The following is a 57,671-nucleotide window of genomic DNA, read 5'->3' as shown; positions in this document are numbered from 1 at the left end:
TGATATTATGTTTTTTCATTAGAATAAGGTCCTTGATCATATGCTGGACCGGAATCGTCTGCCCGAGCTCCGGATGGGAGTCATGCCGGTTGACGCCTTTGAGCTTGACAGCCTGTCCATTGATCAGAAATACGCCATCCACAATCGCAACTTGCTTGAAGCCCACCGGGAACTGGAGCGTTTCTCCGCCGCCATAAACATAAAGGCGGTATAGATAAGGCTTCTCGGCATTCCATAGGACGGGATCTATCAGCTCGAACCGGAGCGCGCCTTTGCCATCCACGAGCTCTTGTGCCGAAGCGACGACGCGCCCCTTGGCATCCTTCAATTCGGCACGAACCTCCAGAGGTCCTGTCGTATCAATCTCCGATACCAGTGCCGCCTTGCTGAACCCGTCCTCGAAAGTTTGTTTATTAAATACATCCCGGATATGGACAGCATCACGGGCAAGCAAATATACATCCCGGAATATACCCGTATACCGCCAAAGATCCTGATCTTCCAGGTAGGAGCCGTCGCACCATTTCAGCACCATGACAGCGATACGATTCTTCCCCTCCCGAAGGAACGGGGATATATTGAATTCCGCCGGCATGCGGCTGCCTTGACTGTAACCGGCAAACTGTCCGTTAACCCATAAGTAAAAACAGGCGTTAACCCCTTCAAAGACAATAAATCGTTCTTTATTTAATCCAACTGGCGCCGCATTGAACTCCCTCACATAAAGTCCGGCCGGATTATTTTCCGGAACATAGGGAGGATCGCATGGAAAGGGATAATTGAAATTTGTATATTGAGGCTGATCATAGCCCTTTACCTGCCAGCAGGACGGAACCGTTAAATCGTCCCATCCGCTAACATCGGCAGTCTCCTCATAAAAAGCTTCTTTCACATCATGAACCGTTCCGTGATATTGGAATTTCCAGTTTCCGTTTAAGGTTTGATAATAAGGGGACTGTCCCCGCTTGCCTGATTTCGCCGCCCGTTCATCCGCATAGGGGATATAATAGGCCCTGGGAGGCTGTCTGTTCACCTGAAGAACGTTCAGATCTTCCCAATATCTCTTGATTTGAATCATGTATCCCATTCCTTTCTGTTAAAGGAAAAACATCAATCGAAGTATCCGTCTCTCATCAGGCCGTGGATCATTTCACTGAACAGACTGTTGGCCCAGGCAAACCAGGGGCGCGTATAATTCTCGGGACAATCCTTGTCAAAGCCTTCGTGCATGTATCCCGTATTCCCATCCGTCTGAATCAGCGTCGTCAAGATTTCTCTTATTTCGCGCTCATCCTTCGATGTCAGGGCCTGCATAGCCAGGCTGATTGGCCAAATATAACCTTCCGGCGTATGCGGACTTCCGATTCCTTTTGCAAATTTACCTTCATAGTAATAAGGATTATCGGCGCTTAACACAAAACGGCGTGTATTCTGATAGATCTGATCCTCGCAGGTCGTGTAGCCCAAATAAGGAATGGACAGCAAGCTGGGAACATTGGCATCATCCATCAGGTTATGGTTTCCAAAACCATCTGTTTCGTATGCGTAGATCTTTCCGTATTTCGGATGTACAAAGGTGCCGTAGGTCCGGATGCCAAAATCGATCTCTTCACGCAATTCCGCCCCCAGCTTCGCACCATTTGCATCCTTCCATATTTCACTGGCAATCTCCTCGATGTAACGAAGCACGACGACAGCAAACATATTAGAGGGAATTAAATAACCGAAGGTGCAGGCATCGTCGCTTGGCCGGAAACCTGACCAGGTCATTCCCGTATAATTGACCGGCATCCCCATTCTGTTATTGCGCAGCGTATCGCTTGGCGGACAATCGATGCGTGCGAACCGGTAAGGAGATTGCTCCGCATGTCTTTGCTCTGTTCGCCACAGGTCCATAATCTTGTACACTGTCGCTTGAAAAGCATCATCGAACAGATCCGTTCTTCCCGTCTCCCTCCAGAACAAGTAGGCTAACTGAATCGGATAACAAAGGGAGTCGATCTCATATTTCCGTTCCCAGACCCACGGGTTAAGCTCGGTCAAATCTTCATCATACCGGTTGTCATTTGCTTCTTCGTTGAACGCATTGGCATAGGGATCGATATGAATATAAGTGATTTGCCTGCGGATTAATCCTATAAACAATTCCTGCAGCTTGTGATCCCCGGCAGCGAGCGGCAGGTAATGCCTGATCTGCGCGCTTGAATCACGGAGCCACATGGCAGGAATGTCCCCCGTAATGACATAGACGGATTGGTCACTCAGAAATTTTGTCGTCGTTTCAAGCGTATTCGGATAACAATTCTTGAACATTTGCAGCAGCTTGGGATGGGCAGCAAGCTTCGTTTCCGCTTCTTCAAGCAAGGCTGTAACTGACGCTGGCAATGTCATTGTCGGTATGGTCTCCCTCTTCATCTTGTTGAGTCAGATACACTCAAACCCTCTTCGCGCTGATTGATAAATACGTTCAACTGTTCAAGATCAGGTGCGCTTGTACTTCCGCCATAAGCGCCAACTGAAAGTGCGCCGCACGCATTTCCGTAACGAAGGCTGGTGGCGACATCCTTGCCTGATAAAAAACCGTATAGATAGCCCGCGTTAAAGGAATCCCCTGCGCCGGTTGTATCTACCGCTTTAACCTTATAAGCCGTGCTGCGGGTCAGCAGCCCGTCTTTCATGGCAATGGCACCGCTCGCTCCAAGCTTCACCACTACATGATTGCAATATTTGCTCATATAGCGAAGGCTCTCTTCCTTGTTCTCAAGTCCTGTATAATGAAGAGCTTCCGTTTCATTCATGAGGAAAACATCAAAATACCGCATAAAGTCAAATATGCTGTTGTCCCATTCTCCGGAATCATCCCAGCCTACGTCGCAGGACAGAGTAATTCCCTTTTCCTTGAGCGACCGGGCTAATTGCACATACTGCTCATGATTCCGTCTTCCTTTATATCCGGTGATATGAACATGCTTGCCTTGGGAAATTTGGTCCAGATCCAGTTTGTCTACCTGCAGCTCCATATTCGATCCCGCATATGTAATGAAGGATCGATCCGTTTCCGGATTGAATGCAATAGAGATGCCGGTACTGTGGATTTGACTCGTTTGAATCATTCTGGTATCGATACCATATTCGGCAAAACGATTCCGAATAAAATGTCCGTTGGCATCATCCCCCAAAACACCGTTAAAGGCTACCTGAAGGCCTAGCTTTGCAAGAGAAACCGAGAATAAAGCGGCTCCCCCGCCCAAGTGGATCATCATATTGTCCACAAAAACTTCCTGACCAGACTCGGGAACCTGGCCGGACCCTACTACCACAAGATCGATATTAGCATCGCCGATTACAACAGCATCAAATGTTTCCAACTCTTTCTCCCTCTTCCAATCGCTTATGATTTGGTTTCTTTATCTTCATCTTTATTCAAACATGCTCCTGATAAGCCTTGCAGCTGTCACGCACCACTAATTTATGCTTCAGAATAACGTCATGCACTGGTGCGCCTTCGTTACCTGAAATCATATCAAGCAGCTTCTCAATCGTCACTTTGCCCATCTCCAGGATAGGCTGCTCCATAGACGACAACTGCGGTCGCACCTGCTCCGTCAGCTGGCTTCCGTCAAAGCCAATTACGGATAAATCCTCCGGAACCTTCAGCCCGTGGTCATGGATGCAGTTCATGGCGCCGACAGCCATATCGTCACTGACAGCAAAAACGGCCGTCGGACGCGTATCACAATTCAGAATTTCTTTCATTAAATTATAACCGCTTTGTGTTTTGTAATCACCGAAACGGATATAGTCGTTAGCGACCGGGATACTGCTCTCGGACAGGGCGTCGGTGTAACCGATGTAACGGTTTTGTCCTGAGGTGACGTCACTCATATCTCCGCCAAGAAATCCGATTCGCTTGTGTCCAAGTCCGATCAAATACCGCGTTGCATCATAGGATGCCGCGTAATCGTCTATAATGACGGAAACAAACGGCTGATTCGCCGGCTTCACACTGGAGAACAAGAGCGGAATGTCCAGGCTCATGATGAGCTCCCGAATTTCATCGCTTAATTTCTCATGCATGATAATAATGCCATCGACGCGCATCTGCTTGAATACCTGCAAATATTTCAGTTCTTTATCGTTATCCTCAATAATATTGCACAGCATAAGATTGTAATCATTGAGGCTTGCAGTTCTCTCGATAGTACTCAGGATCGTGGAATAGAAGCTCGATGTAATATCGGGAACGATTACGCCAATAAGGTTCGTTTTTTTCAGTACAAGGCTTCTGGCGATATGACTGGGTGTATAGCCAAGCTCGGCAATCGCCCGCTGCACCCTTTGCTTCAGATCGTCCTTGACATACCGTTCGCCATTCAATACCCTCGAAACTGTCGTTACAGAGACGCCCGCTTGCCTGGCGACGTCTTTAATCTTCGGCGCCATTATTGTCACCCCGCCTTCTGAATAACTGAACCTTACTCGATATCTGCGTCCTTAGCTTTTAACCGCTCCTTCCATGATCCCGGCAATGAACTGCCGGCTAACCAGCAGGAAGAAGATGATCAATGGAACAGTCGCCATAAGCGTTCCTGTCATAACCATGGAGTAATCTGCCGTATGAGCTGACTTTAATTGCTGCAGCGCCAGCATCAACGTGAATTTGGATGTGTCCGTCAGGACAATCAGCGGCCATAAGTAATCTTCCCAAACTCCCATGAAGGTCGTGATGGCCAAAAACGCAAGGGCTGGCCTCAGGATGGGAAGCGCAACACGCCAATAAAGCCCGAATTTGCTGGAGCCATCGATACGCGCAGCCTCAAGCAAATCATCGTGAATGGCCAGCGCATACTGCCTGATCCAGAAAATCCCTAACGCGCTTGCTATACTCGGAACAATGAGCGCCTTGTAGCTCCCCAGCCACCCCAACTCCTTGATAATAATGAATTGTGGCACAAGCAGCATTTGTGCGGGAATCATCATCGTCAGGATCATTAAATAGAAAAGCGCCTTGGAGCCCGGAAACTTGAATTTGGCGAAAGTAAATCCGGTCAATGAATTGAAAAACAGCTGCAGTGTAGTGCTGATCACAGCAATAAACACCGTGTTCAGGAAAGCCCGTGTAAAATTGATATTGTCCATCACATGGTTAAAGTTCATCACAAAATAACCGCCGAAAGTCAGCTTCGGAGGAAACGCAAAAATCGCGCTTGTTTCATTCGTTGACATGACTACAAGCCAATAAAATGGAAATATAGAAAATATAACACCGATTAACAAAAAAGTATGCACGAATATTTTTTTTGAAATCATCTTATTATGCTCCTTTTAGTATTAATCGTCTGATTTATTAAAGATTTTCCAGTTCAATAACGATATGATACCAATAATGAAGAACAGCACCCATGATACAGCTGCGCCATATCCATAATTCTGATAGGTGAAGCCTTCCCGGTACATATAAAGCACGATGGTATCAGAGCCCGGGTAAGGAGCTTGATTCCCGGCCAGCACCTGAGGCTCCGTGAAAATCTGAAAGCCGCCGATGGTAGACATCATAACGGAGAACAGGATAATCGGTCTAAGCATTGGAATCGTAATTTTGGTAAAGATCTGGAATCCGCTGGCACCGTCGAGATTTGCCGCTTCATACAAGTCCTTGGGAATCCTCTGCAAGCCGGATAAAAAAATGATGGCATTGTAGCCCATATATCTCCAGCCAATCATTGCGGCAATGACGGTCCTGACACCGGCGCTGCTATTGAACCAGGCAATTTTATCAAGCCCAAGTTTTTCAAAGAAAAAGTTGATCAGCCCGTACTCATTGCCAAACATAGACTGAAATATTATGACAACGGCAACCATAGCCGTTATATTCGGCAGAAAATAGGCGATTCTAAAAAATCCCTTGAAATTCACGATCGACAGATTAATCACAAACGCTACGATCAATGCGATGACTAGCATAGGTCCATTAGATAATAACCAGAGCGCGACGTTGTTGATTAATGCCTGCCAGAAAGTGGGATCGTGAAACATGTAAACAAAGTTGTCGAAGCCTACAGGCGTCATTTCCCCGATTCCATCCCATTTGTGAACAGAAAGATAAATGGAGAAGAAAATGGGGAACACGGAAAAAACTAAGAACAAGATATAGAAAGGAGAAATAAACAGATAAAACATCCTGCTTTTATAAATCTCTTTTAAAAGGCCTCCCATATTACTCCTCCACGAATGCGGGCGAGGCAGGCTTCAAATCCCGCCCGCCTCAACCCTTATTTGATTCCCTATTTCAAGGTGGCTAACGCTTAGTGCGACAGCTGGCGTTTAATTTGATCCTGCGCGTCTGTCCATGCCTTCTCGGGATCCTGTTTCTTCGTATCTACATAACCGAGATCCTGAACCAATAAATTAAGGACCATATCGTCTCTTGGATCCGTATGCGCGACTTTAACATCCTTCGCCGCATCGGCAAATATGGGGCTCAGATCCTGATTTCCGAAAAATTCATTCTTATTCTCCATTTCCGGATTCGAGTAGACAGCAGGTGTAGATGGATAATTACCGAATTCCTTATATCCCTTAACAAGATTGTCAGGGCTGACCAGGAATTTAATGACTTCATAGGCTTCCTTCGGATGTTTGCTCGATTTCAAGGCACCGAAGAAGGAACCTCCCTGATTGCCTACGCCAACCGGCGGATAGGCAATGCTCCATTTTCCCTTCGTGTCGGGTGCCGCACCAACCAAGTCTCCCACTGCCCATGAAGCCCCGCTAAACGAAGAAATTTTACTGTTATTCATCGCGGCATTCTTCTCGGAATCGCTGGAGTAAGGGAATGTCAAACCTGCTTTATAGGCTTGTACCGAATCATCCCAGACGCTTTTGATGTGATCCTGATCGCCAATGTAATTGCCGCCTTCATCGAAGAAGCCTTTACTGTTCTGACCCAGAAGACTTCTGAATATATCTACGAGCGTTCCGGTTTGCGTACCTGTTTTATCCTTAACCTTCTGGAGAAGATTCATGTAATCATCCCAGGTTTTCACTTGACTCTTGATGTCTTCCGGCGTACTTGGCACTCCCGCCTTCGCGAACAAGTCGCTGCGGTAATAAAGGACAACCGGCGCGACGTCAATCGGCAGCCCGATCAGATACTGATCATCGCTGGTTGCTGCCATTTTCCACTTCCAGTCCAGATATTGGGATTGAATATCGCGTGCTCCCTGATCATACAGATTGACGTATTTGTCTTTATACTCCAGCATGGATGAAACCCAGCTGTCCATCGCGACAATATCCGGTCCGCTTCCGCCGCCGGCTATTGTGGTTTTTAATTTGGTCAAATAGTCAGGTCCGGACGGAAGCTTCTCCGCCTTTATATCGATATTAGGAAAGTTTTTCTTGGCAGCCTCTATCGTTGAATCGGATATCGCGCCGTTCCAATACCAGAGATCCAATGTAATTTTTCCGTTTGCAGCGCTTTCACTTCCAGCATTATTGTTACCCGTATTGGTATTCGTATTACTTTGACCGCATGCGGTCACGACAAGAACAAAGCACATTGCTAACAGAACGCCGAACAAGGCTTTAGATTTCATTTGTTGTGTTCCTCCGATTTGATAAATTCAAAAATGTAAGGTATCCGAAAATCAGTTATTGCTGCTTTTTCATGCTGTTTACGTAAGTATTCCCATGCTTGACACGAAAAATTCGATTCATCAAGCCTGTTAAACCACCGCCTTTTCAGTCCTGATTTGAATAAAAAATTTTATGGTATCGATACCAGATTTGGATCTGGTATCGATACCATAAATACTCCTCTTAAGCCCCCGAAATGTTTGAGAACGATCTGGTATCGATACCAGACGCGGCTTGTGTACAAGTATAATATCTTAAATGATGTTTGACAATAGCAATTATGTATTTTATGAAAATGCTCTTGCAGGTAATATTTCACTATGAAATAATTATAGGCTGTTCTTCTGTGATGGAAGTTCTCATCAAGATTGCTTACCCTGCATGCCCGCCTGACGCGTTCCCTCCGCTCCGGCAGCGGAGGGAAGCCGTCCGGAAATCGAAACAGCGGCCGATCAAACGATCCCTTTTTTAGTGTATGAGGGTATGAAGTTTCATTTCATTTGCTGCTCGCTGCGCTTGCGTCAGGATCCCCGTTATCGAAATAAGACGTATCCATAATCCGGGCATAAATATATAGATTTAAATTATGGCTTTGCACATGAATTTTAATTTTTTCCAGACCCTCTACATTGAATATAAGCTGCTTCACATCATCTTCCGGGCTGACAGCATGAGTTTCCAGGACAGTCGAGGCTGTTGATCCTGCATCATCCCCCACGTTATAAAGCGAATAAATGGCATAGATGTTGTCGATCTCCATCGGTGCGGCAAAAATCGGCGTCTTTTCTCCGAGTTTTCCTCCGATATAAATTTTTTGATCGGCAGCGTCATAGTCGATCGGGACTTTCAGCGCTTCAGACAAAGCGCGGACAGGCAAGTAGGTGCTTCCATTATAACTGATTGCCGCCAGCGACTTGCCGGATGGATCTTTGGGCTGCCATAGTTCACCCTTCAGCACAAACGACACGCTCCGGTTAAGAAAAGCATTGATCGGCTCCAGCTTGACCGCTGCATATGCGGATCCCAACGAGCTCGCGATAATGGCAGCTACGAACAAAACACCAATTTTAAACGTTTTCTTTTTCGTAAAATTCAGCTTCAATGAAATTCATCCTTCCGTAATGGTTTGGACAACTGCTGTATCGGTGGCGCAATCAATCTCCAGCTTCTATGGCTATCTGAATAAAAAATCCCCCCTTTAGATACATCCTAAAGAAGGGAGCGCTTCAAAAGCGTTTCACCTTTATCAGCCGTTTAAAAAACGGTCGATTTCATCCAGCATGCCCGGTGAGATTCTTTTGGATCGGATGATCTCGGTTGTATGCTTCGGCAGCGGATGCGCGGCGGCGGCATGGCACAGACCGCTTAGCTCGCGGCAGCGGTCGAGATATTCCTGTTTGCCCGATTTCCGGTAACGATCTTCGTTCAACGAAAGCGCGGCGGTCCGCTGCTCTGACGATTCGGATCCAGCTTCCATATGGCGAAGCGAATGGCAGCCTTTTCCTGCTGGCCGGGAAAGTGCTCCAGCATCCGCTGCAGCTCATCCGCTTGTTCGGCGGGCGTGATCTGACTTAAATCAGCTTTCAACCGGATGAGAAGCAGATTGAGCCTGAATTGCATATCTCTCCTTTTCAGCCGATTTGCCAGCCCCAGCCCTTCCTCTGCCGTCTCCACAGCGCTGTCGAATTGCTGCCGTCTCTGCTTCAGCAAGCTCATGGAATAAAGCGCTTCGGAAGCAAAGTAAGGGGTGCTCAGCTGTTTGAACAGCCGAACCGAGCGGCCAAGCATAAGATCAGCCTCCTCCAGCCGCTGCCGCGCCAGAAGGCTCAACCCTTCAAAGCCAAGCATGATGCCTGCAATTCGCAAGTCCTTGACCCATACGGCTTCTTCCAGACAAAAAGCGATGCAGGGCGCCGCTTGCTCAAGCTCGCCGTGACAAAGATAATATTTGCCCAGCATGCCGTGAGCAATGGCAAAGCCCATACGATCTCCGATCGATTTACTGATCTCCATCTTATCGACAATGAAGCCGAAGGCCAGATCCATTTCATCCATGTCCATATACACCATCGCCAATACGCCCATAGCTTGCTCGATCGTATACTTGTCTCCGGTCTCCGTTGCTAGCGCGATTTGTTTCTTGATCCAATGAATCGACTGATCGTACTCGCTGCGGTCATAATACTGATCCATCGACGATTTGCCGGCTATCGGCATTTGATTATCCCTAATATAGACCAGCTCTCGCCCTGCATCCGGGACAAGTATACAGGCGAGTCTCGCATAACTGGCAACTCTATATGGAAAGTCAATCGTCCTCCAAAAGTAATAAAGCCAGCCATTCTCATTAAGAATGGGCTGGCTTTATTCATTTCCTGTTTACTATCTACGTACGGGGGGATTGTTTTTTGACACCGCCGGAAGTATTATTTTCGAACCTTTTGCGGTCAGTCCGTTCAATCTGGACAATCCTTCCGTCATGCACCGTTATTTGAACAGAGCCATATTCCAATCCGTTGACCTGCTCCTCGACCTGTCTGATCCAGACTTCGTCCAATTCCAGTCCTTTCGCCACTTTTCGATCCTCTCCTGTTCGTTTATGGAAATCTTTCCTCTTCTATACGAATTGCATATCAGGCGGGCTCGATACGAGTGATTCCCAATTATATTCGTTCCATTATGACTTTCCAGCAGCCGTTTCACGCAGCGTCTTCAGACTGCCGGGAACGCCCTGCGTAATCTCGTCAATTTCCGCAAGCTCTTCGGAAGTCAGCTTCCCCGCCGCTTTGGCAACGGAATCCGTTATATTCTGCGGGCTTGAAGCACCAAGAATAGCGGACGTTACATGCGGCTGGCTGATGACCCAGGTCAGCGCCAGCTGCGCCAGCGTCCATCCTTTCCTTGCTGCGATCGGCTTTAGCCCCTCTACGATCTGGAAGTTGCGTTCGTTTTCCAGCAGCGACTTGATCCGCGCTTCTCCCGCAGCACCGCGGGAGCCGGCCGGCGGCGCCTGATCGAACTGGTATTTGCCTGTGAGCACACCGCGGCCGAGCGGGCTGTATGCGATGATCGCCAAGCCCTCGGACGCTGCAAACGGAAGCAGCTCCTGCTCGATCCCCCGGGCTATGAGGCTGTATTCAGGCTGGTTGCTCTCGTAACGGTGCAGACCCAGCTGAGCCGATATGCCGTGAGCCTTGGCAAGCTGCCATGCGGCGTAGTTGGAAGCCCCGATATAGCGGACTTTACCCTGGCGGACAAGATCGTCAAGCGCGCGCAGCGTTTCCTCGAGCGGCGTCTCTTTATCGAAACGGTGAACCTGATAGAGATCGATATAATCGGTTTTAAGGCGGCGCAGGCTGTTCTCTACGGCGCGAATAATGTGGTAGCGGCTCTGGCCCTGGTCGTTCGGCTCGCTGCCGACGCGTCCATGCACCTTGGTCGCCAGAATAATCCGATGCCTGCGGGCACCCAGCAGATGGCCAAGTATCGTTTCTGATTGGCCGCTCTCCTGCGGGTTGCCAAGGTCGGTTCCTTTGCCATATACGTCAGCCGTATCGATAAAATTAATTCCGGCATCGAGCGCCGAATCAAGCACCTCCGCCGATTTCGACTCATCGATCCAGCGGCCGAACGCCATTGTTCCCAGCGCCACCTCGGATACTTTCAGACCTGTCCTGCCGAATTTCTTCAATGAGATGCTCACTTAAATACACGCTCCTTCTATTTGGGAATTGGTAAAAATGAATAAATGCGTCTGCAGTCACCCCCTGTTATGGATAGCAAAATGACCGGAGAGGCGCAGCTTCTTACGTCTCTCCGGTCGACCGGTCGATTATTTACTAGTAATCCAATGAATAAACTATGATTTAGAATATAGCATCGTCCGTAATCTGTGTCAAGATGTGGAAAACAATTTTGCACATGAAGGATTCAGTCAGTCATTGACGCCTTTTCCGATTGGTGATAACATTTAACTTATTATTCCACTAGGATTACAAGTATATAGTTGACCAGACCTCTGGAGACACAAGGATTAAATTGTGTTCTCTTTTTTTTTGCGGTAGTCTGGCGTAACGATGAGTGTAAGCGCGCCTTCATGGTCGGAATTCTTGGTGCTTGCAGGCGAGTGAGGAAGAACAAAAAATACAGGGAGGGTTTCAGCTTAATGGGCAAAGCAAAGAAGCAGGTGCATTTGAATGTTTTTCTTCGGCAGGCAGGCCATCATGCCGCCGCCTGGCGGCATCCCAAAACGACGCCCGAACTCACCTTCGACTTTGGGTATTACAAACAATTGGCGCAAACCGCCGAACGCGGATTGCTTGATTCCGTCTTCATGGCAGACGGCTATGTCGGTACGGGACGCCGGCTTGAGCCTTTCACGCTCCTCTCCGCTCTCTCCGTGGCCACTACACATCTTGGTCTCATTGGCACTGTCGGAACAACCTACAACGAGCCGTTCCATGTCGCACGCAAATTCGCTTCTTTGGATCATATCAGCGGGGGCCGCTCGGGTTGGAATATCGTTACCGGCCATACGGATGCGACAGCCTTCAACTTCGGCAAGGAATCGCATCTGGAGCATTCGGAGCGGTACAAATGGGCGGAAGAATTCGTCGAAGTAACAAAAAAGCTGTGGGACAGCTGGGAGGAAGAGTCGCTCGTCTTCGACAAAGCCTCCGGCATCTCCATAGACGAAGCCAAACTGCATGAGATCAATTTTGAGGGCAGCGTATACCGCGTGAAAGGGCCGCTCAACATCCCCCGTCCGCCTCAAGGCTATCCCGTTCTGGTACAGGCGGGTTCTTCAGACAGCGGCCGCGAGCTGGCAGCCCGGACGGCGGAAGTCATTTTCACTGCACAGCCTACACTGGCCGAAGGCCAGGCGTTCTATGCGGATGTCAAAGGCCGGCTGGCGAAATATGGACGCAGTGCTGACGAATTGGTCGTCCTGCCGGGCTTCAGCCCGATTATCGGCCACACCAGAGCTGAAGCCCAGGAGCTTGAAGATGAGCTGAACGCCTTTCACGATATCCATGAAGCCGTAGCCAAGCTGTCCGAGCGCTTCGGCGTTGACTTGACCGGCTTTCCGCTTGACGGCCCGATCCCGCCTATTATCGACCCGAAAGGGATCGAATCCGTCAACGGCAGCAAAAGCCGGCACCAGCTTATATTGGATATGCTGCGCAGCGATTCCAGCCTGACGCTCCGCCAGGTTGTGAACCGGCTGGCAAGCGCGCGGGGCCATCTAACCTGTACCGGCACGCCAATTGAAGTCGCGGATGTCATTCAGCGCTGGATCGAGAACCAAGCAGCTGACGGCTTCAACCTTATGCCTCCCATCTACCCGGACGGCCTCGATATCTTCGTCGACAAGGTCGTACCCGAGCTGCAGAACCGCGGTATCTTCCGCACCGCTTACGAAGGCAGGACCCTTCGGGAGCATTACGGTCTGGCACGCCCGGCCAATTCCTACAGCATCGGCCCGGAAGAAGCCGCTGCGGCACCTTAACGATAATCCACTAGGACAGGAGCTCACCACGATGGCCAAAATCGCCACCAACCTCACCCAGCTGATTGGCAATACGCCCCTGCTGGAGCTGAGAAATTTCAATGCCAAATACAATGTCGGCGCTGTACTGATCGCCAAGCTGGAGTATTTCAATCCCGCCGGAAGCGTCAAGGACCGGATCGGCTTCGCCATGATCAAGGATGCGGAGGAACGCGGCGTCATCAACAAGGATACGGTCATTATCGAGCCCACAAGCGGCAATACCGGGATCGCCCTCGCCTTCGCGGCGGCGGCGCTCGGCTATAAATTGACCATTACGCTTCCCGAAACGTTCAGTATCGAGCGGAGAAAAATACTGCTTGCCCTGGGGGCCGAGCTTGTTCTCACGCCCGGCGCGGAAGGCATCGCCGGCGCGATCAAGAAGGCCGAGGAGCTCGCTGCGGCGACCCCGAACTCGTTCATACCGCAGCAATTCCAAAATCCGGCCAATCCGGAAATCCACCGCAAAACAACGGCGGAGGAAATTTGGCGGGACACGGACGGATCGGTCGATATTTTCGTGGGCGGCGTCGGTACCGGCGGCACAATTTCCGGTGTCGGCGAAGTCCTCAAAGAGCGGAAACCTTCGGTCCGGATTATTGCGGTTGAGCCTTTCAGCTCCCCTGTCCTGTCGGGCGGGGAGAGAGGCCCCCACAAAATCCAGGGAATCGGTCCGGGCTTCGTACCGGATAATTTCCACCGTCATATAGCGGACGAAATCATCGCCGTCACCAATGAAGATGCGCTCGAGACGACCCGCAAGCTGGCGAGAAACGAAGGACTGATCGTCGGCATTTCCTCCGGCGCGGCTGTCTATGCGGCTGTTCAGATTGCCAACCGGCCGGAGAATGCCGGGAAAAATATTGTCGTACTGCTGCCGGATACAGGAGAACGTTATTTGTCCACCGAGCTGTTCCCCGTCGAAACGATTTAGGTATCCATCAGACAGGAAGAACCGGCTATCGCCATTCTTGCCGGTAAAGCAATTTTCTTAACTACGACCTATCCATAGATTGGATGACAGCCTCCGCAAATTCGCTCGTGGAGGCTGTGCCATGCAGGTCGAAGGTGCGGATGCCTGCGGCGGCTGCACCTTCGACTCCCCGTACAATCTGCTCCGCGATGCGCTGCAGACGCGAATCCCCGTGCCGGCCGGCCAGCCATTCCAGCAGCAATGCCGAGGATAACAATATCCCGACCGGGTTCGCGATATTCCGGCCCGCTATATCCGGCGCCGAGCCGTGAGCGGCCTGCGCCATTGCAAAGTGATCGCCCGCATTGATCGCCGGCGCCATTCCCAGGCTTCCAACCAGCTCTCCCGCGAGATCGGACAGAATGTCGCCGAACATATTCGTCGTCAGAATGACGTCGAAGTCCCCTGCCCTCCTGACCAGAAGGGCTGCGGCGGCGTCGATGTGGTAATCGTCCACCCGCACATCGGGATACTGTGATGCGACTTCCCGGCAAACGCCGAGAAACAAGCCATATCCGAGCTTGATCACATTAGCCTTGTGGATAATGGAAACATGCTTCCGGCGCAACCTTGCCGCCTGAAAGGCAGCATGGGCAATCCGTTCGGCTGCTTTGCGTGTAAAGACGCCGGCCGAAATGACAACATCCGGCGTCACCTGCCACTCTCCCGTTCCGTACGCCATATTCCGGTCAGCGTAGAAGCCCTCCGTATTCTCGCGGTAAATAACGAGATCCGCCTGCTTCGCTACGCTGTCGATGCCGGACAGCGTCCGGTTCGGCCGGATATTGGCAAACAGGTCGAAGCTGTGCCGCAGCTCGCCGCTCGGATTTCGGCCGGTTTGGTGTTCCTCCGGATAGGAAACGGAATCATGAGGTCCCATCAACCAGCCGCAGCAATTCTGCAGCGCCTCCTTCGTCGCCTGCGGCAGCGGGTCGCCATACTGCCGGATCGCTTCAAGCCCCATCGGCAGCCTTACCCAATCCAGCAGCTCGAGCCCGCAGCTTTTCTCCGCAGCCCCTATCACCTTCGCCGCCGCAGCGACGATTTCCGGTCCGATCCCGTCCCCTTCCAATACCCCAATGCGATAAATTTCCATCTAACCGCCTCCCATTCTTATTAACCAGCAAAAACAAAAAATTCCCGGACCGCCCGTAAAAGCGGTTCGGGATAAGCGATCTGCTAAACAAGCACGCCTTGCGCATTCAAATACAGCCTCTCATAATAACCGTTCAGCTCCATTAATCGGTCATGAGCCCCCTCCTCCACGATGCGGCCCCGATCCAGAACAATGATTCTGTCGGATCTCCGGATCGTTGACAGCCGGTGCGCAATGACCAAGGTCGTCCTGCCCTCCGATACAATCCGCAGCGCGGACTGGAGCAGCTGCTCCGTATGGGAATCAAGATTGGCGGTCGCTTCGTCGAGAATCAATATTTTCGGCTGGAAGACGATAATGCGTGCAAACGAAATCAGCTGCTTCTCGCCGGAGGACAGCCCTGTGCCGCTCTCGGCAAGCCGGGTTTCGTAGCCATGCTTCATCCGCCGCACAAGCTGATCCACTCCGACATGCTCGCAGGCGCGAATAACCGTCTCCACGGGAATCGATTCATCGAACAGCCGGATGTTGTCAAGCACGCTTCCCGAGTAGAGAAACGGCTCCTGCTGCACGAGCCCGACGATCCGCTGCAGCGTTTCCTGCTTCAGACTGCGGATGTCGGTTCCGTCAATACGGATGCTGCCTTCCTTCACATCGTAGAAGCGGCACAGCAGGCTGATCAAGGAGCTCTTGCCGGCTCCGGTGGCGCCTACGATTCCCAGCAATTCGCCTGGCCGGATATTCAGATCAATATCAGTTAACACCTTGTGGCCGCTGCCATAGCCGAAGGTTACGCTGTTGAATTCCACTTTGCCCTCGACCCCAGCCTTTTCAACAGATGCGGCTTTCTCCGGGTCGCGCACATCAGGCGACACTCCGAATATGCTCCAGATCCGGTTCACGGACACGATGGTCGACTGAATCGTATTCCACTGCTGGGTGATCGAGTTGATCGGCTGAAAAAACTGGCGGATGTAGGTGATGAACGCGTACAATACGCCGAATTCGATATGACCTCCCAGCACGGCGCGGCCGCCGAGCCAGACGACAAACGCCACGGACAGGTTGCCGAGAATATCAAACAACCGGTTGAACAGTACCATTGTGCGGACTTCCCGGAGGTTGGTGCGGTAGAAGGCATCGTTTCGCTCGGTAAACTGCCGCTGCTGCTCCTTCTCCTGATGGAACACCTGAATGAGGTTCATGCCGGAAAGATTCTCCGCGGCGAATGCGACCATCCGCGACAAGGCCGTCCGGACCATCTGATACGTTGTCCGCATATAGGACCGGAAGCTGTACGCAATCATCGTAATAACAGGCAGGACCAGCAGACAGAACAAGGTCAGTCTGATATCCAGCTGAAACATCAGCACAATGATGATCAAGAGCGTCAAGCTGTCCCGCAGCAGGCTGGCCAATACCTGATTGAAAAATCGGTTCAGGCCTTCCGTATCGCTGGACACATTCGTAATGAGGCTGCCGGTCGACACGCGGTCGAAGTAGGAAACCGACAGCTTCACCATATGCCTGAACATGCCGCTGCGGATGCCGGCCACGATGCTCTGCCCGATTTTTTGCAGCAAATTGTTCTGCAGATACGTGAAGACGAAGCTGACGACTGCCAACAGGAGATAGATGCCGCAAAGAATCAGCAGCGACCGGTAATCCGCATGATCAACGGTAAATACGTCATCGATGGCGATTTTGATCAAATAAGGCTGCAGCAAATCGGCCGATATGGACAGTAAAATAAAGAAAAACAGCAATAGAAACGACCAACGATGCGGCTTGGCGTAGGTGTAAAGCGCTTTGAAGGCAGAGCCGTAATCAAGGGCGGCATTGTAGTCCTGCGGGATGCCCGTCCGTTGGTCCTGCTGCCAATCGTTAATGGCCCTCGGCATTGGCATCCCCCTTCTCCTGGATATTGTACAGCTCCGCATAGACACCTTCTGCGGAAACAAGCTCCTCGTGCGTGCCGCGCTGCACGATCCGGCCTCCGTCCATGACGATGATCTGGTCCGCATGCTTGAGCGCGCTGATGCGATGAGAAACGATCAGGGTTGTCTTGCCCTGCCGCCCGGCACGGAGCGAGTCGATAACCGCTTTCTCGGTAAGCGAATCGATAGCGCTGACGCTGTCATCGAGAATCATCACGGGAGCCTGCTTGAACAGCCCCCGGGCGAGGCTTGCCCGCTGCCTTTGGCCGCCGGACAGCGTCAAGCCGCGCTCCCCGAGCCTTGTCTCGAACCCGTCGGGGAACGCATTCACCTCGAGATGGATTTGCGCTTGAATCGCAGCTTCTTCGATTGCCGCAAGCTCCGCTCCGCGGTTGCTGAAGGCGATATTTTCACGGATTGAGGTGCTGAACAGGAAGCCGTCCTGCGGCACATAAGCAATGCTGCTCCTGAGGCTCTCAAGCGTCAGATTGCGGATATCCCGGCCGCCTGCGAAAATCGTGCCTTCAGGCGGATTGTAGATCCGCAGGAGCAGTTTCATAAGCGTCGTCTTGCCGCTTCCCGTCTTTCCGATAATGCCTACCGTTTGACCTGGCCCTACCGTTAAGCAGATATCCGACAATACGGGCGAGGAGCCGTCCGGATAAGCGAACGACAGATTCCGGATTTCTATCGCGGCATGCTCTGCATCCTCCAAGCGCTCTGTCCCGGTATCGGCAACATCGGGCTCTTCGCCAAGCAGGTCGTTCAGCCGCTCCAGGGAACCGCGGGCACGCTGCATCGCATTGATCACATCTCCGATCCGCTGCAGCGGATTGATCATCATGCCGATATACAGGACCAGCGAGACGAAATCGCCAAGGGAGACAGTCTGGTCCGCCGTCAAGTAGCCGACAAGCGCGATCGCGATAATCATCGACAGCGCCCCGAGAAACGGAATAACCGCCTGCAGGAGTGAAGAAACGCGAACCAGCTTCAGCTGGTTGTCGCGGATCTGGGCAACCGTTGCGTCGAAACGGCCGATCATGATCGCTTCCACCGCAAATTTTTTTGTGACCCGGATGCCGCTGAACTGCTCGGAGGCCGTTTCCGTCATTTTCCCGAGCGCTTCCTGCACATGGACGGAACGTTTGCGGATGACGGGACCCAGCCAGGCAACGACCCATGGAATGAAAAGAAGCGGAATAATGCTGATTAGAGTCGTGTATGCCGGGATCGGGCTAAGGATCATGGATACAATGACGGAAATAAGCAAAATCGATGAGTTAGTAATATGGTTGATGCCCATCGATATCGATTCTCTTACCGCGGTCACGTCATTGATCAGATAGCTCAGAAGCTTGCCCACCCCGTACCGGGAATAATTGTTCAGACTGAGACGCGTAAACTGGACAAACAGCTTGTTTCGCGTAATCCGCTCGAACAATCTCCCCGAGTACATGATGAGAAATTGCCCGGTCCCCCCAAGCAGACCGTAGCTCAACGCGATCGCCACGATGAGCAGGCTGTAGTGCACGACCTCATCGAAGGACAGCATGCCCTTTTGAAGCTCATCCGTAAAGCTGCCGATTGTTCTGGGCATGCGCGCCAGAATTACATTCGCCGCCCCGATAACAAGGACGGCGCTGATGTACAAGTACCACCTCGACCTGATATAGCCACTTAATATTCTCTGCTTTCTCAACAAGCATTCACTTCCTGTATCTATCATTAATGTTGCGCATAAGAAGAGACGGCAGAAGCCGTCCTTTGGCGGCAAAGTTAGTTTCTTCCCCCAAACTATCAGGAATAGGCATGACACATTTTCTTACTTGCTGATATTTCAAGAAGAAACGGCTTCGACGTTCTCTGACGGCTAGACGTTTTTCCCTAGAAATCCGGTGAAAAAAAACAGGCAGCGACTCTGAAGTCACGATTCTCGATTGATATCGATCGAGAAATCCCATCGGTCTGCCCAGATTGTTTGAAGCCATTCTAATAAGGAAATTCCGGCCTGCATGCTCCCAAGCGGTCCCCTTCCACCTTCTAGCAAGGAAAAACCTCACTGCACCCGCTGCCGACAGACCCAGGAAGACCGCTCTCCTTTTCTATCCGTTTCGGACTCCTGCAGCGCTGAGTATTCAGCAAAAACCGGGGCCCAATAAGCCCCGGACTCTTCAATTCACTCTATTATGGCGTGCCGATTGTCGTTTTGAGCGTCTCGACATCCTTGTTGATCGCTTCCTCGGCTTTCCGGATGGCGGAGTTGACGTCGAGACCGCCGATTGCCAGATCCTCAGCCGCCTCAGTCAGACGGGTAGCGATTTCCAGCTCATACGGATGGGTGTAGTGCTCCTGGAGCGCCTCGCCGACGAATACATTTTGCACCGTCTTGCCCTGGAGAACCGGAATGTCGAGGCCGTATTCCTTGTTCAGCTCGTCATTGATAATAGCGGGTACGCGGCCGTTGCGGGCCAGAATGCGCTGCCCGTCGTCCGACAGAATTTCCGCGATGACCTGGAAGGCCTCATCCTTATGCTTGCTTTTGCTGTTTATGGAAAGCGAGTGGATCTGCGCTTCCCTTGTCTTACCGAGCTGGTCCGGGAAGTTCGGAGCCGGCGCGATATCCCAGTTGAACTCGACGCCCTGCTGGCGCAGCTCCTCCAGCGGACCGACCATGTTGGCCAGCCAGGTCACACGGATTGCCACATTCTGATCCTTCATGAACTGGTCGCGTCCATAGTTCCAGGTCTTGTCAGGCGCCACATAGCCGGGGATTTCGAATATTTTTTTCTGCAGCTCGAACACCCGGCGCCATTCCGGCGTATCGAGCGCGGCTTCGCCTGTTTCGCGGTCCACGTAAGGCAGGCCGAGGCTCTTCGCCAGACCTGTAAGATTATCTACAGAAAGGCCGACATACCGTTTGCCGCCATCGGTGCGAGTCAGCTGCTTCGCCAGCTCCAGCACTTCATCCCAAGTCAGCTGCTTCTCGGTTGGATAAGGCACGCCGAATTTGTCGAAAATGTCCTTGTTATAGTACATCACATGCTGATTGGAGTTGAACGGGATCGCGATGATTTCGTCCCCTTTGCCCGCCGTAATCTCCGTGATGTAATTCCATAGAATCGGCTTGATCCGCGAGGTATCAAAGTTATGGCGCTTGATCAGCTCGCGCAGATCTTCATAGGCGCCGGTGCGGACGATCTGCTGATGCGAGGACGAGGAGGAATAAATGATATCCGGCGTATACGTCGACAAGACCTCTTCATTCGTCGTTTCCGCAGCCGGCATAATCCGCTCAATCGTCACGTTCGGATATTTTTTCTTGATCGGATCGGCGATAAGCGTATTGAATTCCACATCCGGAAATGTGCCGCTGGTATTGTAGAACGTAAGCGTCAGCGGCTCGTCGCCGAGCTTCTTGAAGCTCGCGGTATTCTCTTCCGACGACGACGCACCGTCAGCAGACGCATCCGTACTGCCTGTCGTGCCCGCACTATTGCCGGCATTCCCGCTGCATGCGGAGATCAAGCCGGCAACCAGCAGCAGATTTAGTATTGTGAGCAACTTCTTCATGAAACATGACACCACCTATAATGTAATTGTTTGCCGGTGTTTCGCCGGGGAGCGGCTTCTATCCATCTTCTGTCTCATTCCACAAGCCCCGTGCGCTCCACCCCTTCGATGAACCAGCGCTGCGCGAAAAAATAAACAATCAGCAGCGGGAAAATAATGAGGAATGCAGCCGCCATCTTGATCGATTCCTCATATACCGACATCTCGCCCGCCCCTGCGGCCAGGGCCATCTCCGCGGCCATTCGCGCAAGCGTTATCGAGAGGGGCACGTTCTCGGCCGTAAACATAAAAATCGACGGCAGATAAAAATCATTCCAGTTCCACACGAAGGAGAACAAAACAACGACGACGATCGCCGATTTGGAAAGCGGGAACATGACCCGGAAGAACAGCCTGAACGCGCTTGCCCCATCCATTCTCGCCGCCTCGTCCAGCTCCTTCGGCAGCGTGGAATAGAAGGATCGGTAGATAATGACGAACAAAGCCCCCTTCAGTCCATGGCCGAAAACGGCGGGAATGATCATCGGCAGCACGGTATCCAGCCAGCCGAAGCTTTTGAACATCATGATGGTCGGCAGAATGACGACCTGCGGCGGCATGATGAACGTGAACAGCAGCATCACCATCCAGAAGCGCTTGAACGGAAAGTCGAGGCGGGCGAACGCATATCCGGCAACCGCGCATGAGAACACCTGCAGCACGGACACCGCGCCGGCCAGCGATACGCTGATCGCCAGACTTTTCGTGTACTGAAGCAGCCGCACCGCCTCCTGAAGATGTCCCAGGAAAATGCTTTTGGGCACCCAGATCACCGAAGGGTCGAGAATGTTTTTGGCGTCCTTCACCATCGTGGTGACCATGTACAGGATCGGCTTGATATAGATGAAAGCAACATTGATCAGGATGATATACATGACAATTTTGAACAGGATGCCTTTATCGATTTCGCCGCCGATCAAGCGGTATCGGACGAATGCCCCGATCCGGTCGAAGGCCGCGGACTGCACGCGCTTCACTCCGTTGATCGTTATTTTGGCCACTTGCGAATCCCTCCCTTCTTTACTCACGTGTGCCTGAGAGCGCCTTATCCACCCTGCTGTACAGCAGCAGCGTCAAGCCGACGAACAGCAGAATGATGGAAAAATAAATCCAGGCCAGCGCGCTGGAGCTGCCGTAATTGGTGGTGTTGACCTTGCTTACGATCGGATTGGACGGGAATGTGAACAAATCGACGACCGTATACATCAGATTCAGGAAAATATAGGGTACGAGCCCCGGCAGCGTTATTTTCCAGAAGGTATTCCATGGCCCCGAGCCGTCGATCCTTGAAGCCTCGTACATCGACGGCGGCAGCGTCTGGCGTCCCGCAAGGAAGATCAGAATCTGTACGCCCGAGTACCAGAGCACCAGCACGAATGAGCTCATCACCGTCTGGATCGGCTCCGCCCATGACGCCGGCACGTACTCCTGCAGATATTCCTCGATATGCAGCGACTCCAGGACGCTCAGTGAGCCTTCCCCCTGATTGATGAATTCCTGGACGATTTGTCCGGAAGAGAAAATAACAGGCAGGAAGAAGATGATCCGAAACAGCGTGCGTCCCGGGAACTTCAGGTTGAGCAGTATCGCAACCAGCAGCGAGAAGACGAGAATGATCGGAATCATCATAATGGACTCGCGCAGGAACGGGATCAGATCCTCATACAGGAGACTTCCGTTCGATACCAGGATCTCCTTGTAATTCTGGAAGCCAAGAAAGGTATAGACGACCGAGTCGACGGTAATCCGGACCTGATGAAAGCTCATATACAAGGAATAGCCGAGCGGGAACGCGACAAAAGCAAGAAAGCCGAAAATCCAGGGTGCGATGAATATCGAGCCTTCGATTTTTCTGATCGTCGATGCTTGCAGCCTCAGCTTGCGAATCATCTGCCTGCTCCCCCCTTGATAACGGTGAAATCCTGCGCAGGCACATGAAAATCGTCCTGCACGAACTCGCTTGATCCATAGTTCACGATGACGCGCTGGCCGCCTTCGTAGGTCGTTTCCTTCACGTTCTCGGCAAGCGTGCGGTGACCCACGATCCGCTTATCCTGTACATCGCCGAGCGCTTCGTTGACCTTCGCATATTCATCGGACAGGCTGTCAAGCCAATCCCGGTAATCCAGACTGTAATACCAGATCGAATAGGAATGCCGCAGCTTGTCGGAAGGCGCGGAGGCGAATACATAGGTCGGATAAGCGCCGTATTCGATGCTGCGCAAATATTCGGTCCGCGATTCCTGACGCACATTCGCCCACTCGGATGTGTACGTAACGGACCCGTGCAGGACGATCTGGTTGAACGGCACGGCTTCATCGACGAATACATCGTAGGAATAATCGTCCATAAGCCGGGGAATATGCTTCAGATCCTGCCATACATAGGCATTGGCGTTGACAGCCGTGACCGCGCCAAGCTCCTCCTTCGTCCGCTTGAAAATGTCGCGCTGGATATTGGCCACATCCGTGCGGCTGGCCGCATAACGGTTATTGAAATCGGTGTTCAGCTGATATCCGATCCCTGAGCCGTCGTAGAGGATGCCGTCTGCTCCCAGCTTCTTGTACTCATCCAGATCGGATGCGATGACTTTGCTGTAGAAGCGCGGGCTTACAAGATAGGTGCCCTCACCCGCCTCAAGCGTATTGCCGGACAAATCGCGCTGGCCGTCGCGGCGGTACCAGAAGCCGTCGTCCCCGTTATTGTTGACCGAATAATTAGCTGTCAGAAAAACGGGGATATCCAGCGCATGCGCATAATCGATAAAGGATTTCATCCCTTTATTTCCGCCAAGCCTGGACTCGACCGGAAAATAGCCGCCCTGCGTGCTGTAGCCATCCTGCTGCCAGCCGTTATACTGCACGACCAAATTGTGGATGCCGCGGTCATAGATGCTGCCGACCAGTTCCTTCGCCTCGTCCGTCGTCGTGGCAGTCAGATAGGAATCCAGCAGCAATCCCTGCTCGATATCGCCCCCGACAATATCCACATACAGCGGAATATCCTTCTTGGGCTGCTCCACCGGCTTCAGCACGCCTTCAGCAGACAGATAATCGCGATACCTGGATGCCATGCCCACATAATCGCTTTGATCCGGCGGCAGCAGATAATAGCGGACCGTTCGCCGCGGGGAATTGAAACGTTGTTCCCCGTACGTGAAAAATCCCGCATCCGTGCTTTTGCTTACACTTTGATAGAACCGCTGGCGGTACTGCCATTCGGTCGTTACCCAGTTCGACAGACCTATCGATCCGGAAGGAGCCGCGAACACGTTGGCATGCTCCGGCCCTTCCGTAACAACGGCAACGAACGCCTGATCGCCGGATTTCAGGCCGAACACCGGAACCGAAGCCCGCTGCCGGGCCATATTATCGAGGTAGAAAGAGCCGTCATTGCCGTAAATCGGTTGATTATACGTGAGCTGCGGGAGAATTCGGCCGGTTTTGAACCGGATCAGCGCGCCTGAGCCGTCAGGTATGAAGATGTAGCCAACCTGGCCCTGGGAGAACTGTCCGCCGAACAGCGGGTACAGCTTTGCATTCAACAGGCTGAAGGCGCCTGCCTCCACAATACCTTCGTCGCGGATGGTCGTTTCAACATAATCATCCCCCAGCATCACCTCAACCGGAATTTTAAACGAACCCTTCGGCAGCACGAGCGTGGCGGTAAAGCCGCTTGCCGTCGTCTTGAAATCCTCGACATACCCGCCCTCGTCCACTAGGCCGACCGTTTTGGACGCCGACTTGTAATTGGACAGATTCGTATATTCCACGATGATGGGGGACAGCAGATTGTTTTTCCATGCCCCGCCGATCTTCTCTTCCGCCCACTGCGCGGGATCGGGGTACGAATACCAGACCTTGCCGGATTGTTTGCTGACGACCTGAAAATGCCCGGTCTCTTTGTCTGCCGACAGCTTCAAGGAAGCCGATTCGGCGACCGGCTGAAACCTGCTGCCGGGAGGCAGCTCCGGCTTGAACGGCACTGTTCCGGCACCTGGAGTGAAGGACACGGCCGCAGCGGCCGTGACTGCCGGAGCGGCATTTTGCCACGACACGATCTGGAGCGCCAGCCATACCAGGGCGGCAATGACGACCGCAATGCCCGTAATCAGGAAGGAAAGCCGCAGCTTGCTGCCGGTCATCGGATGATCACCTCCTGATAGATGGAATAAATAAAGTTGATCAGTTCCCCGCTTAAGCTGAAGAAGATAAAGATGAGCGTCGCGATGATAGCCAGCGCCAGAAGAGAGAAAATGATGTTCAGGATCGCTTCCCCGACGCTGTAATTCTGGATGCCCTGCACCATCCAGAAAAACTGCAGGAACGTCCACAAATACATGGCAAGCTCCAAAAATTTGAAGATCGACGCCTCGCTGAGCGTAAATCCATGGGATATAACCGTTAAGGGTATACCGATCGCTATAATTGGTATTAAGGCGTAAGAGCTTCCATAAAAAACATCCCGCAGCCGGCCCTCACCGCGCATCAGGGAGCTGACCAGATAATGCGCAATGACCCATCCGATCCAAATTGCAATAAACTGCACGAGGACAGGCCCGAGCTTGACGCCCTCATAGATTTCAGGATTAAAGACGAAGCTCGTCTGGGACCGGATGAGACCAAGCGCGGCGAATGCAAGCGCCAGCAGCGTCAAGCTGCTGGCAAGTCCGGCGCCGTCCTGGTAACGTATCGCATGGTACCCGTCGATGGGGTGCTTCACGAGCGTCCCGACATGCTTCAGCTGCCTGAAGTAACTGCCCCGCAAAGGCATCTTGGCGTACCAGGCGCCGGCCCACGCGAATCTGCGCGACAGCCTGACGAGTACAAAAACAGCCAATCCCGCCGCGACAACGATGTTCATCAGCAGGCCAAACCGGTTCTGGAACCAGACGAGCCTGTTCTGCCAGAATGAATCCGAATAGCCTTTATTGACCCCCGCCTTATAGAACAGCTCCTCGGCAAGCTCGAACTGCTCTTTCTTGAAGGCTGCTTTCGCGAGCCCGACCAAAGCCGGCGTATAGAAGGCATTTTGCCGGTAAGCCTCAGCCCACAGCGGCTCGCTCTCCTCATACCTGCCGTCCTGGGTCAGCCTGTTGGCCTGATGGACCAGCAATCCGAACTCGGTCAGCCGAAGCCTCTGGACGAGACTGTTGACACTGTCGAGCACCAGTAAATCTCCATTTGCGGTCGTTGCGATTGCTGCCGGCGTCTTGACAAGGCCAAGCTTCGTCGTCCCCGCCAGATCATCGCTGCCCCAGAAGAAGAGCAGGTTGCCATCCGCGTCATATTGGCTGATTGTATTGTAGAGCGCGTCAATGACCGTTAAGTTGCCGTCCGCATCCACGCTGATATCCTGAAGCTGCGGCAGTGCGCCGTGTTGCGCCCACCAGGCGTTCTCTCCGAACGTCCTTTTCTTCTTCTTCGCGGCCGGCGTGAATTCACCGCCTGCTTCCAGCTGATTCAATCCGGCGATATTGAATTTCTTGACCTGCTCGCTTTCGATTTCCTTGGTCACCGTATAGATGAAACCATTGGAATCGATCGCCGTGTTCACGACCGCTCCGGGCAGCTTGCTCAGCTCCCGCTGGTACATCTCTCTTGTATAGACCGCCCTCTTGAACGAGTCAAACAAGGAGAACTGAACCTTGTTGGAGCCGAAGAAGCTTTGATAATTGCCTTCCGGATCCAGCTGCAGCAAGCCCTGGAAAGCGCCCAGCGTCGTAATGTACAGGAAGCCCCGCTTGTCGACAACCAGCTTCGTCGGTTCGTATTTGAACGAATCCGGCAGGTAGGCCGAGTCCGGCCGTTTGAACTCGCGCAGCAGCCTGCCTTCGGCATCCAGCCGGACGACCCGCTGATTGCCGGTATCCGCCACATAAATATCTCCGTTATCGGCGACGAACAAGCCGTTCGGGCTGCTCAGCGGGCTTTCCTTTACATCGATGATACCGATAAGAAGCCCCTGCTCATCCAGATGCACAACACGGTTATTGCCCGTATCGGCAATGAAGATATGGTCCCGCCCGTCGACGAACAGATCCTGCGGCTGGTTCAATGCCAATGTCTGGCTTCCCCCATCGCCGGCAGACGCCGTTTGCACGGGTGCCTTCCACCCGGCTGCTGTCTCCCCGCCGATATCCGGACCAAGCACCTGCTCGGGCTGGTAGGCGGATTGAATTTGCGCAAGCTGCCCATACGCGTCCTTATAAAACGTGGTGTATGGGGAATATGCGTCCGCCGCAGGCAGATTTAGCGACACCGCCGCAATTGCCGCAAGCAAGGAAACCGATGCCGCGCGAAGCCACCGTTGCCTACTCAATGATGCGCCCTCCCCTTCTTTCATTTAATTCCCGAATGCGCCATCGTATCGATAACCTTCCGCTGCAAAATAATGAAAAACAACAGGTTCGGAACAAGAATGATCAACGCCGCGACTGCGGCCGCCCCCTGCCTGGCCACGTTGTTGGCCAGATTATTCGTCAGTGTGGTCAGAAAAAACGGGAATGTCTTCATATCATCATCCTGCATGAAGAACGTCGACGTTTCCAGATTGCTCCATGAATTCTGGAATGACAGAATCGCAACCGTGGCGACGGCCGGCATACAGACAGGAATGACGATTTTCAGAAATAGGCCGAGCTCCGTCGAGCCGTCGATACGTGCAGCCTCCAGCAGCGCAGACGGAATCTGGTCCATAAACTGTTTAAGCAGGAACACGCCGACCGGAAGCGCCACCATCGGGAGAATATGGCCTAAATACGTATTCATGAGGCCTAGTTCACTGACGACAAGATAACGCGGAATCTGTACAACCTCCGGCGCAAACATAAGCATCAGGATAATGGAAGAGAATACGAATCCCTTGCCCGGAAACTCATGCTTGGCAAGTGCAAAGGCGCACAGGGAGCTGACGATCGTGACCGTAACGACAGTCACAACGGAAATGAACAGGCTGTTGAACAAATATCGGGACAGCGGAATGATGGAATTGGACGTGACCCACAGCAGCTCAATAAAGTTCTGTGTCGTGGGCTCCTTGACAAGAAACGTCGGCGGATATACGAACAATTCGTGATAAGGCTTAAACGCATGATTGAAAATATAAATGATCGGCAGCAGCATAAATACCGCGAACGCGAGCATAAGGGCGATATACAGAATCCTTGATATAGAGATTGTTTTCAGCATGCCTACTCCCCCTTGCTTCCGAACAAACTCCAGCTGAGCTTGTTGGAAGCGTACATCAGCAGCAGGAGAAAGACCGAGATCGCCGCCGCGTAGCCCATCTCGAAGCGGATAAACCCGAAGTCCTGGATATGGTTGACGATCAGATGACCGGAGTACTCCGGCGTCGGATTCTGGCCCGACAGCTCCACCCCGATCGAGCCCGTCTTGAAAGTCGTTACAATCGCCATAACGGCGCCGAACAGCATCTGCGGCTTCATGGACGGAATCGTGATGTACCAGACCTCCTGCAGCCGGCTCCGGATTCCGTCAATTCTCCCTGCCTCGTACAAAATCGGGTCGACATTGAGAATACCCGCCAGCATAGCCAGAAATCCCACTCCCATGCTCGACCATAACGAGACCGCAATCATGGAATCCATCAGCAGCTTCGGATCCGTGACCCACAGCTTCGGCACGTCGATCAATCCCTGATTAAGCAGAAAGCTGTTCAGGTAACCGATCCGGTCCCCCGATAGGAGCGGCAGCCAAATGATCGTCATCGCGATACCAACCGTCAGGGAAGGCGTATAGACGGCCAAAGCGATCCATTTGCGGAGCTTCTTGCCCAGCAGCGATATGAGCCAGGCCAGGATGAAGGCCAGCGCGTAACCGCCGGGCCCGACGATGATTGCGAACTTGAACGTATTCGGGAGGGCATATTTCAGGAACAGCAAATCCTGCGAGATCAAATATTGAAAATTGCTCCACCCGATGAAGCGGGGCGGTTCGACCGCATTATAATAGGTGAAGCTCAGACCGATCGCGATCAAGACCGGTATGACGATGAAGATAATGAAGCAAAGCATAAACGGTGCGATGAATAAATAAGATTTACGGCTCTGCCATACTCTACTCCACATATCGGTCGATTCCTTCCCACGGCTTGTCGACAACCGGTACACGGAGCTCCTTCAGCCTGTTGCCGTCTGCGTCTATAAACCCGAATTCCTGTTGTTTTCTGCGGAGCTCCCGGTTAATGTCGCGGACCGCCTGCTCCAGCGATGCCCTGTAGTTCATCTTGCCGATTACCGTCCTGTTCCAGGCGTTGTTCGTTTCCCGTTCCAGATAATAGCCGCCGGGTACATTCGGAATATCCTTGTACCACCGCCATTGATCCAGAATCACCTCCGCATCCTCCCTTTTCCAGGGCAGACGGGTAAAGGCCTGCACATTGGAGGTATTCCACCGGAATGCGACGCCGTTGATCGCCTCAAGATCGGCGCCGTACTGCTGCTGGACATCAGCGGACAGCCACCACTGCAGGAACTTCCAGGCATCCTCTTTCTTCTCCGACCGCTTGAAAATAACGCCGGTGCGCTGCCCGCCCCCGGCCCACCGGGAGATCGTACCATCCGCCTGCCTGACGCCGGGAATGCCCGCGATCTTCCAGCGGTCGTTCAGCTCCGGCGCAGCTGCCGACAGCTGGACGTACATATTGTAATCCGAGATGCCGATCGGCATCGTACCGTCGCGGAAATGCTGATAGAAGCTCGGCACCTCCTTCTCGATGGCGTAGGTGTTGAACAGATCGGTCCACTGCTTGAACGATTGGAACGCGTCCGGATTGTCCAGAGCGGTCTTCAATCCGTCCGGTTCATAGAATTCAACGCCGTTCTGGTAGAAGTACTGGGAGAACTGCAAAGGATTGATATAAAAATTCATATAATTCTGCTGCAGCGTCGGGAGGATGTCGTACACCTCATCCCATGTTTCCGGCACCTTGATCCCGAGTCTGTTCAGGATATCCTCGCGGTAGAACAGTACCTGGAACGACTGCGTTTCCGGCGTCCCGTAATACCCCCCGTCATAATACAGCGGCAGCCAGGAGCCCGGGCTGAACTGATCGTACAGCTTGTCGAAGCCGTCAAATCCGGACAGATCCTGCAAGCTCCCGCGTATGGCCAGATCAACCGGCAGATCCTGCGTCAAGCCAAGGGCGATGTCCGGCTGCACATCCGCCGCATTGGACATCAGCAGCAGCTCGGGATTCGCCAGCAGATTCACCTTCACTTCGATGCCGGTTTCGGGGGTGAACGATTCATCCGCCAGCTGCTGAAGCTGGTCCACATAATCGCGCCCGCGCTGCACCCAGATATTCAGCTTATGATTGTCAAGCTTCGTAATGCTGTCCCTGCTGTTGAACGAATAGCCGAAGTTCTGGACTCCGCCCCATACCCGGTTCCACAGCGTCGCTTCCATCCCCGGGAACTTCGCCTGGACCGGCGAAATATAGACTTCGTCCAGTTGAAGCGGCTGCTTCAGCAGCGATTCGATAAACAGATTGAGCTTCTCCCGGATCGAGGAAATTTCGTCCACGTTATACGGGATTTCCTCCGGCTTCTTCAGGATCGACCGGATATCCTTGGCTGCCGTTTCGAGGCCCTGGCTGATAGAGTCCTTATTCCCGTTGATCCGGACGCTGCTCTGCGACAGCAGCTCCATCCGCTCCGCGAGCCCCAGCAGGCTGCCGGGAAGCTTCGGATAATCCCGTTCCATCACCCAGGTCCGGTTGCGGTCGACGACTGCGCCTGTCAGTGCCCGCAAGTCCCAATCTATCGAATCGAGCGCCTGCGACAGCGAATCGATCTCGGCTATAACCGGCTCGACTGGAGCGTGAGTGACGGCAAGCGATAGCGTATGCCTGCCTTTCTCCAGGTAAACGGAGTAAGGCTCGCCGTCCGCATTCTCAAGCACCCTTCCCTGCCAGCTGGCGGAATAGGGGAACGCATAGGACTGAAACTCGCGGAACGGAACCTTGCCATCGATCCGAACGGTGCGGAACGACGTCTTCTGCGAGACGACATTTTGCAAGGCCCGGAAACCGAATTTGTACCTTCCGCTTTCGTTTACTTCAAACGACCATGTAATCTCCTGGTTCTGCTCAACCCAGCGCGCGCCGCCGACCGTGTTGTATGTAATTCTGCCTTTGGCCCTCGGCACGCTGCGCGGATTGCGGTCGGAGAACAGCTTGATCGACGTATCATTCTTATAGGCGAAATCTTCAGCCTGCAGCGTAATGGCTTCCACTTCGTTACCGGTGGTTTCGGGGTAGGCGGCAGATACCTCCGCATAGGTTCCTATAGATTCGCTTGGTGCCAGTTCAATCCGCTCCAGGGCAGCAGGCTCATACCCCGAGAAGCGGATCGTATGGCTTCCCTTGGTAAAATGCCACTGCAGCGGGCCTGCGTAAGCCCCCGCTGAATCGACCAGCGGCCGCACGCTCCAAGCGGAAATATCCGTCGACCTCGGCCTGATCTGGTCGCCGTCGCTGTTCGTCAGGATCGGCCTGGAATCCTGCCAGGTGCGGTAAAGAGCGACCGAGGACGCCTCCGCGAACGGACGCTTGCCGTCGATCTCCACCTCCCAAAGAATCGGACTTGTACCGCTGTCCCCGGCAATCGGATGATACGAGACGCGGATTTCGTACAAGCCGTCCTCCGGAGCTTCAATTGAATACTCGGCCCATTCCTTGTCCGGCGATTCCCAGCGCAGCACGCCTGATTTGCCTTCATATTCGCCGGCCGTTAAACGTTCCGTATTGGAAACCGCCTGGGGAACCCCGGCATTCACCGCAACCACGGACCCCGCGCTGCCAATTCCTTTCTCATTCCATGCGGATAACGCCTGGGCGTATGTGAGCTCATCATCAGGACCGGCTGGAACTGACGGGCTTGCTGGCGGGGCCTGATCGGCACCGCTCACCGTTTCCTTATCCGGTCCGCTTGCGGTTTGCGCAGTCAGCGAAGACTGCACGGAGAACAATAAGACAACCGCCAGAGTGGCGCTGCATATCTTCTGCCATAACCGAGTGTTCAAACCACTCTCTCCTTCCAGCGTCAAGCTTATTACGAGAACCGCTCGCCGGTTTCCCGATGAAAGAACAGCACCTTCAATGTATCAATGCCCAGTCTTACCGCCTCATTCTTTTCGAAATGGACGGATGGGCTGACGCGGGCGATCAGCAAATTCTCCTGGCCGATATCCAGATAAAGATATCTGTCGGCGCCCATCAGCTCCGTGAATTGATAGGAACCGGATATAACCGCCTCCGAGAAGAGCGCTTCGAGGCTGATATTCTCCGGCCGGATGCCAAGAACGACCTGCTTGTTAACCTGGCTGTGCTTCCTCAGCGCCGCCGCATTGGAGCCGTGGACCGGAAGCTTGAAGCGCGAGGTATGGAACTCCAGCACGCCAAGCGCATTCTCCTCGATTTTGCCCCGGATAAAATTGATCTGCGGCGAGCCGATAAAGCTCGCGACGAATGTATTGGCCGGCATCGAATAGATCCGCTCCGGCGTGTCGATCTGCTGGATGATCCCGTCACGCATGACGACAATGCGGTCAGCCATCGTCATTGCTTCTGCCTGATCATGGGTGACATAGATGAACGTGGTCCCCAAATTCTGGTGCAGCTTGATAATTTCCATCCTCATCGATACGCGGAGCTTGGCGTCCAGGTTCGACAGCGGCTCATCCATCAGAAACAGCTTCGGATTGCGGACAATCGCCCGGCCCAGAGCAACGCGCTGCCGCTGTCCGCCGGACAGATGCCTGGGCTTGCGGTTCAGATACGGATCGATTTCCAGAATGCGGGAAGCCTTCTTCACGGCGATATCGATCTCATGCTTCGGCAGCTTGCGCATCCGCAGACCGAACGCGATATTCTCATAGACGCTTAAATTCGGGTACAGCGCATAATTCTGAAACACCATCGAGATGTCGCGATCCTTCGGCGGCAGATGGTTGACCAGCTGATCGTCGATGAAGATCTCCCCTTCCGATATGTCCTCCAGGCCGGCAATCATACGCAGTGTCGTTGACTTGCCGCAGCCGGACGGACCGACAAACACAATGAATTCCTTGTCCCGGATTGTCATGTGAAAATCCTTCACGACCGGGTGTTTGTCTTTTCCGTAGCGCTTATAGAGATGATTGATTTGCAAGCCCGCCACTTCGAATCCCCCTGTCCTTTTCGCCCGCTTTTTTTTCCACGAAAAAAAGAGGTTATCCATTCAGGTTTCCAGAAAGAAACCTGATCAGACACCTCCGTTTGAACGGTCGATCATTTGATTGTACGTGTAATAGCCGATAAATCCGATGAACTTGGTTTGATTTGAATCAACTTGGTTTTTACTATATCAACGGCCTTTAGCTTTTGTCAACACCGAATCCCGCCCATTTTTTCCAGTATGCATTGACGAGTCTTACAAGATCATATAATATTCTAGTAAATCGATGGGATTACCTTATGATTAGAGACCGGTCAACCGGATCCTTGGCTTTTTAGCCGCGGGTCCGGTTTTTTGCGCCTTATAGAAGGTAAAAGCTTCACTTTTACACATTTCTATAAGGGTTGAGGGAAGAAACCGGGGCTGCCGCCAAACGCAGCTGTTTCTTCCAAGTCCGGCTTCATGCACAAGGGGCCATCAACGACAGAGGTGAGAGGCATGGGACAATCGAAGAAGAAGGCGCATTTTAATGTATTTATCCGTGGGGCCGGCCATCATGCGGGGGCATGGAAGCATCCGCTCAGCGATCCGAAGGCCGATTTGGATCTGGACTATTACGCGGGCCTGGCCAAAATCGCCGAGCGCGGCTTGTTTGATTCATTATTCACCGCCGACAACTACTCCGGCCTGGGCAGAAGACTGGAGCCGTTCACTCTGCTGTCCGCACTCGCGGCGCTGACCAAGCATGTCGGATTTATCGCGACCGTAAGCACGACGTACAATGATCCGTTTCATGTCGCCCGTAAATTCGCTTCGCTTGACCATATCAGCAAAGGCCGCTCGGCATGGAATATCGTGACTGGACATTCGCAGGCGGATGCCGACAATTTCGGCAAGCCCGGGCATCCCGAGCCGGCGACGCGCTACGATATCGGCACCGAGTTCGTCGAAGTGACCAAGCAATTGTGGGACAGCTGGGAAGAAGATGCGCTCGTCTATGACAGGGATACCGATGTAACGCTGGACCGGGATAAAGTATACGACATCGATTTCAAAGGCAAATATTTCAACGTCAAGGGGCCGCTCAACATTCCGCGTCCGCCGCAGGGCTATCCCGTGCTCGTGCAGGCCGGATCGTCCGAGAATGGCAAGGAGCTTGCCGCCCGTACGGCGGAGGTTATTTTCACCGCGCAGCAGACGCTCGGGGCGGCGCAGGAATTTTACACCGATGTGAAGTCCCGCCTGGTCCGTTACGGAAGGACGCCCGACCAGCTGCTTATCATGCCGGGTCTTAGTCCGATCATCGCCGACACGGAGGCCGAGGCGAAGGATCTTGAAGCGGAGCTGTTCGACTTGGTCGATTCCGGCAAGGCTTTGAAGCGGTTATCGAATTATTTTACAGTCGATCTGTCCGAATATCCGCTAGACGCACTAGTTCCGGTCGACAAATCGAAGCCTTACGATTTCTCGAGCAGCGGCATAACCAGCCGCCATGAGGTGGTCGTCGACGCTGCGCGCCGCGACAACATGACAATCCGTCAGTTTCTAAGCCGGAGCTATGCCGGACACGGACATGTTTCATTCACCGGTTCGGTTATCCAGGCAGCCGATTTTATCGAGAAGTGGCTGGCGGAAGGCGGAGCCGACGGCTTCAACATCCTGCCTCCCCTCTTCCCGTCCGGCCTCGACACCTTCGTCGACAAGGTCGTACCGGAGCTGCAGAACAGAGGACTGTTCCGCACGGAATATGAAGGCGCGACGCTGCGTGAAAATCTTGGCCTTGCCCGTCCGGCCAACGCGCATAAGCAGATCTGGGCGCTGAGCAAAGTCGCGGAATAAACGCCGCCATTCTACGAAACGGAGGGGTTCACCAAATGGAAGCCATCAATGGAACGGAAGTCGAATTCGGCTGGTATATGCCGACCAGGGGCGACGGCCCTTATATCGGGGTCAAATCGGAGCGTGTGGTCGATACGCCCTATATGATCCGTGTCGCGAAGGCGGTAGAAGACGCCGGCTATACATTCGCCCTTATCCCGACGGGCGGCACCTGCAGCGACGCCTGGATTATGGGGGCGACGCTCGCTGCCCATACGCGCATTTTCAAGCCGCTCGTTGCGATGCGGCCAGGACTTATTGCACCCGCGTTAGCTGCGCGGATCGGCGCTACGCTCGACGAGGTAACGGGCGGGCGCGCCCTCATCAACATCGTGACCGGCAGCTCGCCGGAGGATATGAAGGCGATGGGCGATCCTCTCGCCTACGACAAGGATGCCCGTTATGAGCGGACGCTGGAATACATCAAAATCGTGCGCGAGCTGTGGGTCCGCTCGCACGGCGCAGAAGGCCGGCAATTCCTTGCCGGCGGCAATCTTGCTGCGGGCAATCCGGAGGGCGCCGCGCAAACGTTCGACTTTGAGGGCAAATACTTCACGATCGAAGGCGGCAAGAGCTATCCGCCGCCAGTTCAGCGCCCCCATCCGCCCTTCTACTTCGGCGGCAGCTCGCCGGGAGCGAAGAAAACGGCAGCCGAAATCGCCGACGTCTATCTGATGTGGGCGGAGCCGATCGAATGGATCAAGGAACAGATCGCAGAGGTCGAGCATCACCGCAGGCAGCTGCTGGCACGCGAGGGGGTCAACCGCAGCATCCGCTACGGGCTGCGGGCGCAGGTCGTCATCCGCGACACGGAAGAGGAGGCCTGGGCGGCTGCCCGCCTCATCATCAGCAAAGTCGACCAGAGCGACTTGGATGCGACGGAAATCCAGTTCGCCGGCTCGCAGTCGGAAGGCCAGCAACGCCAGAACCAGGTGCGCGCTCTAGCCAAGGCGAATGATTACGTCATCGGGCCGAATTTCTGGGCGGGCCTGTCCGCCATCCGCGGGGGCGGTGCCATGGCATTCGTCGGCACGCCCGATCAGGTCGCCGACAGGCTGCTGGAATACGTCGATATCGGCATCACCTCGTTCATTCTCTCCGGTTATCCGAATCTGGAGGAAGCCACGATATCCGGGACAAAGCTGATTCCGGCTTTCCGCCGCAAGTACGCCCGGCGGCTGGGAGAGCATGACGGCAGCGCCAGCCTGACCGCTGCGCCGTGACCGGCCGATGATTGATCTTGCCATTATCGGCGCCGGTCCTTACGGCATCTCTCTCGCCGCCCATGCCGCAGCACGCGGACTGGACTATCGGCTGTTCGGCCCTCCGATGCACTTCTGGCGGGAGCGGATGCCACAGAATATGTTCATCCGCACCAATCCCGCGTGTGTGAATTTGTCGGATGCAGAGGGCCGCTTTACGCTGGAGCATTTTGCGGAGGAGACGGGCACGGAGCTTGGACAGCCGCTCCCCCGCCCTGTTTTCGTCCAATACGCGATGTGGTTTGCAGAGAAGACGCATATCATATTCGGGCACCAGCTTATTGCGCAGCTGCGGCGCAGTACGGGCGGATATAAGCTTCTGACAGGCCACGGCTCCGCCAGCTATGCGCGCCGCGTTATCATCGCAACGGGCCTGCAGCATTTTGAGCATATCCCGGATGAGCTTGCCGGTCTGCCGGCCTCCCTGGTCTCTCATCCGATCGGCTATTCGGACTACAGTATCTTCCGCGGCAAGAGGGTGGCTGTGCTCGGCAGCGGCCAGAGCAGCTGGGAGGCAGCCGCTCTGCTCCACCTTGCCGGAAGTCATGTGGAGTTGATCTACCGCCGGGATGAGCCGCATTACAGTCCTGCGGACAATCACGGCTCCGGCGCGAATCTGATCGCGCTTGCCGAATCGTTCTACGACCTGCCGCTCGAAGAGAAAAAGGAACGCTGGAAGAAGCCCTCCGGCAGCATCGCCTCCTTCCTGCGCCCTTACGTCGACGGCAAAATAAAGGAAAGCGCCGGCGTGATGATCTCCTCAGCGGGACAGACTCGCGACCGGCGGCTCCTGCTCCGACTTTCAAGCGGCGAGGAACGGATTGTGGATCATCTGATCGCCGCGACCGGCTATCGCATCGACATCCGAAAACTCCCTTTTCTGCATGAGGATCTGCTGCAGGACATGGCGGTCGAGAAGTCGGGTTATGGTCTCTTCCCGCGGCTCGACCGCCATTTCGAGAGCAGCCTTCCCGGCCTGTTTTGTGCCGGTCCGCTCGCTTCGCACAGCCACGGCCCGGCACACCGTTTTATTGCCGGTCTGGATAAGACATGCCATTCCATCATGTCGGGCATCCTGGAGCTAGATTCCGGGAAGGCGATATGACACTTCGATGAACAGAGATTTTCTTACAATGCAGGCAGCGCCCGTTTAGAAAGGGCGCTGCCTGTTGTTTGTTGTCCATGCCGCCGAACAAGATATGCTGTTCCACTATGCTGCGGATCTTAGAACGCAATCCGGAGCAGGAGATATGAGCCCTCCATGCACAACTATTTATGACAACGCAGGCAGCGCCCCGTTACGAAGGGCGCTGCTTGTTGTTTATGGAGCATTATGCTGTGTTGCTGCTTTTTTCAAAACGGCTGTTCGAACGCATCAACGAGATGAGGTAAACATTAGGCCTCTAAGCGAGATTGGACTGACATAGTGCAATAACATTATGCGATCACATAGAAAAGACAATCGAAATGCTGATCAGCAGGTTCGACGCCAATTTTTCCAGATGGGCGGTAAATAGCTCCCATACAGATAAACGCCGAGCCTCGCTTATTTGAAGCGGAACCCCTGGCCTTCAATAAAGCCGTGCAGATGCTGCCGCAGCCGTTCTTTGCGGAAACGCGACGACATCTCCTTGGACCAGTACGTATCCTTGCTCCCCCCGGCACGGGAGGCATAATACTTCTCGGTTGTCTCATCGTAGATTCGAATGCTGTCCGCGAACGCCGCATCATCATATACTTCCTCATGGTAAATGGCGGCTTTCGGCAGCCTCGGCCGGGTATCGGGCTCCTGATCGGGCACGCCCACACACATGCCGAATACCGGATAGACCAGCTTCGGGAGCTTCAGCAGCTCTGCCGCGCGTTTCGGATTGTTGCGGATACCGCCGATGTACACCATGCCAAGTCCCAGCGACTCTGCCGCCACGGTTGCGTTCTGCGCAGCAAGCGTAGCATCGATTGTCGCCAGCAGGAACGTCTCCACATTCTGCTCGGGTACAAAGTCCTCCGTGCCTTCGTGCAGACGGACAGCCGTCTGAATCCGGTTCAAGTCCGCACACCAGACAAGGAACAACGGCGCCTCCTCGATATGCTTTTGGCCTCCGGCCAGCTCGGCGAACTGCTGCTTTGTCTCCTCCCGGCGCACGCCGACAACGCTGTAAGCCTGAATATTGGATGAGGTGGATACCGCCTGGGCGGAAGCGAGAATCAGGGCCAGCTGTTCCTCTGTCACCGGATCCGGCTTGAACTTGCGGATGGAACGATGTGCCTGCAGCTGCTTAATAATGTCGTTCAAAATAATTCCTCCCCTACAAAATGAATAACGCCAACGCAAAAAAAAGAGCACAAGCGTCTCTTGTGTCTCCAGCAGTCTGGTCAACTATGCAATTATTCCAACAGGTATAATCGGTTTTATGCTATCATCATTTCCGCAACCCGTCAAGATCCTAAAGCCTCCAAGCGCCGATCATTCTGACCGGCCGCCGTCATGACACCATGAAGACGCACCACAAAAAAAGAGGCATGCGTCTTAGGCTGCCAATAGCCCGCTTAGCTGCCTCATGACCACGGCCAAAAGCATCTCAATTACCGAGCAGCAGCGGCAGAAGCTCGTCAATCCGGTCCACAACCGCATCAGGCCTATCAGCGCCTTCAGGCAGAGGCTGTTCGCAGGCGTCGCCTTGTCGAACCAGGATCGCTTTCATACCCAGCCGTTTGGCCGGAATCACATCGTTGTCGATGCGGTCGCCGATCATGACCGCATGCTCCGGCTGGCAGCCTGCCTGCTCCAGCGCAAGAAGAAAAAAACGTTCGTCCGGCTTCACCAGTCCCGCCTCGGCCGATGCGCAGCATACGTCAAAGTACGGCGAGAAACCGTATTTTCCGATCCTCTCCTGCGTACCAGGGCCCTGATTGGCGATAATGCCGAGCCGATAGCGGCTGGAGAGCGCTTCCAGCAGCGGAATCGCTGCCGCAAAAGGGCGTTCCAGATCCTTGCGGTATTTCATGCCCTGGCGGATCTGTGTGCGCTGCTCGGCAATTGGCACCCACTGCTCCATTACACTGCGCATGGGAAAGTCTGCGAACTGCCGGTAAGCCTCTCGGATCGCCAGCCTTACCTGTTCCGCAGAAAAATCGAAATCCAATTCGCCTGCTGCGGTTATGAACTGCCGTATGCTTTCATTAATAGCTTTCGATTCGTCGATCAGCGTTTCTCCAAGATCGAAGAATATCCACTCAATTCCCCTCAGCCAGGGCTGTATGTCCGTCATTAAACCCATTCCTTTCCGATCCTGCCTGCCGCTGCCGGGCTGCCCTGGTTCCTTCAAGAGGCCGACCGACATTACGTTTCAATAGAAGGATGAGAGATGTATATCGTCTAGTATTATACTCGGAGTATATGTAATTTCAAACCGCGTCCAAAAAGAAATAGCCGGCAAGCTCCCCCAACTATGCGCAGCGGCAGTCAGAAACATGAGAATAATGTCCCGGACTGCCGCCGCATTTATACTGAGCCTGCCTATCGCTCCTCAATCAGGTGAAACGCAATCCACCTTCACACGCAGCATCAAAGGAGTATTAACCGGCGGGTCTATCCGCTGCCGCAGACGAATGATGCCGCGTGTTGGCCGGACGAGCCAGGCCAAGATTTTCCCGCAGTGTTGTCCCCTCATATTCCGTGCGGAACAAGCCCCGGTTCTGCAGCTCCGGCACGACCTTGTCGACGAGGGTCTCAAGACCGGTCGGGAACAGCTGCGGCAGTACATTGAAGCCGTCCGCCGCATAGTTCCGGAACCACTGCTCGATGAAATCGGCCGCCTGCAGCACCGAGCCCGTGAACGTGATGTGCCCGTGCCCGCCATTGCTGCGGTGCAGCAGCTGCCGGATCGTGAAATTTTCCCTCCGCGCCGCGTCAATGACCACCTCCTGCCGGCTCCGGATTCCGTTGAACGCCTCCGCTGCCTTTGCCCTATCCACCGGCACAGGATCATCCAGATCGTAATCGTTGAGGTTGACCTCGAACCGTTCCGACAATTCGTTCAACGCGCGCTTCGTATCCACGTAGCTGTGCAGCTCCTGCTCAATGTCCCGCGCCTCCGCCTCCGTATCGGCAACGATTGGCGCGAAGCCCGGCAGAATGACGAGCTGATCCGCCGTACGGCCATACTTCGCCAGCCTGCCTTTGACGTCCGCATAAAATTCCTGACCTGCTCCGAAAGTCTGCTGGGCTGTGAAGATGACCTCAGCCGTCTTCGCCGCAAGCTCCCTTCCCGCCTCGGACGAACCCGCCTGCACCAGCACCGGATACCCTTGCGGGGGCCTCGGGATATTGATCGGTCCCTTCACGGAATAGGTATGGCCCTTGAAATTGATTTCATGGACGCGGTCCGGCGCGATCTGGACGCCGCGCGCCTTGTCGAAGACCAGTGCGTCGTCCTCCCAGCTGTCCCACAGCTGCTTGACGACCTCCACGAATTCCTCGCCCGATTCATATCGCTGCGCATGCTCGGGATGCTCATCCCGGCTGAAATTATGGGCGGCCGAGCCCGCCCCTGTCACGATGTTCCACCCGGCCCGGCCGCCGCTGATATGGTCAAGCGAAGCAAACTGGCGCGCCACATGGAACGGTTCGTTATAGACGGTCCCCACTGTCGCGATAAATCCGATATGATCGGTAAGGGCTGCCAGCGCCGACAGCTGCGTAAAAGGCTCCAGCTTGCTCCCCCGGCCGGCATAGCCGTCTGCCAGAAAGACGGAATCCAGCTTGCCGCGTTCGGCAATCCGTGTCAGATAGGCCAAATACTCGATATCGTGCTCCAGCTCCGGATGTGAATCCGGATGGCGCCAGGCTCCCGCGTGATGACCGGTCGCCCGCAAAAAAACATTCAGATGCACGTTCCGCTGCGGCTTGCCGCTCATATTGCCTGCACCCCTTTCCCCGATTGATGGCGGGTGTTCGCCGGAAAAGCAAGACCGAGATTCTCCCGCAGCGTCGCGCCTTCATAAGCGGTGCGGAACAACCCCCGGTTCTGCAGCTCCGGCACGACCTTGTCGACAAAACGCTCCAGACCGCTCGGGTACACCTGCGGCATTACGTTGAAGCCGTCGGCTGCGCCATTCTTGAACCAATGCTCGATTACATCGGCAAGCTGCAGCGGCGTACCGGTGAACGTGAAGTGGCCCCGCGCCCCGGCCAGCCGGTTGATGAGCTGGCGCAGCGTCAAGTTCTCGCGGGAAACAAGATCAAGCACCAGCTGATGACGGCTTTTGTTGCCATTGACCTCGTCTGTTGTGCGGGCCTCGTGAATATCCAGCGGCTGATCCAACGGGTGGTGGGTTAAGTCGATGCCAAACCGCTCGGACAACCGCTGGATCGCATTTTTCTTGTCGATCAGCTCGAACAGCTCATTCTCGATGTCGCGGGCTTCCGCTTCGGTATCGGCCAGAATCGGACTGATGCCCGGCAGTATTTTCAGCTGTTCCGGGTTCCGGCCGTACTTCAGCAGCCTCATCTTCAAATCCGAATAAAAGGATTGCGCTTCTCCGAGCGCCTGATGAGCGGTGAAAATCACCTCCGCATACCTTGCCGCGAACTCGCGCCCCGTATCCGAGGAGCCGGCCTGCACGAGCACGGGATAACCCTGCGGGGGACGGGCAATGTTGAGCGGGCCTTTTACGGAATGGCGCTGCCCGGTGTAGTTGATATCGTGCACTTTTGACGGATCGATGTGGATTCCCGCCGCCTTGTCGTTCACGAATGCGTCGTCCTCCCAGCTGTCCCATAGCTGCTTGACAATCTCGACGAATTCCTCGGCGTTGGCGTAGCGTTCCGAATGCTCCGGATGCTCGTCGCGGCTGAAGTTAAGGGCCGCAGGACCTGCCCCCGTCACGATATTCCAGCCCGCGCGCCCTTTGCTTATATGGTCCAGAGAAGCAAACTTCCTCGCCACATGGAACGGTTCGTTATATGTGGTGCCTACTGTGGCGATCAGCCCGATATGCTTGGTGACCGCCGCAAGCGCCGAGAGCATGGTGAACGGCTCCAGCTTGTTCATTCGCCCCGCATAGCCGTCCGCAAGAAACAACGAATCCAGCAGCCCCCGCTCGGCCGTTTCGGCGATTTTACGAAAATGCCTGATATCCAGATTCTTCTCCGGCTGCGCCTCCGGCAGCCGCCACGAAGCCTCGTGATGCCCGGTATTATACAAAAATGCATTCAAATTCAGCTTGCGTCCCGCTTCACTCATCGGACCCCGCCGCCTTTCCTTCAATTTATTATTTCAAGTCTCCCAATGTTGTCCGCAGCGTCCCGACATCCTTATTGATGGCTTCCTCCGCCTTGCGGATCGCCGAGTTGACGTCCAGCCCGTTGATTGCAAGATCCTCTGCCGCTTCCGTCAGCCTGACGCTGATTTCAGACTCGTAAGGGTGCGCGTAATGCTCCTGCAACGGCTGCCCGATGAACACGTTCTGTACCGACTTGCCTTCTAGAACGGGGATATCGAGCCCATATTCCTTCTCCAGCCCGGGATTTACGATCGCCGGTACACGGCCGTTGCGGGCAATAATACGCTGTCCTTCGTCAGACAACAGCTCCTCCAGCACCTGGAACGCCTCATCCTTGTGCTTGCTCTGACTGTTGATGGAGACGGAATGAATCTGCGCCTCACGCGTCTTGCCCAGCTGGTCGTCGAAGTTCGGCACCGGTACGATATCCCAGTTGAAATCCACCCCTTGCTGGCGCAGTTCTTCCAGCGGACCTACCATATTGGCGAGCCAGGCCGCCCTCATCGCAATGGTCTGGTCCTTCATGAAATGATCGCGGGTCCAGGCCCATACTTTATCCTGCGCAATATAGCCCGGTATTTCATAGATCTTCTTCTGCAGCTCGAAAATGCGGCGCCATTCCGGCGTGTCCAGCGCAGCATTGCCGGTTTCCCGGTCCAAATACGGCAGACCCAGCGATTTGGCGAGGCCCGTCAGGTTGTCACCCGTCAGACCGATATAATGCTTGCCGTTATCAGTCCTCGTCAGACGCGCTCCGATCTCCAGCGCCTCGTCCCAGGTCAACTGCTTCTCCGTCGGATAAGGCTCTCCAAAATGGTCAAAAATGTCTTTGTTGTAATACAGCACATGCTGGTTGACGTTGAAGGGCAATGCGAATATTTCTTCGCCCTTGCCTCTGGTCACTTCCTTGATGTAGTTGTACGCGACCGGCTTCAACCGGCTTTCATCAAAATGATGCCGTTTGATCAGCTCCCGCAAATCCTCGAATGCGCCGGTCCGGACAATCCGCTGCGATACGCTGCTGAAGAGGATGTCCGGCGTGTACGTGGACAATACCTCTTCTATGGCGCTTCCTTCCACAGGCTTGATCCGCTCGATCGTCACATTCGGATATTTTTTCCTGATCGGATCGGCAATCATGATCTGGAATTCGACGTCCGTGAATGTCGCCCCCAGACTGACGAAGCTCAGCGTAAGCGGCTCATCGCCCAGCTTCTTAAAATCTCCTGCCGGCTCTGCCTTCGCGCCTGATCCGGCAGTGACCGTTTCATCTATGTCCGTCTTGTCTGGATCCGCAATATTGCCCCCGCCTGCCGGCTGATTGCCTGACGAGCAGGCCGCCAGCAGAATGAGGATTATAAGAACCTGGACGCCCGTAAGGATCTTTTTCATATCCATCTCCGCCTTGTCGTTTTTAAATTTAAAATTCCGCGCAGCCTGCCTGCATGGTCTGGGCGCCCCGGTGGGCTGACCTTTGCCTTGATCTCTCCTTTCCCGCGTTCTAAATTTCAATCAGGAAGAACCGGCTCTCGCCATCCTTTGGCGGCATGGCTAGTTTCTTCCCTTCAACTTTATAGACATTTATATTGTGAAGCTTATAAATGCTATAAAGTCAGGAAGAAACGGCCCTCGCCATCCTTTGGCGGCATAGCTAGTTTCTTCCCTTCAACTTTATAGACATTTATATTGTGAAGCTTATAAATGCTATAAAGTCAGGAAGAACCGGCTCTCGCCATCCTTTGGCGGTATAGCTAGTTTCTTCCCTTCAACTTTATAGACATTTATATTGTGAAGCTTATAAATGCTATAAAGTCAAAAAAACCGGAGACGCCCTGGGGGGCAATCTCCGGCTTTCCGGTGGATATTTTAATCCAACTATTCCAACTGGTATTAGTGAATTTAACATCATTGCTTCAAGATGTCAACCCATAATTATCCAAGTTCCAGTTGTGAATGTTTGGATTTTGCTTTGCTTCGGCTGCCGACACTTCCTAAAGACCGAGCTTAATCTTCTTCCCGCTGCACAAGGTTGTAAACGGCTGCGGCTGCTTCGGCGCGGGTTGTCAGTGCTTTTGGCGAAAATGCGCCGTCTGTCCCTCCTTTTATTAATCCTTGATCCGCTGCGAAGGCAATATACGGTTTGGCCCAGGCGGAGACCGCACCGAAGTCCCTGAATGCCGCTGTCCATGTACTCTCCGGCTGCCAGGCTGCCCCGGATGTAAAAATCGATGTCCGTACGAGAATCGCCGTCATCTCTTCGCGGGTGATCGCCCGGTCCGGCTCAAAGCGTCCCTTATCGCTGCCGGTGATGATCCTCGCCGCATAGGCCGCCGCCGCCGCGTCCCTATACCAGGCGGAAGCGGGAATATCGGTGAAAGGCAGTTCCATCGCTGCGTTCGGGCTGTGCAGGGAAGTCAAAGGAACGGCTCCGGCGATCATCCTGACGAACTCGGCTCTGGTGACCTGACGGCCGGGCTGAAAATGATCCCCGTCCACCCCCTGTACAATTTGTTTGGAGGCGAGCACGCCAACAGGCTTGGCGAACCAGGCTCCAGCCGGCACATCTATGAACGATGGCCGGTACTCCATCGCTCCGTAAACGCTGAAATGCTGCAGCTGCACAGTCACAGTATCATTGACATCGTTAACCCGCCCTCCGGCATATTCCCATTTGCCCGTCTCTTCGTTCAAACGGTAAACCCCGGTGTATTCCCTGTCCATCCGTCCGGCTTCATAATGGAACGAGGCCTGAACCGGCTTGGGAAACTGCTCAAGCATGAATGGTTCACCGGTTTCAGGCAGAAGGGCGAGCTCCAGCCGGTACAGATGTCCGGCAGCGCGGTAACCGGCTCCCGGGCTGGATACGGTAATGACCGGCAATTCGCGATCGGCCTCCTGCACCTGAAGGGAGATGCGTGCAGCCGGCGTCACGAAGGATTTTGGAGCGGCCTTGATTAATTCTGTGAACACCTCAGACGGGATGATGAGGGTTATTCCTTCGAACAGGATCCCCAGACTGTTCTGCCCAAGAAGCAGTCCCGTATCGGCAGGAAGCGTCAATCCAATTATTCCGCTGCCCGGGCGCAGAGTAACCTTGTCATCCACGAAATTTTGCAGATCCGTTTCATCGACAATCTGGAATCGTTGATCAGCGGCAGCGGCATTTGATTTTACCCCGTTGACTGTACCAGGTCCCGTCTCAGTACCATTTCCATTTTCTTCACCAGTTCCGTTTCCGCCGCCTTCACCGCTATTGCCATCTCCGCCGCTGCCGTTTGGCGGATCCAGAGTCACCCGAAGCTCATTGCTGGGGGCAGACTCGTTGCCTGCGGCATCCTTGGCCTTGATGGTAAACGAATACGCTGTCGATGGGGACAATTCCGTAATCTCCGCTGCGGCTGCGGTCCCGGGAAGCGTTCTGTAGAGCAGGCCGTCCCGGAAAACCAGATAGCCGGCAACGCCGACGTTATCGGCGGCTGGCTCCCATTCCAACCGGACGGTTGAAGACGTTTTTGCGGCTAACCTGATTTCCGGCGCCGAAGGGGGAATGCTGTCCACTGGACTGTCCGCTGCTTCGATTGAAACAGTTACCGGCTGCGTTGTCGTATGGCCCTGAATTTCCTGCGGCGGCGAATGCCGGTTAACCGCTTTAATTCCGCTCAGCTTGAGCAGGACGTCCCCTTCACCGAGGGCCTTGAACGGAATGTCGGCAATCGGCTGATAGGCAACCAGGCCATCAGCCGGCTCCTCGTTAATCAGCGGGAACGATTTGCGGCCGGAAGGCTCGGCGTAATCGTTTTGCATATAGGTAAAAGCGCCGTAATAGCGAATGTCATCCATGCTCATCTTCGCCAGATCGGCGTTATATTCAACGGTATACTGCAAACCAAACAGATTGACCGCCTGCCCGGCGTAGACGGTGACGAAAAATGTATCGCCCGATTGAACCGAGGTCTTGTTCACGGTCATCGCAATTTCCGTCTTGACGGCGTCTGCGGCATGAAGCCGTGCTTGCGGCAGAAAGGACAGGAGCAGCGCGGCAATCGCCGCTGTCTTCATCAGCTTCCTCAATGAATTCACCACTTTCTTCCAAGGATAATTCGCTGCCCGGATCCTGTAAAGAATAGGGGATCGGCTGGCGATCCCCGTGTTCTCCAGCTATCTTGCGAGTAACTTGTCAGCCACGTAGGCTATATCGTAAATATCGATCAGTCCGTCCAGATTCATATCGTATTTTGGATCATATTTCGCAGGATCTCCGAATGCTTTGGCTACGATGGTCAAATCGTTGATCTGCACGCCGTCATTGCCGATGACATCGGCGGAGACAATGACATTGTAGGACGCAACGTCTTCACCCAGCGCAAACAATTGATCATTCTCATCGGCAATTGTCGAGCCCTTCTTCAGCGTGAAGGCATTCTTCGCATGGACATCCTTCGCTTTGAACGTGATGGCAACCAGCGGAACATCGCCGGTTCTGCCTTCCGGCTCGCCAAGCAGCGTGGACACGATGCGGATCCTGCCGCCGCTTACCGTCTGGTTGAAATAAGGCGTGGAGTTTCCTTTGAATTCAGCTGTCGGCGCGATCGATACAATTTCATACGCCTCAGGATCGAACGTTACGGTCAAGTCATATCCGTACAGCCCGGAAACCTCCATCGCAGAGATACCCAGATCAAATCCTTCGCCATGCTCCACAATATCTTTGGATGGGGTCACTTCCATCACAAGACCTTGCGCAGGCGCAGGTTCAGTTGCCGCCTGCAGGGCATTCGACGCTGCGGACAGATTGCCTGCCGCATCCTTCGCTTTTACGGTGAAGGTGTAGGTTGTAGCCGGCTCAAGTCCGGTGACTTCCGCATGTGTATCGGCTGTTATGCCGGCCTGCTCGCCGTTTTGGTAGATCACATAGCCTGTCACGCCTGTGTTATCGGCTGCAGCCTGCCATTCAAGCGCGATGCTCCGGGCGGTTGCCGATACGGCGGCAAGTCCGGCAGGCGCCGCAGGCGGCGTGGTGTCTTCACCCGGTTCTCCGATGATAATGACGGAAGCATAAGGTTCGGCTACCCCGAGCCCGCCTGCCGTTACCGTATACGTTCCGTCTCCATCAATTGTGAAGGTCAGCAGGAATGTGCCCCCGAAGCCGCTTGTCACCTGGTCGGCGAATACAAGGCGGCCTTCAGAATCCTTCACGTCCACGGTCACTTCCTGATTCGCCCCCGAGGAGACTTCGCCCCGGACTACAACTTTGCCGTTCGTATTGTTAACCGTAGTTTCCAGCACAACCGTTGCCGGCGGCGTCATGGCTTCGACAGGACTGCTCTGAGCCGAAATATTGTTTACGCTGTCCTTGGCCGTAACCGTAAAGACATAAGACCGGTCCGGTTCCAGGCCGCGGACGGTGAAGGAAGTATCCGCCGTCGTGCCCGCCGCTTTTCCGTCCGCGTAGACGGTATAGCCGGTAACCGTATCGTTATCGGTCGAAGGCGACCAGGACAAACTGACCGTTGTCTCGGTTACCCCTGCAACCTGCAGCGATGCCGGTGCCGAAGGAACCGCGATGTCGCCTTCGATGCCATAAAATTCCAGCTCGGCGACATTGGCGGAGCTGCCGTCCGGTCCAAGGTAGCGCAGGAACCGGAACGCGTGCGGATCACTGATTTTGACTTCGTTCCAGCCATCCTCCGGAACGCCCCGGATCGTGAGGATGGTCGTATATCCACCGTCCCGGGTCAACGAGCCTTGAAATTTGCCCCCTGTCATCCGGTCCGGATAGTCCTTTCTCGGATGGAATTTCAGCTTTGTTACGCGCTTGGCGGTCCCTTCTCCGAGATCAAGGCCGGCATAGCTTCCATTTGCAGCCGCTGCATCAAAATAGCTGTCCACGCTGCCGTCAAACGCCTTGTCGAACGAAACGGTCCCGCTGTCACCGCGCGAGGCAGATCCGTAAGGGGTGCCCGACAGCTTCATGTGGGCGGCATCCGTCGTGATCAGCACCTCATTCGATGGCTCCGAGAGGTTGCCGGCTGTATCCTTCGCCCGCACAGTGAATGTATAAGGCATTGATGCGTCAAGACCTGCAACTGTGAATGAGGCTGCGCCGGCTGTCGTTCCTGCTGCCTCATCACCCTTGTAAATAACGTACCCGACCGTCGTATCTTCGTTATCCGTAGATGCGGTCCAAGCAAGCGACACCACATTGTCCGTTGCGGAAGTGGCCCGCAGATTGCCAGGTACAGTAGGAGCTTCCGTGTCGGCTTCGCCATAACCATTGAAGGTTATGCTGTCCATCCAGACGACGGCGGGAGCATTCGCGGTAAAAGCGATCCCTACCCGGGGGCTCGGAATATCGCCGGTCTCAAATTTCACGTCAAGCGTGATCCATTTGTCTTTCTCCAGATTTTTTGTTTCGTAGAAGCCGCCGTTATAAGCCCAGCCCGCTCCGAACACCATCGGCTGAATGACAATGTCATCCTGTCCGGATGGAACATAGAAGCGGAAGGAAACGGTCTTCCCGGGCTTGATTCTGGGGTCCGGAACGTCCCAGCCGATTGTCTGTGCTGTTCCCCCGCCGGACAATGTGATTTTGGCAGCCCCTTCGCCGGCAAATGTGCGCGTGCCATCGAGAGCGATCGCCGCATTTTGTCCGTCGAGCAGCCTCATTCCCTGCAGATCTTCATTTTCAAAATTGTAGAGCGAGTTGTCGGCCGGCTGCGCATCTGTCGTTACCTCGACAGGCTCGCTCGCCGGAGAAATATTCCCTTCCGCATCCCTGGCTTTGACGGTGAAGGTGTAGCCGGTCCCCCGCGTAAGGCCCTTCACAGTGAAAGTCGTGCCGGAGGTCGTTCCTGCAGGCGTCCCGCCCTGAAACACGTCATAGCCGACGACGCCGACATTGTCGGCCGCGGGCTCCCAGCCTAATGTCACGGCGGAATCGGTTTTCTTCACGACCTCTACGCCTGCCGGAGCCGACGGGGCCTCATTGTCGAAGAAAGCGGGCGTGACGGCACCGAACGTTGTGCCGATCCGGATTTCGTCGATCGAATAATCTTCCGTTCCTCCACCCGTAGTTGTCGTCGAAATCATGCGAAAACCAAGGTCAGCGTCCGTAATTGCCTGAAGCTCAGGGATATCTGGGTCCCCTGCACCCGGTACCGTCTGATTAACATACAGATTGACCTTGTTCATAGCGCCGAATTCGAGCTTCATGACAAGCAACGCCGCTTTCCCGACTTCCAAAGGCACAGTGGAGCGGTAAACGGTTCCGTTCACCTTCAAGGACCAGTAACGAACATCCCTGTACTTGGATTCACTTCCGAAAAAGCCCATTTCGAGCTTGGTCGACGGCCAATCTGAACCTATTGAAATCGAATTATCCGTCGTGTTGTCTTTGCGCATAAGAGCGCTAATCCACAACGCCGTGCCAGGCTTCCCGATTTTGCCGTTCTCCAGATAAGGTGCGAACGGTCCGTCGGCACTGAGGTTCAGCCCCCGGACCGCAGTCAGGTACGCTTTGCCGCCGATTGCATAGCTGCCGGTTTGATACAAGCCGTCATACACCAGCGGGTTATCGCCGCGCACATTGTACCCCGGCTCATCGGCATTGCCGTTTTGCACCTCCCAGCCCTTCGACCAGCCTTTGCCGCCGCCTGCTCCATGCAGCACGCCTACCGCAGATTCGAAGGAATCCCGCGCAAGAATGATACCTGGCCCCGTATCTGCTGCTGCCGGAGTTACGACTTTCACCCCAGTGCTGTCAGCAGAGCCATCCGCCTCCGTTACGGCTTCAACCGCCCCACTTGCCGGCGAGGTATGGCCTGCAGCATCGAGTGCAGCGACGCTGAAAACATAGGACGTGGACGGCAGCAAGCCCGTCACAACAAATTGGGTATGGTCCGTCGTCCCCGCGGAGGCGCCGCCATTATAAACCGCATACGTGACCGTGCCCGAATTGGCGTCCGGAGCGTTCCAGGACAAGCTGACGCTCGTGCTTGTCGTCCCAGCCACATGCAGACCTGCAGGCGCTGCCGGCGCTTCGGTGTCCGGCGCATCTTCGTCCTGGGATGGTATCCCAGAGACGACGTCACCCGGGACCGGCGCTCCGGCTGCGGTCCCCCCATCGGCAGTCACGGCTCCGCCGAACATCGAGAACATCAGAGCAGCTAACGTCACATAAACCAGTGCGATTCGAAACGATCGCTTCATCGCCACATATCCCTTCTTTTATTGAAATGGTGGGTTTGCCTGTTCCGGTCTTATCCGCGGATATCGTCGATGTTCAAACTTTCATAAATTTTTGAGCCTTGAAGATTGAGCAAGGAATCCAGCGTGCTTGATTCCAACACGACGTTCTTTGCTTCCTTTACGTCTCCTCTGCGGTACATGAGCGAGAATCCCGGGAATTGGCCAGCCATCGTCGGCGACATGATCGGCCATTTTTGCCATTTCGTCGGCCACGAGGGTCCGCCTGTCGCAAACATATCCAGTACATCGATTCCCTGCAGCGAGGAGTAGGCGGATATCATGAATGGTCCTTCCGCACCGTATGGAGTCGGATTCGTCCAGGTAATCTCCGAAATCATCGACGGCTGGTCATCGTTATGGACAACCTTCACAGGGTTCATGTCGGGATGCTGGACAATAGGAGTTGGAATATAAGTATCGCCTGCGTGAAGCGTCCAGTTTTCATTGTTGAACGCGGTATGGCTTGGCTCGGTATAGGCATGCCGGTCGACCATGTCGGTGGCCGCATACGTATAACGTTCCAAAGCCTCCATCTTGGCCGGATCTGCCGTGATCCAGTTGCTGGCCGTAATTATGCTTTGCGTGCCGATATCTTCCTTGTAGAAACGGTTCATATCCTCGTAGAACAGCCGCTGTTCCTCGGTGAGAAAACGAAGAATGTCCCGCCTGCGCTTATCGTCTCCTCCGTTTCCTGTCGCCCACGGAAGATTGGAAGCGCCTTCAACCTCCATCAATCCATTCTCCGGCTCGTCATTCCAGACCTTGCTGAGCGGTCCCCAGGCGTCATAAGCGGCATCCAGGCTGCCATATTCGTCCTTCAGCCAACCGCCGAACATTTTGGACAGCTCGCGCCTGATATTGTCGGGGAACTTCCAGTCCGAGAAGGTAAAGAAGAAATAGCTGTCCTCGTTCTGGGTCTCGATGATCGCAACCGCCGGATCCTTGCCGAGCGGAAGCCCGTTCTCATAGGGATTCGGCGTCAGCAGAAGCTTCCGGACTCCTTTTTTGTACAGCTCCTGCTGCGTTTTATCAAAGAACAGAAGACCGAACGGCTGCTTGTTCCAATCGAAAAACTCGTCGCCAGGCTGTTTAAAGGCCTCGGCTTTGGTCATATCCCACCAAAGCACGAAGTAATAGCTCAGGTTGACATAGATGCCTTCCTGCTTCATCGCGTGTACAAAATATTGATAGCGGTCAAGCGCTTTGTCGGTAATTTCGCCGTTCTCATCAAATATCATGCCGTGTATCCGCACCATATTGACGCCGCGCTTCGCCAGCTGCTTGGCAAAATAATCAACGTCGCCTTTTTCCAGATTGATCGTTTCCGCTCCCGCATTAACGGCCCAGAAACGGGCTTCCTGACCGTCGCCAAGCAGCAGCTTGTCTTTTTGCCGCTGGACATAACCGGATTGGCCTGCCGTATCTTCGTTCAAGTAACGCAGATCAAGCGCAGCATTGTCGTTGAACGGATCGATATCCGGCTCGAATGCCCAGAATCCCTCTTCCGCGCGGTTCAGCTTCTCGCCTGGACGCAGCAGGCCGCTTGGCATAAAAGGCTGTTTGGACAGAATGAAGCTGTCGAACGCGGCGTTAGAATTCTCCGCTTCCTGCTGGAGCTTGATTTCAAGCAAATGCTTGCCTTTCGTCAATGTTTCGCTGCCGGCGGATATCCAGTTCGCCTCTGTGAATTGCCGGAAACTGACAGAATCCAGAAGCGTGATATCACGGCCGATGGATTTCCATTCCCCGCCGTCCCATCGGTAGTCGAAAGGACCGTGCAGCCAGAATTTGCGGACAAAAAACGTATAAGCCGCGTCTTCGGGTACTTCAACTTCATAATTGGCAAACGGCGGATTATCCGGGTCTACCGCTACGTTCGAGATCGCCAGCCAGTCGCTGCCGGACAGCAGATGACGGGTCTGAGGGAACGTATCCGCCGAGAAGTCCGCGGTTGCAGGGAAGTTCGTTTCCACCGCGTCCTCCCCCTCCCACCATACGTAGACGGGATCTTCCTCAGGCTCTGTGCCTGGTACGTAGGGGTCTGTCAGTCCTTCGCGCTCGACGAGAGTATACAGCGCATCGGGCCTGAGCGGAATTTGAAAACCGCCTGCAGCAGCCGTGCCCTGAACCTCCTCCTTCACATAGCCGTTCGGGTCCAGCGCGTAAATCCTGTTAATGTCTGTCATGCCTTTGAGCAGTACGGAAGCGTCGATATCGCGGACGTTCATCGGCCCTTCGCCGAGTGAAACGATTTTCTGCTTCGCCACGCCGCCTTCCGTCACCGTCTCCGACTCGAAGCCGTACGATTTGTCTTCCGTCACCGCCTGGATCAGCAGCTTCTTCGATGAGGCGATCGGTAGATCGTCCAGCGAGATGACCATGACAGTGCCAAAAGCATTGCCGGACTCGATGACGACATTATCGAGCTCAACGCTGCTTACGGCATTCAAAATGCCCGTAGCCCCCTGGCTTTTCGGTGTATTCAGGCGGATGATGCCTTGCCCGTAATCCCAATCCAGTTCATCCGTAACGCTTTTGATCCGCTTGTTGGTTGTGTCGATGTACGTGTCCAGGTCGGCGGTGAGCGCCTTGTTTTCCGACTCCGAATACGTCCGTGCTACCCGGCCGACATAAAACGCATACGGATTGATTTTGCTTTCCGTGGTCTCCGTCAGTCCGTACGGACTGACCTCCATGACGTTGGACAGCGGCTTCTTGCTTGTCAGGCTGTCCCATACGAACAGCTTGATTGTATGTTTTTTTGGAACGATCGGTTGATCGAACTGTGCACTGAATGCAGAAGCTTCGCCAGCAGCGGTGAACGATATCTGCTGAATGTCGGAGCTGTCGATCGTATTCTGTTCATTATAGAGTGCGGCAATCAACGTTCCTTGAAGAGCTCCGGCCGTTTTATTGACCAGCTTGCCGTGAATGACGCCTTCCGCGTCGATGCCGACATCCTCAATGGCAACCCGTTCGGCAAATCCGGCGGCTTCAGCCTGGCGGGTTCCCCCTGAGAAAATGCCCGAAGTTGCCAGCATGGACAGCACCAGGGTCAAGATGAGCGATGTCCTTCTATTCCTTTTCACATGCGCATCTCCTTCATTGTTATAATTTGGGCGGTTCCTTTCCGGTTCAACTGTTCCGGGCATCCCCCCTTCACATTTTGCTTGCGGGGTATACATTTCGTATCAGCGAAACCATCATAATCAATTATGAGATCCATCAGGTAGCGAAAATGGTATTGGCCCCGTGCGAATTCTGTCTCCCGTTTTTTCATGCAAGATCATTCCGCCCACAATGCTGAAGATATAACCGCAAAACAAAAAGCCCGCCTTGTTAAGCGGACTCCAATCGGTCAATATTTCCGTCAAATATGACGCTCTGCTGCTTTATAACAAATCACGGGTAATCTTATTAGCCATATAATCAATTCTGCTTGTCATATTGGAGTCGTCGATAACGGGAAGCTGTTCCGTTCTGAACAGTTGATGCTTCATCAAATGATAATAATCAAAAAGCACCTGGTTAAGGGTTAAATGATAGGTCATCAAAAATTTGATATCCAGCATGGCCCGAACGAGGACATGGTCCTGCAGGAAGATCAGATTTACATTAATATCATTAAATATGCTCTTGCTCTTCCCCTCCTGGTAAAATTCCAAAATTCCTTTCTCGCGCAGCTTCATCGCATCTCTTAGACGATTGTGCAGCTCCGGATAAATCGACTGCAGCTCGGTCAGGAAACCATCGGAAATGTATGCTGCGAGCAAGACCGATTGTTCGAACAGCTGCTGAAACCCCGTTCCGTGCGACTGGCTGTAATCACGGAATTCCAAAACCAATTCATTGATATAGTCAATAAGAGCTGCCACGGTACTCTCGATAACCTCTTCTTTCGAAGTAAAGTATTTATACATTGTTGCTTTGCTTACATCCATATATTTCGAAATTTCTTCCATCCGCAGGGATTGAAAGCCATTTTTCATGATAATGGGAAACACTTTGTTGACTAATTTGTTTCTCATCTCTTTTTGAGGATTGTTATCGCTCTTTGTATTGGAATTCATATTTTAGCCGTCTCCTCTCTGCCTCTATATAGTATACATAAAAACTCGATAATAATACACAATAAATACTAATTAAACGTTTTTTACTCTTTTCGTTTGTTTTATATAATTCCCTGTGTTATGCTTACTCTCGTAATCCAATCTAAGAAGGTGAGGTTCACAAAATGAAAACCAGACAACTGGGCAACAGTGATTTAATTGTTTCTTCTATGGGTCTCGGCTTAATGGGTATGTCACCTGGGATGTACGGAGAAACAAATGATGACGACTCCATCCGGACCATCCACCGCGCCCTGGAACTGGGTGTTACCTTATTGGATACGGCAGATGTATATGGCAACGGTCATAACGAAGAACTCCTTGGAAAAGCGTTGAAAGGACGTCGGGAACAGGCCGTCATTGCGACAAAGTTCGCTTTCGGACCTAATTTTGCAACAGTAAACGGACAGCCCGATTATGTAAAGAAAGCGGTCGATGAGAGTCTTCGACGGTTGGATGTGGACTACATCGATCTTTATTACCAGCATCGGGTCGATCCGAACGTGCCTATTGAGGAAACTGTCGAGGCGATGTCAGATCTGGTGAAAGCGGGAAAAGTGCGTTATCTGGGCTTGTCCGAAGCGGGTGCCGATACCATTCGCCGTGCTCACGCCATTCATCCCATCTCTGCCTTGCAGACCGAATATTCACTCTGGAGCCGGGAAATCGAAGATGAGATACTGCCTGTCATAAGAGAGCTCGGAATTTCTCATGTCGCTTACAGTCCCTTAAGCAGGGGTTTTATTTCAGGAGAACTGCGCAAGTTTGAAGATTTTGCTGCAGATGATATCCGCAGATTTTTCCCGCGTTTTCAAGGCGAAAACTTCCAAAAAAACCTCGAGCTGGTGGATGAAGTAAAAAAAATTGCGGCAGAGAAGAATATTACGCCCTCCCAATTGGCATTGGCATGGACAATTGCAAACGGCGCATTGCCGATTCCCGGCACGAAGCGCCAAAAATATTTAGAAGAAAATATAGGTGCGCTTGATATCGAACTCACTTCCGAAGATTTGTCCCGTATTGAAGCGGTTAGTCCAAAGGATGCCGCATACGGCGGCCGTATGGACGACATGGGAATGCAGGCCGTTAATCTATAACTTCAACCTTATTAAATGTTGGCCGCTTGAATAATTTGCCCATTCGTTCGTTATATATCAATCAAAAGACCGGACGCTGCTTAAAGCTGCTCCGGTCTTTGGGCTTTCATATTCAATCTTACAAGTATGTTCCTGCCGCTCCGCCTTCCAGGCGGCGGCTTCTTAATCATCCCCACCTGAGAACTTCAGCCTATTCAATATCCTTATTCCATTCAGGGTTTCTGTCTTTATGTGATTTCGATTAATTGCCGTTCAATCATCCATTCGACCGATTCTTTGACCGCCTCAAGAGATGTATAGCGCGGGGCATAGCCGATCAGGCTCCGCGCCTTGTCGATGCTGCAGTTCGGACTATGGGCGATATGGTCCCAGGTGCTGCGCGCTTCCTGTTCGGTGAGCTTGACGCTCAGTGTCTCGAACGGCTCGAATTTCAGATTCGCTTCCCTGCCGAACCACGATGCGACGGTCTCCGCATAGCCTCTTAGGGTCAATGCGGCCGGAGAGACAACATGGAAGCTGCTGCCGACCGCTGCGTTCCAGCACTGTGAGGCTTTAATGAATGCTTGTGAAACATCCTCCGCATGAACATGATGAACCGTTTCGAGGCCCAGGTTTGGGATGACGACTTCCTCCCCCCGGGCGAGCCGGGAAAACACCTGCGGGTTGAAATGACCAGCCGGATTGAGCGGCGCCCAGCCTGGTCCGACGATATGCCCAGGATGGAGCACTGTGGCAGGGAAGCCTGCTCTTCTCGCCTGCTCCAGCAGGAAGCTCTCAATCTCTGCTTTCAGAATACCGTATTCGCCAAACGGCCTGCGCGGCGCTTCCTCGCCAGTCGGCACCGATACGCTCGGACCGTGTACCCAAATGGTCCCGCAGGAGATATAGTGCTGGATCTCCCCTTTCAGCGCTTCCACGATCTGCCGCGCGCTCTCCGGCTTGAAGCAAATCATGTCAATGACGACATCGGGCTGAAGCCCGGCTATTTTTCGCCCGAATGTCCCGTCCTTCTCCTCCGCTGACCGGTCAGCGGACACATGCCGGACTTCCTTCCAGGCCATATCGGGACGATAAGGCTCGCTTGTCCCTCTGCTGAAATGAACAACCTCATGGCCTAGACGCACCAATTGCGGGATCATGTATGTCCCGACATGGCCGCTACCTCCAATAACAACGTATCGCATAATGAACTCCTTTACTATGTAATATATAATTTTGATGGCTGGCGCTTTCCCGCCTTTTCCAGCCCAGTATACCACTTCATCGAGACGGTTTACAGAGAACGCTTTCAAGTTGATATTTGATGCCATCTTTATGGCTGCGACCTGCCAATTGAAAGAAAAAGCTTCCTATTGGAGGTTATCCATTGGAAGCAGCATGATTATATATCAAAGCTATGACGGACCCAGCTTAAACGTCCGCAGCGATGCACTATTTATAGGTTGATCAGCAGTACCGCCAAAAGGCGGGTATTGTATCAGTGAGCTCAGCTGTATGTCTGTTTGCGAACTGCCTGGAGGAATCAGAGCCCGGAGCTCAATCACATCACCGGCATTTAAGCGCAAAATCGCTACTGAACCCGTGTTATCAAACTCCTGGTCTTGAAATGCTGCTGTACCTGATCGGGTAGAATTTTGAAGAATGCCATTGACAAACACTCCAAATGCACAGTGGGTTTGGCTGGGAACCGGCAGGAAAACGACTTCCCACAATATCGCATAATCCCCGGCCACCGGAACGGTCAGGGAAGTTTGGGTAGCCGTAATTCCCCCGAACAATATGGAGCCAGGTTGATCAAATTGATTAA

The 57,671-nt window shown here is 53.6% G+C and carries 41 protein-coding genes (2 of these 41 cut by a window edge); 6 read left to right on the top strand and 35 right to left on the bottom strand.

Annotated features, from left to right (window positions below):
* The 12 genes from AC0YOA_RS08530 to AC0YOA_RS08475 form a co-directional block, all read right to left on the bottom strand.
* Window positions 1–1,078: the beginning of a glycoside hydrolase family 2 TIM barrel-domain containing protein gene (locus AC0YOA_RS08530; RefSeq protein WP_475786240.1), read on the bottom strand. Its footprint begins 1,964 nt before the window's first position; 1,078 of the gene's 3,042 nt are visible here — the first part of the coding sequence; the start codon lies at window positions 1,076–1,078; the stop codon falls past the left edge of the window.
* 32 nt (window positions 1,079–1,110) lie between these two features.
* Window positions 1,111–2,391: a glycoside hydrolase family 125 protein gene (locus tag AC0YOA_RS08525; protein ID WP_475786239.1), complete on the bottom strand. Its 1,281-nt coding sequence runs from the start codon at window positions 2,389–2,391 to the stop codon at window positions 1,111–1,113.
* 20 nt (window positions 2,392–2,411) lie between these two features.
* Entirely contained in the window at window positions 2,412–3,368 is a 957-nt protein-coding gene (locus AC0YOA_RS08520; RefSeq protein ID WP_475786238.1) for a carbohydrate kinase family protein, read from the bottom strand.
* Window positions 3,369–3,423: 55 nt separating this feature from the next.
* On the bottom strand, window positions 3,424–4,443 hold the full coding sequence (locus AC0YOA_RS08515; RefSeq protein WP_475786237.1) for a LacI family DNA-binding transcriptional regulator: 1,020 nt from the start codon (window positions 4,441–4,443) through the stop codon (window positions 3,424–3,426).
* A 51-nt stretch (window positions 4,444–4,494) separates the two neighbouring features.
* Window positions 4,495–5,310: a carbohydrate ABC transporter permease gene (locus tag AC0YOA_RS08510; RefSeq protein WP_210037807.1), complete on the bottom strand. Its 816-nt coding sequence runs from the start codon at window positions 5,308–5,310 to the stop codon at window positions 4,495–4,497.
* A gap of 21 nt (window positions 5,311–5,331) precedes the next feature.
* On the bottom strand, window positions 5,332–6,216 hold the full coding sequence (locus AC0YOA_RS08505; RefSeq protein WP_475786236.1) for a carbohydrate ABC transporter permease: 885 nt from the start codon (window positions 6,214–6,216) through the stop codon (window positions 5,332–5,334).
* An 89-nt stretch (window positions 6,217–6,305) separates the two neighbouring features.
* A complete protein-coding gene (locus AC0YOA_RS08500) occupies window positions 6,306–7,598 on the bottom strand; it encodes an ABC transporter substrate-binding protein (RefSeq protein ID WP_475786235.1) in 1,293 nt (430 codons plus the stop codon).
* A gap of 536 nt (window positions 7,599–8,134) precedes the next feature.
* Window positions 8,135–8,740: a hypothetical protein gene (locus tag AC0YOA_RS08495; protein ID WP_475786234.1), complete on the bottom strand. Its 606-nt coding sequence runs from the start codon at window positions 8,738–8,740 to the stop codon at window positions 8,135–8,137.
* Between the two features lie 144 nt (window positions 8,741–8,884).
* Window positions 8,885–9,067 (bottom strand): hypothetical protein, encoded by a 183-nt coding sequence (locus AC0YOA_RS08490; protein ID WP_475786233.1) that lies wholly within the window; start codon window positions 9,065–9,067, stop codon window positions 8,885–8,887.
* On the bottom strand, window positions 9,064–9,855 hold the full coding sequence (locus tag AC0YOA_RS08485; RefSeq protein ID WP_475786232.1) for a hypothetical protein: 792 nt from the start codon (window positions 9,853–9,855) through the stop codon (window positions 9,064–9,066). The genes AC0YOA_RS08490 and AC0YOA_RS08485 overlap by 4 nt, the downstream gene beginning before the upstream one ends.
* Window positions 9,856–10,024: 169 nt before the next feature.
* A complete protein-coding gene (locus AC0YOA_RS08480) occupies window positions 10,025–10,213 on the bottom strand; it encodes a YezD family protein (protein WP_210037812.1) in 189 nt (62 codons plus the stop codon).
* Between the two features lie 102 nt (window positions 10,214–10,315).
* Entirely contained in the window at window positions 10,316–11,335 is a 1,020-nt protein-coding gene (locus AC0YOA_RS08475; RefSeq protein ID WP_475786638.1) for an aldo/keto reductase, read from the bottom strand.
* Between the two features lie 468 nt (window positions 11,336–11,803).
* On the opposite strand from AC0YOA_RS08475, the gene AC0YOA_RS08470 reads away from it, so the two are divergent.
* Together AC0YOA_RS08470 and cysK are read left to right on the top strand one after the other, a co-directional pair.
* Window positions 11,804–13,147, top strand: coding sequence for an LLM class flavin-dependent oxidoreductase (locus AC0YOA_RS08470; RefSeq protein ID WP_475786231.1), 1,344 nt, complete (start codon window positions 11,804–11,806; stop codon window positions 13,145–13,147).
* A gap of 31 nt (window positions 13,148–13,178) precedes the next feature.
* A complete protein-coding gene (gene cysK, locus AC0YOA_RS08465; RefSeq protein WP_475786230.1) occupies window positions 13,179–14,120 on the top strand; it encodes a cysteine synthase A in 942 nt (313 codons plus the stop codon).
* Window positions 14,121–14,181: 61 nt separating this feature from the next.
* Here cysK and AC0YOA_RS08460 read toward each other — a convergent pair whose 3' ends face one another.
* From AC0YOA_RS08460 to AC0YOA_RS08405, 12 genes are all read right to left on the bottom strand, one after another.
* Window positions 14,182–15,255, bottom strand: coding sequence for an isocitrate/isopropylmalate dehydrogenase family protein (locus AC0YOA_RS08460; RefSeq protein ID WP_475786229.1), 1,074 nt, complete (start codon window positions 15,253–15,255; stop codon window positions 14,182–14,184).
* 83 nt (window positions 15,256–15,338) lie between these two features.
* Window positions 15,339–17,156, bottom strand: a complete 1,818-nt coding sequence (locus AC0YOA_RS08455; RefSeq protein WP_475786637.1) for an ABC transporter ATP-binding protein — start codon at window positions 17,154–17,156, stop codon at window positions 15,339–15,341.
* Window positions 17,140–18,894, bottom strand: coding sequence for an ABC transporter ATP-binding protein (locus AC0YOA_RS08450; RefSeq protein ID WP_475786228.1), 1,755 nt, complete (start codon window positions 18,892–18,894; stop codon window positions 17,140–17,142). Before AC0YOA_RS08450 ends, AC0YOA_RS08455 begins: the two co-directional genes overlap by 17 nt.
* A gap of 485 nt (window positions 18,895–19,379) precedes the next feature.
* Window positions 19,380–20,765, bottom strand: coding sequence for an ABC transporter substrate-binding protein (locus AC0YOA_RS08445; protein ID WP_475786227.1), 1,386 nt, complete (start codon window positions 20,763–20,765; stop codon window positions 19,380–19,382).
* A 74-nt stretch (window positions 20,766–20,839) separates the two neighbouring features.
* Window positions 20,840–21,781: a carbohydrate ABC transporter permease gene (locus AC0YOA_RS08440; RefSeq protein ID WP_475786636.1), complete on the bottom strand. Its 942-nt coding sequence runs from the start codon at window positions 21,779–21,781 to the stop codon at window positions 20,840–20,842.
* Window positions 21,782–21,824: 43 nt separating this feature from the next.
* Entirely contained in the window at window positions 21,825–22,694 is an 870-nt protein-coding gene (locus AC0YOA_RS08435; protein WP_210037821.1) for a carbohydrate ABC transporter permease, read from the bottom strand.
* Complete coding sequence (locus AC0YOA_RS08430) at window positions 22,691–24,949, bottom strand: DUF5696 domain-containing protein (RefSeq protein WP_475786226.1); 2,259 nt, start codon at window positions 24,947–24,949, stop codon at window positions 22,691–22,693. The genes AC0YOA_RS08435 and AC0YOA_RS08430 overlap by 4 nt, the downstream gene beginning before the upstream one ends.
* Window positions 24,946–27,126, bottom strand: a complete 2,181-nt coding sequence (locus AC0YOA_RS08425) for a YIP1 family protein (protein ID WP_475786225.1) — start codon at window positions 27,124–27,126, stop codon at window positions 24,946–24,948. Before AC0YOA_RS08425 ends, AC0YOA_RS08430 begins: the two co-directional genes overlap by 4 nt.
* A gap of 20 nt (window positions 27,127–27,146) precedes the next feature.
* Entirely contained in the window at window positions 27,147–27,995 is an 849-nt protein-coding gene (locus tag AC0YOA_RS08420; protein WP_475786224.1) for a carbohydrate ABC transporter permease, read from the bottom strand.
* Between the two features lie 2 nt (window positions 27,996–27,997).
* Entirely contained in the window at window positions 27,998–28,894 is an 897-nt protein-coding gene (locus AC0YOA_RS08415) for a carbohydrate ABC transporter permease (RefSeq protein WP_475768285.1), read from the bottom strand.
* Complete coding sequence (locus AC0YOA_RS08410) at window positions 28,884–31,850, bottom strand: extracellular solute-binding protein (RefSeq protein WP_475786223.1); 2,967 nt, start codon at window positions 31,848–31,850, stop codon at window positions 28,884–28,886. The genes AC0YOA_RS08415 and AC0YOA_RS08410 overlap by 11 nt, the downstream gene beginning before the upstream one ends.
* A gap of 29 nt (window positions 31,851–31,879) precedes the next feature.
* Window positions 31,880–32,986: an ABC transporter ATP-binding protein gene (locus AC0YOA_RS08405; protein WP_475786222.1), complete on the bottom strand. Its 1,107-nt coding sequence runs from the start codon at window positions 32,984–32,986 to the stop codon at window positions 31,880–31,882.
* A 495-nt stretch (window positions 32,987–33,481) separates the two neighbouring features.
* Here AC0YOA_RS08405 and AC0YOA_RS08400 point away from each other — a divergent pair, with 495 nt between their 5' ends.
* The 3 genes from AC0YOA_RS08400 to AC0YOA_RS08390 are packed head-to-tail and all read left to right on the top strand — an operon-like array spanning window position 33,482 to window position 37,228.
* Window positions 33,482–34,822 (top strand): LLM class flavin-dependent oxidoreductase, encoded by a 1,341-nt coding sequence (locus AC0YOA_RS08400; RefSeq protein ID WP_475768288.1) that lies wholly within the window; start codon window positions 33,482–33,484, stop codon window positions 34,820–34,822.
* A gap of 35 nt (window positions 34,823–34,857) precedes the next feature.
* On the top strand, window positions 34,858–36,084 hold the full coding sequence (locus AC0YOA_RS08395) for an LLM class flavin-dependent oxidoreductase (RefSeq protein ID WP_475786221.1): 1,227 nt from the start codon (window positions 34,858–34,860) through the stop codon (window positions 36,082–36,084).
* A 7-nt stretch (window positions 36,085–36,091) separates the two neighbouring features.
* Window positions 36,092–37,228, top strand: coding sequence for an NAD(P)-binding domain-containing protein (locus AC0YOA_RS08390; RefSeq protein WP_475786220.1), 1,137 nt, complete (start codon window positions 36,092–36,094; stop codon window positions 37,226–37,228).
* Between the two features lie 441 nt (window positions 37,229–37,669).
* Here the strand turns inward: AC0YOA_RS08390 and nfsA are convergent, their stop codons facing one another.
* The 9 genes from nfsA to AC0YOA_RS08345 form a co-directional block, all read right to left on the bottom strand.
* The gene (gene nfsA, locus AC0YOA_RS08385) at window positions 37,670–38,419 is read right to left on the bottom strand and encodes an oxygen-insensitive NADPH nitroreductase (RefSeq protein WP_475786219.1); all 750 of its coding nucleotides are present in this window, start codon (window positions 38,417–38,419) and stop codon (window positions 37,670–37,672) included.
* Window positions 38,420–38,705: 286 nt separating this feature from the next.
* Window positions 38,706–39,395 carry an HAD family hydrolase gene (locus tag AC0YOA_RS08380; protein ID WP_475786218.1) on the bottom strand — a complete coding sequence of 230 codons (690 nt, stop codon included), beginning with the start codon at window positions 39,393–39,395 and terminating at the stop codon, window positions 38,706–38,708.
* A 307-nt stretch (window positions 39,396–39,702) separates the two neighbouring features.
* Window positions 39,703–41,043: an LLM class flavin-dependent oxidoreductase gene (locus tag AC0YOA_RS08375; protein WP_475786217.1), complete on the bottom strand. Its 1,341-nt coding sequence runs from the start codon at window positions 41,041–41,043 to the stop codon at window positions 39,703–39,705.
* Entirely contained in the window at window positions 41,040–42,371 is a 1,332-nt protein-coding gene (locus tag AC0YOA_RS08370; protein ID WP_475786216.1) for an LLM class flavin-dependent oxidoreductase, read from the bottom strand. Before AC0YOA_RS08370 ends, AC0YOA_RS08375 begins: the two co-directional genes overlap by 4 nt.
* A 28-nt stretch (window positions 42,372–42,399) precedes the next feature.
* Window positions 42,400–43,803: an ABC transporter substrate-binding protein gene (locus AC0YOA_RS08365; RefSeq protein ID WP_475786215.1), complete on the bottom strand. Its 1,404-nt coding sequence runs from the start codon at window positions 43,801–43,803 to the stop codon at window positions 42,400–42,402.
* A gap of 612 nt (window positions 43,804–44,415) precedes the next feature.
* Window positions 44,416–46,491, bottom strand: a complete 2,076-nt coding sequence (locus AC0YOA_RS08360) for an S-layer homology domain-containing protein (RefSeq protein WP_475786214.1) — start codon at window positions 46,489–46,491, stop codon at window positions 44,416–44,418.
* Between the two features lie 78 nt (window positions 46,492–46,569).
* Window positions 46,570–50,619, bottom strand: coding sequence for a fibronectin type III domain-containing protein (locus tag AC0YOA_RS08355; RefSeq protein ID WP_475786213.1), 4,050 nt, complete (start codon window positions 50,617–50,619; stop codon window positions 46,570–46,572).
* Between the two features lie 50 nt (window positions 50,620–50,669).
* Window positions 50,670–53,747 (bottom strand): hypothetical protein, encoded by a 3,078-nt coding sequence (locus AC0YOA_RS08350; RefSeq protein ID WP_475786212.1) that lies wholly within the window; start codon window positions 53,745–53,747, stop codon window positions 50,670–50,672.
* Window positions 53,748–54,050: 303 nt separating this feature from the next.
* A complete protein-coding gene (locus AC0YOA_RS08345) occupies window positions 54,051–54,728 on the bottom strand; it encodes a TetR/AcrR family transcriptional regulator (RefSeq protein ID WP_475786211.1) in 678 nt (225 codons plus the stop codon).
* 164 nt (window positions 54,729–54,892) lie between these two features.
* On the opposite strand from AC0YOA_RS08345, the gene AC0YOA_RS08340 reads away from it, so the two are divergent.
* A complete protein-coding gene (locus tag AC0YOA_RS08340) occupies window positions 54,893–55,864 on the top strand; it encodes an aldo/keto reductase (RefSeq protein WP_475786210.1) in 972 nt (323 codons plus the stop codon).
* 227 nt (window positions 55,865–56,091) lie between these two features.
* On the opposite strand, the gene AC0YOA_RS08335 is transcribed toward AC0YOA_RS08340, so the two are convergent.
* Together AC0YOA_RS08335 and AC0YOA_RS08330 are read right to left on the bottom strand one after the other, a co-directional pair.
* On the bottom strand, window positions 56,092–57,048 hold the full coding sequence (locus AC0YOA_RS08335; RefSeq protein WP_475786209.1) for an NAD-dependent epimerase/dehydratase family protein: 957 nt from the start codon (window positions 57,046–57,048) through the stop codon (window positions 56,092–56,094).
* A gap of 210 nt (window positions 57,049–57,258) precedes the next feature.
* Window positions 57,259–57,671: the final stretch of a hypothetical protein gene (locus AC0YOA_RS08330; protein WP_475786208.1), read on the bottom strand. 646 nt of this gene lie beyond the right edge of the window; 413 of the gene's 1,059 nt are visible here — the last part of the coding sequence; its start codon lies beyond the right edge, outside the window — the gene reads right to left on this strand; it ends in the stop codon at window positions 57,259–57,261.

The sequence above is a fragment of the Paenibacillus sp. JT22N12 genome (assembly GCF_056269365.1).
The sequence above is the reverse complement of the archived record's forward strand: the minus strand, read 5'-3'. Positions and strand labels throughout refer to the sequence as shown.

Bases quoted from the DNA above. Each gene is read 5' to 3' on its own strand.
- AC0YOA_RS08460 (WP_475786229.1), bottom strand. From the start codon at position 15,255: ATGGAAATTTATCGCATTGGGGTATTGGAAGGGGACGGGATCGGACCG.
- AC0YOA_RS08365 (WP_475786215.1), bottom strand. From the start codon at position 43,803: ATGAAAAAGATCCTTACGGGCGTCCAGGTTCTTATAATCCTCATTCTG.
- AC0YOA_RS08340 (WP_475786210.1), top strand. From the start codon at position 54,893: ATGAAAACCAGACAACTGGGCAACAGTGATTTAATTGTTTCTTCTATG.
- AC0YOA_RS08420 (WP_475786224.1), bottom strand. From the start codon at position 27,995: ATGCTGAAAACAATCTCTATATCAAGGATTCTGTATATCGCCCTTATG.
- AC0YOA_RS08510 (WP_210037807.1), bottom strand. From the start codon at position 5,310: ATGATTTCAAAAAAAATATTCGTGCATACTTTTTTGTTAATCGGTGTT.
- cysK (WP_475786230.1), top strand. From the start codon at position 13,179: ATGGCCAAAATCGCCACCAACCTCACCCAGCTGATTGGCAATACGCCC.
- AC0YOA_RS08345 (WP_475786211.1), bottom strand. From the start codon at position 54,728: ATGAATTCCAATACAAAGAGCGATAACAATCCTCAAAAAGAGATGAGA.
- AC0YOA_RS08430 (WP_475786226.1), bottom strand. From the start codon at position 24,949: ATGACCGGCAGCAAGCTGCGGCTTTCCTTCCTGATTACGGGCATTGCG.
- AC0YOA_RS08515 (WP_475786237.1), bottom strand. From the start codon at position 4,443: ATGGCGCCGAAGATTAAAGACGTCGCCAGGCAAGCGGGCGTCTCTGTA.
- AC0YOA_RS08485 (WP_475786232.1), bottom strand. From the start codon at position 9,855: ATGCCGATAGCCGGCAAATCGTCGATGGATCAGTATTATGACCGCAGC.
- AC0YOA_RS08470 (WP_475786231.1), top strand. From the start codon at position 11,804: ATGGGCAAAGCAAAGAAGCAGGTGCATTTGAATGTTTTTCTTCGGCAG.
- AC0YOA_RS08525 (WP_475786239.1), bottom strand. From the start codon at position 2,391: ATGACATTGCCAGCGTCAGTTACAGCCTTGCTTGAAGAAGCGGAAACG.
- AC0YOA_RS08335 (WP_475786209.1), bottom strand. From the start codon at position 57,048: ATGCGATACGTTGTTATTGGAGGTAGCGGCCATGTCGGGACATACATG.
- AC0YOA_RS08375 (WP_475786217.1), bottom strand. From the start codon at position 41,043: ATGAGCGGCAAGCCGCAGCGGAACGTGCATCTGAATGTTTTTTTGCGG.
- AC0YOA_RS08355 (WP_475786213.1), bottom strand. From the start codon at position 50,619: ATGAAGCGATCGTTTCGAATCGCACTGGTTTATGTGACGTTAGCTGCT.
- AC0YOA_RS08455 (WP_475786637.1), bottom strand. From the start codon at position 17,156: ATGCCGAGGGCCATTAACGATTGGCAGCAGGACCAACGGACGGGCATC.
- AC0YOA_RS08415 (WP_475768285.1), bottom strand. From the start codon at position 28,894: ATGTGGAGTAGAGTATGGCAGAGCCGTAAATCTTATTTATTCATCGCA.
- AC0YOA_RS08435 (WP_210037821.1), bottom strand. From the start codon at position 22,694: ATGATTCGCAAGCTGAGGCTGCAAGCATCGACGATCAGAAAAATCGAA.
- AC0YOA_RS08395 (WP_475786221.1), top strand. From the start codon at position 34,858: ATGGAAGCCATCAATGGAACGGAAGTCGAATTCGGCTGGTATATGCCG.
- AC0YOA_RS08445 (WP_475786227.1), bottom strand. From the start codon at position 20,765: ATGAAGAAGTTGCTCACAATACTAAATCTGCTGCTGGTTGCCGGCTTG.
- AC0YOA_RS08380 (WP_475786218.1), bottom strand. From the start codon at position 39,395: ATGACGGACATACAGCCCTGGCTGAGGGGAATTGAGTGGATATTCTTC.
- AC0YOA_RS08500 (WP_475786235.1), bottom strand. From the start codon at position 7,598: ATGAAATCTAAAGCCTTGTTCGGCGTTCTGTTAGCAATGTGCTTTGTT.
- AC0YOA_RS08370 (WP_475786216.1), bottom strand. From the start codon at position 42,371: ATGAGTGAAGCGGGACGCAAGCTGAATTTGAATGCATTTTTGTATAAT.
- AC0YOA_RS08400 (WP_475768288.1), top strand. From the start codon at position 33,482: ATGGGACAATCGAAGAAGAAGGCGCATTTTAATGTATTTATCCGTGGG.
- AC0YOA_RS08505 (WP_475786236.1), bottom strand. From the start codon at position 6,216: ATGGGAGGCCTTTTAAAAGAGATTTATAAAAGCAGGATGTTTTATCTG.
- AC0YOA_RS08390 (WP_475786220.1), top strand. From the start codon at position 36,092: ATGATTGATCTTGCCATTATCGGCGCCGGTCCTTACGGCATCTCTCTC.